Below are 57,671 nucleotides of genomic sequence, written 5' to 3'. Positions count from 1 at the left end.
AGCATCTTGTGCTAATGGTGTAAATCCACCATTAATTTTTATCGTGGCTGATCCCGGACAAGGATTTCCCGGTACACTTACTTCGATTTTGTAATTTCCTGGCTGTATTGCCGTAATTGCATTTGTATTTGCTCCAGGTATAGCAGTACCGTTGAAAAACCATTGATATAATAAATTTGGACCACTGGTAGAAGCTGTAATTAACTGTGGAACGTTGTCACAGACATTGATTTCTTCAGGTAATGTTGCGCCTGCAGGATCTAATAATTTTACTCCTATATCGAATGATCCTGCTTCTAAGAATACAGCAGAATCATGAGTTCCGTCATTATCATCAGCCATTACCATCTTAATATGATAAGATTGTCCTGGTATTACCGTTCCTATTGCTGTTAAAGGGACTGTTCTTCCAAATAGGTTTGTTTGATTAACAGGCGATGACGTCTCATAATATTGTGCATTAATAGGACCACAAGAAAAACTTGCAGGAACAATATTAGTAGCTGTAACAAGTCCTGCACCTCCTGGTAATACAGCAAGATTCGTATACGTACTTCCAGGTGTATTCGGTTTCAGAAGAAGAGCAAATGCATCCTCATACCCAGAACAAGGAAATCCGCCATCATACTCTTCCGAAGCAAAAATATAATTAAATTTCATCTGTGTACTCGTTGGGACAAAATCAAACTCTAAGATAACCGCATCTTCTAAATTAAGTGTACTACCTGCTAAAGCCGTTTCTAAATCGGGATCACTACCCGTAGTAAGATTAACTCCAAGTTGTCCTTCAGGGTTATTCCCTGCCAAACGTGCTGTACCTGTTGTTAATACAATACCTTCAGCAAAAGGAAAATTCGAGGTACCTTTATTAAAATATCCCCAAAACCTTTCATTATTAGTTACAGGTTGGTTAGGCGAAATTGAAACATTTGTTATATTTGGTGTTCCACAATTCGATGTAGTTCCCACCAAAACATCTATAACGAGTTGTGCGGGAGTGTAAGTAGATGCTGGATAAGGAGGCACATTTACATCGATCAAATCACCAGCTTTGGCTGATGGAGAAGGTTTTGAATTTTTTGTTAATTCTATTCTTTTTTGCTTTTCTGTTTTAGTCTGCGCAAAAGAAAAAGTACTGATGAGTAATAATGAAAACAACAGTATATATCTCTTCATAATAATTTTGTTTCAACAAATTTAGTTTTTTTTTAAACAAATTTCATAAATAACTAAAATTTTTAACACAAAAAAAAGTCTCCCAAATAGGAGACTCTTTTTTTAATTTCTATTTTTAAGTAAAATCCAACCGGATCTTAATTCTAGCTTTTTACTTGCAGGATTCTCCCACTGCACTCTATACCAATAGGTTGCCGTTGGCAGATTGATGGTTTTCAGAGAACCATTCCACTTTACGTTTGATTTATCTGCTTTAAATAATTCAGCTCCATATCTGTCGAAAATAGATGCCGCAAAGTTTTTATAATTACTTACTCCCGAAAAGTCTATGAAATCATTGACACCATCACTATTAGGAGTAATTGCGTTACTCATTTCAAAAGTAAAGAATTCCAAAGTATTGCCACATTTTGCATCTTTTACTCTTACCATTAAGGTAAGATTAGTATTACTTAATACATTATAAAAGATATTTGAAGATTGCCATGTTATACCTCCGTCAATAGAATACTCTAATGTTCCGCCAGTAGGATTGGTAGCTGATATTGTAAGAACGTTATTTTCAAATACTACATTGGTGAACTGAGGAAGATCCGGATTAATTAATTGTGCTGTAAACAATCTAGAACATGTTCCGTTATCAATCGTCACGGAATAAGATCCAGGAATATTTGTAGAAATCGTCTGAGTAGTAGCTCCCGTGCTCCAAAGATACGTGTAGTTAGGTCCTGCACCGGCATCTAGAATTCCCGTATCACCAGCACATGCATACACATCTTTTAATGTTGAAACAATTGCAGGTACAACCTCGATTTGAACTGTAGCCGGAGTATTTGACACACAGCCGTTTCCACCTAATGCAAATACTGAATAAGTCGTGGTAACAGCAGGAGTAACAATTTGTGTATTTCCATTTCCTGTAAGACCTACCCAATTGTAAGTAAATCCTCCGCCAGCTGTTAAAGTAACAGATTCACCTGCACAAATTTTAATTTTTGAAGCAGATAATGTTGCTGTTGGCGGACCTACAACAATATTAATTATTGCAGGATTTGCAGAAATACAGCCATTCGCACCTACTGCAAATACAGTATATGTTGTGTTGCTAGCCGGAGTAACTACTTGTGTGTTTCCATTTCCAGGAAGACCATTACCCCAATTATAAGTTGCACCGCCCGAAGCCGTTAAGGTAACAGATTCTCCCGGACAAATTTGTTGAAAAGTTGAAGTTAAATTTGCAATCGGCAGAACTTTATCCTCTATCACAGTAACTGCTGAAGTAAAAGTACATGTTAAGTTGGCAGGTTGTGTATTATTTGTTACTGTTAAAGTATATGTTCCAGCAGCATTTACGACAGGTGTAAGAGTCGTTGCTCCTGATACGATATTTCCACCTGTAGTCGTCCAAGCAATAGTAGATCCTGCAGGAATTACAGATGCCGAAGCATTTAAAGTAACCTGAGCTGTAGTACATGTGATTGTTTGAGGTGCAGCAATCGTTAACGTAGTAGCCGCAGTAGTTAATAATTGTAAATTAACAACATACTTACAACCTCCATTACTTACTGAAACATAAATTGTCTGATTTCCTGTACTCGGAAATGCAGTAGGCACTGTTATATTATTTGTGTTACCAGCTATTGCATCTGCCTGATTGACATAATATGTAAAAGTAACACCAGGAGCTGTAGTTATCTGACCTTGGGCAGAAGTTAAATCATATATTATATTTCCCTGCTGATAACATTTTATAAGACTTGCATTCTGAGCCGTGAAAGGTTGAGAAACTTGTATTGTCAGCGTTGCAGCAGTAGTTGACACACATCCGTTTGCACCAACTGCTGTTACAGTATACGTGGTATTAGCTGTAGGAGAAACTGTTTGAGTAGCTCCGTTTCCTGGCAAACCTCCTCCCCAATTATAAGTTGCGCCACCAGAAGCAGTTAAAGTAATGGTTTCACCGGCACAAATAGAAATTTTGCTTGCAGTAAGCCCTGTTGTAGGAGGCGCGCTGTTCCCAACAACAGTTACATTGGCAACAGCTGTACATGTGACATTACCCGCAAAGGTATTGGAAATCGTTAATGTATAAGTTCCCGGAGCATTCACAACGGGATTTAATGTTGTTCCTCCAGAGACAATGTTTCCTCCAGTAGTCGTCCACGCAAATGTAGAAGTTGTAGGATATGTAGAAGCTGAAGCATTCAGGGCAATTTGTGTATTTGTACATGTTAATGTCGTAGGCGCAGCAATAGTTGCAATAATTTCGGGGGCTTTCACGAGTTGCAGCTCTGCTACCTTTGAGCAAAATCCACTTTTTACTAAAACATAGATTGTTTGGCCTCCCGCACTCGAAAAAGTGGTAGGTGTCGCAATTGTATTGGTATTTCCAGCATTTGCATCAGCTTGATTTAAATAGTACGAAAATGTAGCTCCCGGAGTTGTACTGATTGAAGCTTGCGCAGATGTTAAATCAAATATTGCATTTCCGGCCGCGAAGCAAGTTGTCAAGGTAGTATTTTGTACCGTTGGTGAAGTTCCTCCAACAACAGTAATCGTTGCTTTACCGGGACATGAATTACCTGGAAGTGTAACCTCTACCGAATAAACGCCTGGTGCTACGGCAGTATAAGAAGAACTGGTTGCTCCTGGAATAGCATTAGTTCCTAAAAACCATTGATATGTGGCACCCGGAATTTGTACCGACGCAGTGAAGGTCTGTGGAGCATTATCACAAACATTGATAGAAGCTGGAAGTTGTACGCCCCCAGGCCCTAGAATCTGAACACCGATATCAAAAGATCCTGCTTCTAAAAAAACACCAGAATCAAATCTAAAATCCTGATAATCTGCAATAACCATTTTAAAATGATATGTTTGCCCCGGAATTACAGTAGCCTTTGCAGTAAGTGGCACTGTACGTCCGCTGAAATTAGTTTGAATAGCTGTAGTATTATATCCCCCAAAATATGATGCATTAAGCGCACCACAACTGAGAGCTGTATTATCAAATTGTACCGCAGGGTGAATGTTGGTTACACTTACCGCTCCTGCTCCACCCGGCAAAACCGCTAAATTAGTATAAGTAGGATCGCCTACTTTTTTTAACAATAATGCAAACCCATCACTGATACTGCATGGGAAATTACCTTGATACTCTTCTGAAGCAAATAAATATCTAAATGAAACTTCTGTGGAAGTAGGAATGAAATCAAATTCTATGAAACTGGCGTCATTAAGGTTGGCATTTGATATCCCAAGTGCATTTGCTAAATCCTGATCACCTTGTATAGGAAGTGTATCTTCCAGAGGACCTGAAATAAAAGAGTTACCTGCCTTTGATGCATGACCTGTGGTCAATAATATTCCTTTCTCAAAAGGAAAATTGGTAGTGCCTCTGTGGAAAAAACCCCAGCTTCTACCAGGATTGCTTGTTGCTAAATTGGGCGATACCACTACCCCATTTACATTTGCTGTAGAACATGCAGAACCACCAGAGATAAGAACATCTTTTACCAATTGTGTTATGCTGTATGAAGATTCTGGATAGTTTGCAGTATTCACATCAATAAAAGCACCAGCTTTCATCGTTTGAGAAGAAGCTTTCTGTACACTTTTAACTTTTTCTCTAGTCTGAGAAAATGTAAAATTTCCAATAAGAACTAAAAACAAAGCCAAAAATAAACTTCCTGCACTTTTATTTAACATTTTGTATTATTTTTAACAAAAATACTATTTTTTTTGATTAAAATTTAATTCAAAAATATTTATATTATTATTAACACAATCTTACCATTTTAATTGTATTAATATGATTGTAAAATTCTCAAATACTAAAAAGACCGATTATTATCGGTCTTTTTAGTATTTGAGAATTTTATTCAAAGTTTTTCAATAAAATCCATCCGGTTTTTACTGTTAATTTTTTGGTTGCAGGATCTTCGAAAGTCACCTGATACCAATAAGATGAAGTTGGAAGCTTTTTACCTTGGAAATATCCATCCCAGAACGGTCTGGTTTTTTCGGCTTTAAATACTGCCTTACCATAACGGTCAGAAATAACAGCCTGGAAATCTTTGAGATCACTGATTCCTCTGAAATCAATCATATCATTTACGTTGTCTCCGTTTGGAGTAATTACATTTTTCATAACGAATGTAAAATACTCTAAGAAACCAACACAACTTGTGTTTTTCACTTTAACTCTTATAGAAACTAGTGAATTATTGGGAACATTTGTAAATACATTTGAAGATTGCCAAGTAACTCCATTATCATTAGAATATTCTAATTGTCCGTTGCTCGGATTACTTGCTGTCACAACCAAAGTTCCGCTTTCATCATAATCAACTTTGATAATCTGAGGAACAATTGCCTGAATCACCTGCGTAGTGTAAACTTTAGAACAAACTCCATTATTAATTGTTACAGTATAAGCGCCTGGCGTATCTGCAGAAATGGTTTGCGTTGTAGCACCATTGCTCCATAAATATGTATAGTTAGGGCCTGCTCCGGCATCTAAAGTAATTCTGTCACCAGAACAAATATAACCACCAGTAAGATTTGAAGTTATTGCAGGAACAACTTCTACTGTAACTGATACAGGTTGTAGAGACTTACATCCCTGAGCACCAATCGCATAGACTGTATATGTTGTAGTTTGTGTAGGAGATACCGTACGTACAGCACCTGTACCCGCAAAACCACTCCACTCATAAGTTGCTCCTCCTGAAGCCGTTAAAACAACTGACTCTCCATTACAGATTTTCATTTTTGAAGCATTAAGTACCGGTAAAGGAGTTGCTTCTTTTCGTAAAGTTAAAGTAACTAGCTTACTACAAAAAGCACCATTAGAAACTACTACATATAAAATTTGGCCGTCATTTCCGTCAAACAGTTCGGGTGTGGTAATAAAATTAGCATTTTGAGCTACAGCATCTGCTTGGCTTATATAAAATTTAAATACTGCACCCGCCGTAGTACTGATAGAAGGTTTTGCCGAGTTAAGATCAAAAGTAGAAACACTAGGTGTAGTACAAAGTTTCAATATTGCATTTTGTGCTACCGGGCTTGTACCTCCTACAATAGTAATCGTTGCTTCTGCAGGACAATTACCTCCTGGTACAGTAACCTTAACTGTATAAACTCCTGGTGAATTTGCAGTATATTCTATATTAGTGGCTCCTGAGATAGCTACATTATCTTTAAACCATTGAAATGTCATTCCCGGAGTAGCAGCTACTTGCGCTTTTAGAACTTGTGGTGTGTTATCACACATATTTATTGTTGCTGGTAAAGGATTTCCTGCATTATCAACAATACTAATTCCTATATCGAAAGACCCTGCTTCTAAGAAAACTGCAGAATCATGAGTTCCGTCATTGTCATCAGCCATTACCATCTTAATATGGTAAGATTGCCCAGGTACTACAGTTGCTATCGCTGTTAAAGGAACCGTTCTTCCAAATAGGTTTGTTTGATTAGTAGGCGATGACGTCTCATAATATTGTGCATTAATAGGACCACAAGAAAAACTTGCAGGAACAATATTGGTGGCAGTAACAAGCCCAGCTCCTCCTGGTAATATAGCAAGATTAGTATATGTACTTCCAGGTGTATTCGGTTTCAGAAGAAGAGCAAATGCGTCCTCATACCCTGAACAAGGAAATCCGCCATCATATTCTTCCGAAGCAAATATATAATTAAACTTCATTTCTGTACTAGAAGGAACAAAATCAAACTCTAAGATAACCGCATCTTCTAAATCAAGCGTACTGCCTGCTAAAGCTGCTTCCAAATCAGGATCAGAACCTGTAGTAAGATTTATTCCAAGTTGTCCTTCTGGGGTGTTCCCTGCCAGACGTGCAGTCCCTGTTGTTAGTACAATACCTTCAGTAAAAGGAAAATTTGAGGTACCTTTATTAAAGTATCCCCAAAATCGCTCATTATCAGTTACAGGTTGAACCGGTGAAATTGTAACATTAGAAATATTTGGTGTTCCACAGGAAGTTGAACTTCCTACTAAAACATCTGTAACCAACTGCGTTGGTGTAAAATTAGATGCAGGATAAGGAGTTACATTTACATCTATTAAATCTCCAGCTTTGGCTGAAGAAGACGGCTTTGAATTTTTCGCGTCCTCTATTCTTCTTTGCTTTACAGTCTGTGCATTGGAAAAGGAGCTTATAAGGAATAACAAAAAGAAACTTAACCTAAAGTAGTTTTTCGATCGATATCTTGACATTTTGTAATTGTTTGCCCAAAAATAATAAAAATAATTCTAAATGATTAAGATTTAGTCTATAGATTGCGAATTGACATCAAATTCACAATATGCTTTAGAAAAATAGAAATTTGATATTTGCAGCAGAAAATTAATCTTTCTTCAGCTCATCAATCATATTTTGCAGCTCCTGAATTTTATCTTTTAGCAATTTAATCTCATTTTTATTAGAATTTACATTGCTTTTTAAAATCGCTTTTTTCGCTTTCTCTATATGATCTTCATCCTCATCATCTTCATTGATTTCCTCAATATCTTCCTGAATATCTTCAATATCTTCAGTAATTTCTTCAATATCCTCACTAATCTCCTCCAGATCTTCCTGAATGTCTTCAATGTCTTCACTGATCTCTTCAATATCTTCCTGAATATCTTCAATTTTTTCATGGCTTTTGTTCACTGACATTTGGATCAGAATTGAAAGATAAATGGCTTCCAAAGAAAGAACCGTCGTTAATACCAACAGCATTTTGTCAAAATCAACCACGCCAAATGAAGGTAGTAAAAATGCAGTCAAAAAAAGTAAAGTATGAATGATAAGAGATGGTATAGAGCCAATCCAAGAAGTGATTCCATCTGCCAGTTTCTCAAGAAGTTCTATTCTTTCGTGTGATGTTTTCATTATTTTTTGTTTAAAATAATTCTTTAGTTACGCCTAAACCAAATAGTGCAAAATCATATTTTGCAGGATCTTTAGGATCAAATTTTCTGATAATTTCGTCTAACTCTAAAACAGTTTTCCAATCATTCTGCGTTCTGGAAATCAAGCCTAATTTTCTTGAAATATTTCCTGTGTGAACGTCTAAAGGTATTGATAAACTTTTAGGATCAATGTTATTCCAAATTCCAAAATCTACGCCACGCTGATCATTTCGTACCATCCAGCGCAGAAACATGATGATTCTTTTTGAGGATGAATTTTTGTAAGGCGAGCTTACATGTTTGTGACTTCTATGCTTTTCAGTCTGTAAAAAACCCAGCCTGAACCTTTCAATGGCATGATAAAAATTGGTTTCAGAATCTTTAATGAGAAATAAATTTTCTAAACTATCATTTTCACGATAAATCCTGTTAAACTGTCTGATAAAATAGGTGAAATCTTCACCGTTAAAAGTTCTGTGAATGCTTTTTCCTTCAATAAATTTCAAATCATTTTCAGAATAATTCATTACAAAATCATAGGGCGAATTTCCCATGATATTCAATATTTTATCAGCTGACTTTATAATTGCTTTCCTGTTTCCCCAAGAAATGGTCGCCGCCAGAAAACCAGCAATTTCAATATCTTGTTTTAAAGAAAAACGATGCGGAATCTGTATAGGATCGTCTTGAATAAATTCAGAATTATTATACATATCAGCCTTTTCATTTAGAAAATCTCTTAATTCCTCAAAATTCAACATATTCATTTAGATTTTTACGACTTCCAAAGCTTTAGGTAAAAATGTATTTGGAAAAACCGTTCTTGCCTCATCAGTAAATACTGTCAAATCACCATATCTGTTAGAAAAGTGACCTAAAATCAATTTACCGACTTCTGCCTGTCTCGCAATCCTCGCTGCTTCTAAAGCTGTTGTGTGGCCGGTGTAATCTGCCATTTCTTTTAAATCATGTAAAAATGTAGACTCGTGATACAATACCGTTACGTTTTTGATAATCGGAATGACAGATTCTAAATATCTGGTATCGCTGCAAAAAGCGTAAGAAACTGGCAGTGCTGGATCGGTGGTTAAAATTTCATTTTTAAGAACATATCCATCGCTCAATTCAAAATCTTTTCCTGCTTTCAAATTGTGATAATCACAGGTTTCAATTTCATTATACTTTGAAATTTCCTGCATATTAAGATGTCTGTCTTTTTGTTTTTCCCTAAAAAGATAACCGTTACAGTAAATTCTGTGATCTAGTGGGATCGTATAAACCTCTACTCTATTGTCTTCGTAGATTTTCTCGGAATAATCTTTATCAAGCTCATGATAAACGATTTCAAAACCACGATGGGTTTCCGTAATGGTAAAAATGGTTTCCAGCATTTTTTTTATGCCTTTCGGACCATAAACATGCAACGGAACATCTCTTCCAAGCAAACGAAAAGACGCAATCAAACCCGGCAAACCAAAACAATGATCCCCATGAAGATGCGAAATAAATATATGATTGATTTTTGAAAATCTTGCTTTTGCTTTTCTCAGCTGCACCTGCGTTCCTTCACCACAATCGATCAGGAAACATCGCTCTTCCATCTCAAGAAGCTGCGAAGTGGGCGATGTATTAACAGTAGGAATTGCTGAATTAAAGCCTAAAATGGTTAAATAAGTACTCAAATCAATAGTTTATTGGGGTAAATGTACGATAAAAGTTTGAAGTTGAGATTGAGATTAAGGCTGAGGTTTAGGTATAAGTTTTATAGAACTTCCAATCCATAGTTCATTTAAAAAATTATAGGAATATTTGTTAGTCTAAACCATAACCCCACCCTAAAACTATCCTTTCACTTTTAAAAAATCTAAAAACAAATCTAATGCCTGTTTTCTATGACTGATCTGGTTTTTATCTTCAGGATTCATTTCTGCAAAAGTCTTTTCATAACTTTCTGGAACAAAAATTGGGTCATACCCAAAACCTTTGTGACCTTTATTTTCTGTAAGTAAATTTCCGTGAGCTCTGCCATCAAAATATTGAGCGCCGTTTTCGTCATAATAGCACAAAACGGTAATGAAATAGGCTTTTCTGTTTTCCACACCTTTCATTTCGTCTAAAACTTTCTCAATATTTTTGGCAAAATCATGGTTTCCGGCATAACGTGCAGAGAAAATCCCCGGTCTTCCGTCTAAAGATTCAACTACCAAACCGCTGTCGTCACCCAAACTTGGAATTCCTGTTTTTTCGAAACAATATTTTGCTTTAATTAAAGCATTGGCATTGAAAGAATCACCGTCTTCCACGATTTCGTCATGCAAATCATAATCTGCAAGACTTTTAACGGTAAACTTATCTCCTAAAATCTGTTGAATTTCTTCTTTCTTGTGTACGTTGTGTGTGGCAACTAATAATTCCATGTAACTTTTATTTTTTTGAAACAGTAAATACACTAATATTTTCAACAAATAGCACTAACATGATTTTATGAAATTTGTGAAGAATATTGTGTTATTAATGTTTGAATTTAAATTTCTGAATAATGCACTTTATACTTTTTCATAAACAAATAGTAAAATGAAGAAAGCAAAACAATCCCAACTCCTAAAATTACCCATTCTGAAACTTTAAAAGCATCTGCAAAGCTTTCAGATTTGGTGTAAAATATTAAGAAAGATGAGCATAAATTATTAAAACCATGCAAAAGCATTGGCAAGAGCAAAGATTTAGTTTTGTAATAAACCAACCCCAAAACGCAGCCAAGCATCACCGCTCCTACAAACTGCCAGGGATTTCCATGAACCAAACCGAAGACAACCGATGCAAAAACAATCGCTTTCCAAGGCTGCACCCCATTATTGATTAATCCTTTCTGAATGATTCCTCTAAAAATAATTTCCTCAAAAATCGGTGCCATAATTACAGCCGTGAGAACCATAACAACAGGATCATCCGTCATAAACTGCATTAAATTTTCAAAAAACTCGTAAAACCTACCAAAAAATGGTCCGGTTGTCGGAATTTGAGCAGTGAAAAATTCACCGATAAACATCATTCCCAACATCATTGGGAAAATCAGGAGATAGGTATAAAAATTGGTAGGTGAAAAATTGAAATTCAATTTCATTTTTGTTGAAGGCCTCACGACAAAGAAATCAAAAAAAGCAATCACCAAACTAAAAACGATAGCATTGGCCAACATCATAAACCACGGCTTTTGCATGATGTCAAACTTAAAAATAATTTTGTAGGCAGTACTCGAAAATCCAACGATAATACTTCCAGCGATATATCCGGCGAGAAGTACCAAGCCACCAATCCAATTAAAAATAAATTTCGGATATCTGCTTTTTTCCATGCTTTTTTAGGTTTACAGAAACAAAGATAATTGATTTTGTGAGAAAGTAAAACTCGGAATTGTTTGCAACACTGAATTTCAAAAGAAAACTGCCTTCTAGATTCACTAAACTCATTTTAACTGATAAATTTTAGGTTTTAATTAAAACGATAATTCTCTGAAAACGATTTTTCCGCAGTATCTTTGCAACTTAATTTTTATGAATATGGATCATGCTGTTGCTCAAGAAAAAAATGTAAATTTATCTTTATTAACATATGTTGGTTTTACATTTTTAGGATATTTCATCATCGGGTTATCACTTTCTGTTCTACCGATTTTTATCAGTAAAAATTTAGGGTTTAGTTTGGTCGTTGCCGGACTTGTTATCAGCTTACAATATGTTGCAACATTCTTTCTAAGGGCTTATTCCGGAAAAATCATCGACGAAAAAGGCCCGAAACCAGCGGTTCTTTTCAGTATGCTGAGCTTTTCTTTAACCGGAATTTTCTTGATTTTGGCTTATTATTTTAAGTTCTCTCCTCTACTTAGTTTAAGTTTTCTCATCATCACACGTCTTCTTACAGGCTGCGGAGAAGGAATGATTGGCGCAAGTCCCATTAATTGGGCAATTATGGCGCTTGGTGAAAAACATACCGCAAAAATTATTTCTTACAACGGTGTTGCTTGTTATGGAGCTTTGGCAATTGGAGCCTCGCTTGGAGTTGTGATTGAGCATAAATTTGGACTGTACGGTATTGGAATTATTTCTATTTTAATTGGAATCATAGGTTTTCTGTTCGCTAAGACTAAAATCAATTACACCAATACGAATACTCAGGATTCTCAGTCTTTCTGGAAAGTTTTAGGGAAAGTTTCACCATTCGGAATCTGTCTGGCTTTGGGCGGAATTGGTTTTGCAAGCATTTCTACTTTTATTACTTTGTACTACAACTATTTTCATTGGAATAATGGTGCGCTCTGTCTCACAGTTTTTGGTGGATTGTTTGTTGCAGGTCGATTGGTTTTCAGTAATGTCATTAATAATTATGGTGGAATTAAAGTTGCCATTGCCTGTCTTTTAGTAGAAACAATAGGGTTGGTCATTATTTCATTTGCAGCAACTTCACAGATGGCGCTTTTAGGAGCCGGAGTTACCGGATTAGGGTTTTCATTAATTTTTCCTGCACTCGGAGTGGTTGCTATTAAAAGTGTTTCGCCGTCAAGTCAAGGCTCTGCTTTGGCAGGTTACGGACTTTTCATAGACCTTTCGCTTGGCGTTGCTGGTCCGTTGATTGGCGCTGTTGCTGATTTGTGTGGAATGAAATACATCTTCCCGTTCAGTGCCGGAATGGTTTTGACTGGACTTTGCGTTGCTTATTATCTTAAAACTAAAACCAGTTTCAACAAGTCGTAAATCCGATTTTCAGAATCCGATAAAAATCACGATTTTTGCAACTTCAAAATACACTATGTCAGACTTAATCAAAGAAATAGAGAAAAGAAAAACATTCGGAATTATTTCTCACCCCGATGCCGGAAAAACCACACTTACAGAAAAATTACTTCTTTTTGGAGGTGCAATTCAGGAAGCGGGAGCCGTAAAATCGAACAAAATTAAAAAAGGAGCAACCTCCGACTTTATGGAAATCGAAAGACAGAGAGGAATCTCGGTAGCGACTTCCGTATTGGCATTTGAATATAAAGGTTATAAAATCAATATTTTAGACACACCAGGTCACAAAGATTTTGCTGAAGACACCTACAGAACTTTAACGGCAGTAGACTCTGTAATCGTCGTGATTGACGTTGCAAAAGGTGTTGAGGAACAGACCGAAAAATTGGTAAAGGTTTGTAGAATGAGAAACATTCCGATGCTGGTTTTCATTAATAAACTTGACCGTGAAGGTAAAGATGCCTTTGATCTTTTGGATGAAGTTGAGCAGAAATTAGGTTTAAGAGTTGTTCCGCTTTCTCTTCCGATTGGGATGGGAGCAGATTTTCAGGGAATTTATAATATCTGGGAGAACAACATTCAGTTATTTTTAGAAGAAAAGAAACAGAAAGTTGGTGAAGCGATCAAATTTGATGATATAAACGATTCTTCTATCGACGAGGTTATCGGTACTAAAGCCGCTAAGAATTTAAGAGAAGAATTGGAATTAATTCAATCTGTCTATCCTGAATTCAGCCGTGAAGATTATATGAATGGTGATTTGCAGCCTGTATTTTTTGGTTCAGCTTTAAATAATTTTGGAGTCCGTGAATTGTTGGATGCATTTATCGAAATTGCTCCGATGCCACAACCGAAAGAAAGCGAAACCCGCATGGTGAAGCCTGAAGAATCTGCGTTTACAGGTTTTGTCTTTAAAATTCACGCCAACATGGATCCTAAACACAGAGACCGTCTAGCTTTCGTGAAAATTGTTTCAGGAACATTTAAAAGAAATGAAAATTATCTTTTGGTAAGAGAAGGTAAAAAGATGAAATTCTCATCGCCGAATGCATTCTTTGCTGATAAAAAAGAAGTAGTAGACGAAAGTTTCCCTGGCGACATTGTGGGACTTCATGATACAGGAAGTTTTAGAATTGGCGATACTTTGACAGGTGGTGAAAAAATCAGCTTCAAAGGAATTCCAAGTTTCTCTCCGGAACATTTCAGATATATTAATAATAATGATCCTTTAAAGGCTAAACAATTAGCAAAAGGTATCGATCAGCTGATGGATGAAGGTGTTGCGCAGTTATTTACTTTAGAAATGAACAACAGAAAAATCATCGGGACGGTGGGAGCACTTCAGTACGAAGTTATCCAATATCGTTTGGAGCATGAGTATGGTGCAAAATGTACTTACGAACCACTTTCTATGCACAAAGCTTGTTGGGTTGAAGCTGATGAAAAGTCTGAAGAGTTTAAAGAATTCGCAAGATTAAAACAGCGATTTTTGGCAAGAGACAAATACAATCAATTGGTATTTTTAGCTGATTCGTCATTTACCATTCATATGACCCAGGAGAAATTTCCTAATGTGAAGTTGCACTTTATCAGTGAATTCAGACATAAATAAATTTTAAAATGCATTTTTAAACATAAAAAACCGTTCAAGTGAACGGTTTTTTTTATGGATATGAATTACGATTACTTCTTGTGAAGCATCAGTAATTTTTTAACAATTTTTTCGTCATCCACAGTTACGTGAATCATGTAAGCTTCAGTAGGAAGATCTCTTAAATCTAGTTTCTCGTCAACTCTGTTATCAACAGTTCTTGAGAAGATGTGTCTGGTTTTCTTTGGCACCACTAATTTACCATCCATTGCATATACTTCGTATGTTACTTTATAAGGAGCAGGTTTTCTGTCTGCGTCAAATTTTGGAGGGAAGTCTGTTTTAATATACACATACCCATCATTTGAAGGAACAGGATAAATCATCATTCCCTGAAAGATTGGAGATTGGGCTCCAGGAGTTCCCGGAGTGATAACGGGAGGGGTAACAACTGCGGATGAATTGATTGTGAAGTTTTGTGAATTTACATTTAAAAATATATTATTAAGACCCTTTACCATAATTCTTGCATTGCTTATATTTCCCAAACCTCCTGGCACAGTGTAAGAATACGAACCGTTGTTAGGTGTACTTGCAACTAAAACAGTAGGGAATGTAAGTCCACCATCTTTTGATAATAGAATGGTAACATTTGGTGTACTTACGGGAGCAGCAGTTGTTCCTGCAACGTTCCAAGTAATAGTTTGCGCCTGACCTTCATTCCATACTATCCCTGCTGTATTCTGAGAAGTAACAATAAAAGGTCCTGCAGTAGCATTTACTGTTACTACCATATCATCAGAATTGTTTCCTGAACCTCCTGCTCTGTTGTCACGAGTTGTAAACCTGAAATTATATGTTCTTGCAACATTAGATAAAGCCTCAACTATAATATTTGTATTATTATTAGGTGGGGGATTATTACTTGTAGTTGTAGTTGCTCCTGTAATTATTCTCGCCAATGGCGGAAAATATCTAAATGGAACTGTTTGTGGAGTATAAGATCTAAAAGTAGGACCCGTAGCCTTTGTTGCACTTGCGGCAGAGTTAGCATTAGTTTGAGCAGCAGATGCATTATCCATTTGCTCCCAAATGTAAGTTAGAGGATCGCCATTTCCATCGGTCCCGTTTCCGGTAAGGATAAATGGGGTTCCTTTAGGAATGATATAATCTAAACCTGCATCAGCAGTAGGAATAATATTTCCAGTATTGGTAGATACCGGACAAGTTTTTGCCTTAATATTATTCGTAATCTGCTGAATACTTACAGCATGAAAAAATGGATCAGAATTCATTTGAACATTATAGTTGGTGATACCAGCATAAGCCATAATTGTAGATCCACCACCTGGTTCCATATTGACTCCGGTCCCTTCGTTACCGTGTGAAAAAGTATGGTTTCCTCCAAACTGATGACCTATTTCGTGAGCTACATAATCAATGTCGAAAGTATCTCCCATTGGAATGCCATCTGCTGGAGAAGTATATCCTCTGCCTTTTGTACCATTTGCACAAACACAACCAATACAGCCAGCATTTCCACCACCTCCGGTAGCACCGAATAAGTGACCGATGTCGTAGTTTGCTTCTCCAATTGTTGCAGTAAGATTAGTTTGCAACTCTCCATTCCAGGCTCCTTGAGTTCCAGCTGTTGCTCCAGAATAAGGATCCGTTGTGGCATTTGTATAAATTACAGAATTATTGTTTGCGATAAGAACCATTCTTGCAGCAAAATCTTTTTCAAAAACTCCATTGACACGAGTCATAGTGGTATTCATTGCAGCTAGGGCACCAGCTACTGTTCCTCCAAAATACGTCGTATATTCTCCGGTACATGATAAAGCTAATCTGAAAGTTCTCAACTTTCCATCATCAGCGTTTGGTCTTGCCGTAAGGTTAGAGTTATCTATACCCTTTTGCGCAACATCAATTACCGTACATTCAAATTTATCTAAATTTGCTTTCTTATCAGATTTTCTATAAACAACATATGTAGAAAGATCCTTTGTATAGGGCTCTATAAAAACTGCAGATTTGTTAGCATAAAGTTCCATTGATGACAATCCTAGTGGTGACATGCTAAAATAAACTGTAAACTGTGTATCTCCTAAACTCTCCCCGACATAAGATTTGATGTCTGGGTATTGTGCTGCCAATTCAGGAGCAAAATTAGAATTTTCTCTAACTTTAAAACTCTCCATTACACCATCGGCATTTGGAAAAGAGATAATTACATCTGATTTTCCATTTTTAGAAAAACTTTGCGGAACCTTTACTAATGCATTCTTTAAGCCAGAAAAATCAAGACTATAAACTTTTGGGTTGATAATACTGGTTTTATTTTCAAATATTTCAGAACTGGTTTTTGGTGAAACTTCCTTCCAAAGTCGGTTTGTTTGTGCTAAAAACATATTGGATATAAAAAGCACTCCCATCACTAGTAGATGTTTTTTCATGTAAATTTTATTTAGATTACGAAATTTCAAAATTAATGAAAATTAACTACATTATAACCGATTTTTTTTACAAAACTTTTGGAAATATCTTAAAAATTTTCGCAATAATTAAAGATTCTATTTTTTGTTAAAAAAAAGAATTAAAACGATGAACAAAAACTAATTAACACTTAAAGATGATTAAAAAAAACATGAATAAGTGTTGAAATTCTCTCAAAATCAATTTCAAGAACACGTCAACTATCTCATAAATCATTGATTATAAAACCATTAAACAACACCTTAATTATACATTTCATATAAATATTTCACGGAACACAAAGATCTATTTACTTCAACAAAAAATGATTACCCGTGGAGAAACTTGAGACTAATGAATGTAAATAAAAAAAATGAATATAATTAATATCAAAAATAATATAATTACCTTAAACCATCTGATTGAGTGTTTAAACAGTTAGAAAGAAAGACAAAAAACCGTTCATAAGAACGGTTTTTTATACATATATTAATTACATTTTACTTCTTGTGAAGCATCAGTAATTTTTTAACAATTTTTTCGTCATCCACAGTTACATGAATCATGTAAGCTTCAGTAGGAAGATCTCTTAAATCTAGTTTCTCGTCAGCTCTGTTATCAACAGTTCTTGAGAAGATGTGTCTGGTTTTCTTAGGCACAACTAATTTACCATCCATTGCATATACTTCATAAGTTACCTTATAAGGTGCAGGTTTTCTGTCTCCATCAAATTTTGGAGGGAAGTCTGTTTTAATATATACATAACCATCATTCGAAGGAACAGGATAAATCATCATTCCTTGGAAGACTGGAGATTGAGATCCAGGACTACCAGGGCCTCCCGTACCAGGACCTCCAGGGTTACCTCCACCTGGATTACCACCTCCTGGAGGAATAACTACAGCTGAAGAATTGATTGTAAAGCCTTGAGAATTTACATTTAAAAATACATTATCTATCGCTTTCACCATGATTCTAGCATTAGTTACATTTCCTAAACCACCTTGTACAGTGTAAGAATACGAACCGTTATTTGGTGTGCTTGCAACTAAAACAGTTGGGAATGTAAGACCTCCGTCTTTCGATAATAAAATCGTAACGTTCGGTGTGCTTACTGGTGCTGCTGTAGTATTGGCAACATCCCAAGTAATAATCTGTGCCTGACCTTCATTCCAAACTACACCGGCAGTATTTTGTGAAGTAACCACAAATGGACCAGCTGTACTTACTACAGTCAATTTCACATCATCTCGAGCAGTTTGTCCTCCTACAGGATTATTATCTCTTACAAGAACTGAAAAATTTAAAGGTCTGGCAATGGATGAAAGTCTTTCCCAAGTACTAACAGTAGCAGGATTTACTATAACTGATAATTTTGGGAAGTATCTTGACGGAGAAACTGTAGGCTCAATAGATCTAAACAAAGGACCTACGGTATTGGTTGCCACAGGCGGTTGAGTTGCAACACCTGCATCAATCTGCTCCCATGTATACGTAATCGGATCATTATTGGGATCAGAAGCTGTTGCAGTCAACATAAAAGGTGTGCTTTTCGGAATGCTTTTATCTAAACCTGCATCTACTGTCGGCTCAATATTTGAGGTTGGCGTCTTAATACCACAAGTTGATGTAGAGCCCGTAGTCAATCTTAAATACATCTCAGCAATGCTGATAGAATGAAAATATGCATCACTATTATTTTGTACGTTTGGTGCACAAATTCCGGCATATCCCATGATAGTACTAGCACTTCCTGGCTCTACCGTTGTTGGTACATTTCTGTTACAATTGTTATTTTGCGTGTGCATAGCTCCAAATTGGTGTCCCATTTCGTGAGCAACGAAGTCAATCACGAAAGGATCTCCAACAGGAATTGCAGAACCTGTTACACCACCTGCTTTGCTATTTCCACAAATTGACGGTGTAGCGGCTAATCCATTATCATTACCAGCGGTTGCTCTGAAAAACAGATGTCCGATATCATAGTTTGCAGCACCAATTACAGAATTGGTTACTGTAATATTTTGATTAAGCATTTGGGCAGCATCAAGCGTATCAAAAGTATCTGTACTGATGAAGAATAAAGCATCAGTATTAGCAATAAGCTGTAATCTAACCGAAATATCTCTTTCAAAAACTTCATTAAGACGCGTAACTGCTAAGTTTACAGCTGCAAGAACGGCTGCTTTTTTCTGAGCATCAGTTCCTGCTCCTACTCCAGCAACTCCAGCGATATATGCCGTATATTCTATAGTTGTTGTGATAGAAAGTCTGTATTTTCTATTAAGACCATCAACTACTGTTTTTTGAGAATTAAGTGCTGCATCTTTTAAATCACTGTCGCCATTGAAAAGACATTCAAATTGGTTTAAAGAAGAAGCCTTTTTTCTGTCATACATCTTATAGACTTTATTGTCTGTAGTATGAGAATCAAGATAGTAAATTCCGCTTTCACTTCTCATCATACCATTAAATCCGAAATAAGGATCTACAGTAAATCTGATTTGTGATGATTTATCTCCTTTTTTATATCCTAAATAAGATTTAATATCAGAATATCTATTCTGAAGGTCAGGATGCATTGTAGATGATTCATAAACCTCATATGTATCAAAACCTCCCTCAATATTTGGGAAGTTCAGAAGAATACCTTTTTGAGAAGGATATAAGCTTCTGTCCGGAGCATTTTTTAACTGATTTTGAATATCAGCTACATTTAATGTGAAAAGAGTATAATCAGAAAGTCTTACATTGTTCTCCCGAACCTCTGTTTCAACTTTAGAAGTCAACTTTTTCCAATTATTTTGCTGTGCAAAGCCTGCTGCAGAAAAAACCAGCAAACTGCTCAGAATGAGTATTTTTTTCTTCATATTTAAAATAATTATTATTACTATTTATTTAAATTTATTAATTTGACACCTGACGGAGCAACTCCGTTTACTCTCAGTATCAATATAGGATTTTTTTGTTTGTTTAGTAAATATTCTTCGTTGCTTATTTCTTTATAATAAACATTCAATACAGAACCTTTCATTTCCATTTTTGTCACTTCCAAATCTCCAAAAGTTTGTTTTTTCATTATTGGCTTTAGCAAAAGAAAAAATTCATTCTCTTCAAGAGTTGGAATAGGCGCAGATCTAGAAAATCTTTTATCTGCTAATTTACCATATAATTTAACGGTTTCGCTAAAGTCTTTTATGATCAGAAAATCGTTTAATTGTACCTCACGATTCAATCTTCTCACCTCAGAAAACTCAACATTACCTTGTGGCTCATTCATTATTGATTCAGCTTTTAATTCATTATTTGCCATAGAAACACTTCTACAACTGAATTCTGCAGAACTAATTAAAAACGACAAAACCAATAAGAAAGTATATTTCATTATTAAAGTCTCAAAAAGCAAAGGTAAATATTATTATATTTCTAATGAATATTTTTTTTTAACATTTTTAACATTTAACATTTTTTTTGTAAAATAACTATAATCATTTTACAAATAACTGATTATGAACAAGATAAAACTTTACCAAAATCATACATTTCTTTTACAAATTTCGGTGGAGATAACCTTATAATTTTACTTCAACAAAAAAATTAATGTTATGAAAAAGTACATCTTATTATTAGCAGCAGCGACCAGTTTCACAATGTGTAAAAAAGGTGAAGCAACAAGTTCCCAATTAGAAAAATCACTAAATTCTGTTGATAGCATGACGACAGATATCAGTGATAAAGCAAAGAACGTAAGCAATGAAGCAGAAGCTGTTTTCGATTCTGCAAGCATTAAAATTAAAGATTTTGAAAAAACAAAAAGCGATGTTACCGAAAAAATAGAATCTACTTCTAAAAGCATTGATTCTCTATCAGACAAAATAGCCAATATGAAGCTGGAGTCTAAAATTGAGAAAAAAGATTCTTTAAACAAAAATTCTGAGAAAATTGTGGTGAACGTTCCGGCACCGAAAATCATTAAAGAAACCAAAATCATTTACAAAGACAAACCAAAAAATGAAAACTACGAACAAATTGTTTCAAAAAACAAAATGACAAAAACCGGACTTCTAGAATTAAAAGTAAATGATGCCGAAACCGCAAAAGAAATCGTAAAAGAACAGGTTAAAAAATACGACGGATTCATAAAAAGTGAAAACATTTCTTTAAATAACAACGACAAAAAAATCGCTTACCTTAAAGTGAGAGTTCCGATTCAAAAGTTTGATTATCTAATGGAAGATTTGAGCTACAACATTGGAGAAATTGAAAATAAAGGAATTGATATCAGCGGTCAGGATTTCGTGAACAACACATTATGTGATGTAGAAATAACTTTATATGGAGACAATGAAAATCTTGCTGTGAAAGAAAAACCTGAAGGTTTCGGAGAGCAATCTCTGGCCGCCGTTTCTTCTGGTTGGAACGTGATTACTTCAATATTCTTATTTATTCTACCTCTTTGGCCATTGTTTTTAATTGCAGGAATTGGTTATTATTTTTACAAAAAGAAAAGCAACAATCTCCCTGGAAATGATTCAAAGTAATTGAGGAAATTTTAATTAAATTTTAAGACCAGATTTAATTTTCGAATTCATATTCATCCTAAATTTGCTTTATCAAAAATTTCAAAAAGAGAAAAAAAATCAAAACGAGATTTAACCTTATAGAAAAATTTGAATCAAAACAATAAAGAAATTAATAGTTTTCATATATTTATTTGTGATTTGGTGTAAAGTAAAAGGCTCTCAATGCGAGAGCCTTTTATGATTATTTCATGTTTACTATTTTATCAACAACATACTTTGTATTTCCTCTCCAAGGCAAAGTTCCGTTATATTCTTTGTAATGAAGATCAAAGGTTTTACCACTGTTGAGTTCCAACTGCTTAAAAATTTCAGGATCCGTTACAGAAAATTCAAACTCATAGCTTGTTACAGTTCCAGTTTTTCCTCTTCCAAAACCTTCCTGAATTAATTTGCCCTCGTATGTTTTAAAAACATAGCCTTTATTAATGGCATAATTCAGATATCCTGATTTTACTCCTTCTCCGAAAACGAAGAAAAATTTATACCAGATAAAAACTCCCACAAGAAGTAAAATTACTCCCAAAGTGATTAACCAAGATTTTTTCATACAAGATATTTAGTGTCTTTAAATTTAAAGAAATTATTTTGCAATACTTCTAGAAATCACAATTCTTTGGATTTCAGAAGTTCCCTCATAAATTTGAGTGATTTTTGCATCTCTCATTAATCTTTCTACGTGATATTCTTTCACATATCCGTATCCACCATGAATCTGAACTGCTTCAATGGTAGTATCCATCGCAACCTGAGAAGAATATAGCTTAGCCATCGCTCCTATTTCAGAAATGTCTTTTCCGGCATCTTTTTCTACAGCCGCTTTAAAACAAAGCATTCTTGCCGCAGTAATCTGAGTGGCCATATCTGCCAATTTGAAAGCAATTGCCTGATGATTGATAATTTCAGTTTTGAAAGCTTTTCTGGTTTTAGCATATTTCAGAGCCATCTCGTAAGCTCCTGAAGCAATTCCTAAAGCCTGAGATGCAATCCCTATTCTACCGCCATTCAAAACAGCCATTGCAAAGTTGAATCCGAAACCGTCTTCACCGATTCTGTTTTCTTTAGGGACTTTTACATTGTTGAAAAGCAAAGAATGCGTATCGCTTCCTCTGATTCCCAATTTGTCTTCTTTTGGTCCGATCTCAAAACCTTCCCAACCTCTTTCTACGATGAAAGCGTTGATTCCTTTATGTTTTTTCTCAGGATCTGTCTGAGCGATTACAATATAATAGGTAGCTGTTCCACCATTTGTGATCCAGTTTTTCACACCATTTAAAAGATAGTAGTCACCTTTGTCTTCTGCTGTTGTTTTTTGAGAAGTCGCATCAGAACCAGCTTCCGGCTCAGATAATGCAAATGCACCGATTACCTGACCGCTTGCTAATGGTGTAAGATATTTTACTTTTTGCTCTTCAGAAGCATATTTTTCTAGTCCGGCACAAACCAATGAGTTATTTACAGACATTACAACTGCTGCAGAAGCATCGATTTTTGCAATCTCCTCCATTGCCAAAACGTAAGAAACGCTATCCATACCGGCACCACCGTACTTAGGATCAACCATCATTCCCAAAAGTCCCATTTCGCCCATTTTCTTCACTTGCTCAGTAGGAAATTTTTGATCACGGTCTCTTTCAATTACTTCTGGTAATAGTTCGTTCTGTGCAAAATCTCTTGCTGCCTGCTGAATCATCAGCTGTTCTTCGGATAAATTAAAGTCCATAAAAATTATAATTAGATGGTCGTAAATTAATACTTTTTAGTCAAATCTGAAAAAAAAATTAACAATTGTGATTTGTAAACAGATTTATGTTATTTTTACAAAAATGCTTATATTTAAAATCCTATATTAAATATTTAACAATTATGACGATCAAAAGATTATTCGATATACCGCACCACGCTTTAGAAAAACTCCCAAATGATGTAATGTTCGCTACAAAACATCAAGGCGAGTGGATAAAGACATCAACTCAGGAGTTTGTAAACCAAGGAAACAAAATTTCCAGAGGCCTTTTGAAACTGGGTATAAAACCTGGTGATAAAATAGCCTTGATTACTACCAATTCCCGTACAGAATGGGCAATCATGGATCTTGGGCTTTCACAAATCGGGGTGGTTTCAGTTCCTGTTTATCCAAGCATTTCACCTGAAGATTATGAGTTTATATTCAATAATGCCGAAATAAAATATTGCTTTGTTTCTGATAAAGAACTTCTGGCTAAAGTAATGAAAATCAAGCACAACGTTGCTTCACTACAAGGTGTTTTCACTTTTGACAACATTTCCGGAGCGGCCAATTGGAAGGAAATTCTCGATTTGGGTGAAGATGATTCTACACAAATGGAGGTAGAAGATCTTTCAAAAGCAATTAATACTCAAGATTTAGCTACTTTAATTTATACTTCCGGAACTACAGGGAAACCGAAAGGTGTAATGCTGACTCACGAGAATATTGTTTCGAATGTTTTGGGATCGCTTCCAAGAATTCCGAGACGAAAAAGTTTAGACTACAAAGACACCAGGGTATTAAGTTTTTTACCGATTTGCCATATTTTTGAGAGAATGCTTTTTTATCTTTTCCAATACAATGGTTTTTCAGTCTATTTCGCTGAAAGCATTGAAAAAATGGGTGAAAATGTAAAAGAAGTCAAACCTCATTATATGAGTGTAGTTCCGAGACTTGTAGAAAAAGTTTATGACAAAATCTATAATACAGGTTCATCAGCAGGCGGATTTAAACAAAAAATATTCTTCTGGGCTTTAAATTTAATTCAGAAAAAGAAAGAAGTTACAAAACCTTCTGGTCTGTCTGAAATTATTGCAGACAAACTGGTTTTCAAAAAATGGAGAGAAGGTTTGGGCGGTGAAATTATCACTTTGGTTTCTGGTTCTGCGGCTTTATCAACAAGATTAAATTTAATGTTCCAAAATGCCGGAATTCCTATTCTTGAAGGATATGGCTTAACGGAAACCTCACCTGTAATTTCGGTAAATTCATTTGGGAAAATGAAAGTGGGAACAGTAGGACATCCGTTGGATAACTTAACCGTAAAAATTCAGGAAGACGGTGAAATTACAGTGAAAGGACCTTCTATATTTAAAGCTTATTTTAAAAACGAAGAACAATCCAAAGAAACTTTCACAGAAGACGGATTTTTCAAAACCGGAGACATCGGACACATCGATAGTGAAGGATTTTTACAAATCACCGATCGTAAAAAGGAAATGTTTAAAACTTCCGGCGGAAAATATATTGCTCCACAAACGATTGAAAATTTGGCAAAAGCTTCCAAGTTTATTGAGCAGATTATGGTAGTCGGTGATGGAGAAAAGATGCCATGCGCATTTGTACAGCCAGATTTTGAATTTGCTAAAAACTGGGCGATGAGAAACAACCTCAACATCGGCTCTAATCCGCAGGAAATTGCAAAAAGCCCTGAACTGAAAGAAAGAATTGAGAAAGAGATCGACGACATCAACGAACACTTAGGAAACTGGGAACAGATAAAAAAAATAGAGCTTACTCCTGAAGTATGGAGCATTGAAGCGGGACTTTTAACTCCTACTCTTAAATTGAAAAGAAAAGCGGTTAAAGAAAAGTTCAAGGATTTGTATGATAAAATGTATGGTCATCATGACTAAAATAGAAAAACCGTTTCAGTTTTTGAAACGGTTTTTTTTGTTCTTAATTTCTACACAAATTCATCATGTTTTACTTTATTGAGAACGATTAAAAATCCACTTTGTCATTCCGGCAGGAATCTAAACACAGAATTAAAACATAACTTAGATTCCTCCGGAATGACAAACGCTTGGTGAAAAATGAATCGAAATAAGTATTGAATAGCAAAAAATACTGTAACAAAAAAACGGCTTCAAAAATTTGAAGCCGTTTCTATTTTTATAAAAAACTCTATATTAAAACTTAATAATAGAATTCATTTTTTCAGTTTCTTCGTTTACCAACTCGTCGTCAACAAGAATTTTTCCTGAATGTTCATCGATAATGATTTTCTTTCTCTGAGCGATTTCCATTTGCTTTTGTGGTGGAATTGTGAAGAAAGATCCTTTCGGAGCACCTCTTTCAAGACCTACTACTGCAAGACCTGTAGAAGAGTTTGTTCTGATTCTGTGGTAAGATGCCAATAATCTTTCGTCGATTTTAGAAGCAAATTCTTCAGATTTTGTGATCAGATAATCTTCTTCTTTTTGAGTTTCAGAAATCAAACCTTCCAATTCTTCTTTTTTGAATTTTAGGTGGTTTTTAAGATTTTCGATTTTAGTATTCAACTCATTCAGAGTTTCTTCTTTATGACCGATTTTAGCACCAAATTCTTTGATTCTTTTGTCAGAAAGCTGAATTTCAAGTTCTTGATATTCGATTTCTTTTCCTAAAGCTTCAAATTCTTTATTGTTTCTTACGTTATCCTGTTGAGATTTGTATTTTTCGATTAAAGATTTCGCATGGTTGATCACTTCATTTTTATTGCTGATCTGATCATTTTGCTCTTTAATCTCTGCATGAAATTTTTCCGCTCTTTTTTCTAGGCCTTCAATCTCGATTTCAAGATCTTCAACTTCGATTGGCAATTCTCCTCTTGTATTTCGGATCTCGTCCAATCTTGAATCGATGATTTGCAAATCGTATAAAGCTCTTAATTTTTCTTCGACTGAAATTTCGGTGATTTTTGCCATATCTATAGGAAATAATTTACTGGGTTTGTTTTTTCACTAGATTTTAAGATTGCAAATGTACTAAATTTTTGTGATAAAATTTCAAATAATTGTTGACTTACCAATTGCTCAGATTCATAATGCCCGATGTCGCAAATCAGCATTTTAGATTCTGCCAGAAAATAATCGTGGTATTTGAGATCTCCTGTAAGGTAAGCGTCACATTTTTTTGAAAGTGCAGACTTTATTCCGCTTGCTCCCGAACCACCCAAAACGCCTACTCTTTTGATTTTCTTTTGATTAAAATCAGAATGTTTGATGATATTTAAATTGAATTTTTCTTTCACAAAACTCAGAAATTCTTTCTCATCCATTTCAGTTTCAAATTCACCGTACATTCCCAAACCTGAATACTGATTTTCATTTTCAAGCTGATATATCTGATGAGCAACTTCTTCGTAAGGATGCGCATCTTTCATTGCGGCCACAATTTGATTTTGTTTAAAAGATTCAAAAATTACAGAAACCATATCTTCTTCAGCATTTTCACGTACATTTTGCTGTCCAGAAAACGGATTTGAACCTTCAATCGGTCTGAATGTTCCTTTTCCTTCTGTCTTAAAACTGCACTCGTCATAAAATCCGATATTTCCAGCTCCGGCAGAGAAAAGCGCTTCTTTTATAGATTCAGAATAGTCTTTCGGAACGTAAACATTTAATTGCTTTAAATTATTTTTTTTAGGTTGAAGAATTTTTAAGTTTTTTAATCCCAAAAGATTACAAATTCCGGCATTTACTCCATAAAAATCATTGTCGAAAGCGGTGTGAATCGCATAGATGGCAACTTTATTTTCGATGGCTTTTAAAATGGCTCTTTCAACATAATTTTTCCCGGTCAGAGATTTTAACCCTGAAAAAATAATCGGATGAAAGCAAACAATCAAGTTACAGTTCTTGTGAATTGCTTCATCCACCACATTTTCTAAAGCATCGTGACATACAAGAATTCCTGATACATTTCTATCCGCCAAACCACATAGAAGTCCCACGTTGTCAAAGTCTTCAGCCTGAGGCATTGCAATGTATTTTTCTATCTCTGCAATTACTTTTTGTATTGTCATATTATTCTGTAAGTTTGTTTACGAAAATAGGGATAATTTGCTAAATTTAAAAAAAACTCTGATCATGGAAAGAGAACATAATCTTGTTCCCGGAGATAAGCTCTGGAAAAGATTCTTGTACCGAATTATTTACCGCTCTGATACTAAGCTCGGAAAATTGTTTGACATTGTTCTGCTTTGTCTTATTTTGGTAAGCACCTTTATCATTATGATGGAGAGTGTGCCGAAACTGGATAAAAAATTTCACATCTATTTTATCATTTCAGAATGGATCATCTCTGTACTTTTTTCTGCAGAATATTTTACGAGAATTGCTGTATTAAAAAACAAGAAACATTATATTTTCAGTTTTTTTGGAATTATTGATTTCCTTTCACTCATTCCTTTCTATCTGAGTTTTCTTTTTCCTGTGACAAAATATTTCCTGATTTTCAGGATGCTGAGAATGCTTAGGGTCTTCCGAGTATTCAATCTTTTAGATTTTATGAATGACGGTTTTGTCATTGTGAGAGCTTTGAAAAACAGTTCGAGAAAAATTTATATTTTCCTTTTATTTTTAATTATATTTTCGGTCATCGTTGGTTCATTGATGTTTATGGTAGAAGGCGGAAGACCTGGTTTTGAAACGATTCCGCAATCAATCTATTGGGCTGTGGTTACGGTGACAACCGTTGGTTATGGTGATGTATCTCCTATCACACCAACGGGTAAATTTTTTGCTGTGATCTTGATGTTAGCTGGTTATTCAATCATTGCAGTGCCAACAGGGATTGTAACTGCTGAAATGAGAAATAAGAGACAAAACCTAGAATTGATTTGTGAACGATGTGGAAATGAAGATATTGACGATGATGCGAGATACTGCAAACAATGTGGCAAGAAATTAGCATAGTATTATTTATCAAATCTATCTATTAATTTAATACCCAAAAAATCATGGAACCACAAAAGAAAAACAGACCCAACAGTTTAGTGATCATCTTATTCGCTTTAGTCATCTTGATGATTATCATCTACTTTATACTTGTGATGTTTTTCCCAACTGTATTTGACCTCATGAATACAGGAGAAATAAAACCAGTTTCACCCAACGAATAAATTTATTTTTTAACATAAAAAAGGTGACAGTCAATTGATTGCCACCTTTTTTTTATTGTTATTAAAATTTTATTTTCTAATAATTTTTAAAGATTGTTTAGAACCATCTTTCATCAATAAACTTAAAATATACATTCCTGATTTTAACTGATCTAAATGAATAAATGAGGTCGGACTTTCAATTGTTTTTAAATTACGCCCCGACAAATCAATTACTGAAACTGATTTGATATTTTTGAAATCTGAAAGGTTAATACCATCAGTAAACGGATTTGGATAAACTTTCACTTTATTTTTTACCTCATCAACTTCTGTAGCCGCTAAAACACCACTTATCATACTTATAGTGAATGTATCTTCTGCTTCATCAATAACTCCATTATAATGTCCTACATTGACATAATATGTTGTTCCGGCAACACTCGCTACAGATAAGATTTCTGTCTCTCCATCACCGGCATCATCTACCGTATCAAAACAATTTAAAGCAGCACAACTTCCTGTGAAAACTCCGATTTGAGGATCAAAATAACTTCCTGCAGGCATTGCAACAATGATATCGACGTTACTGCCATTTCCTACAAATGTAAACCAAGTTCCGTCATTCATTCTATCAGTTGTTCCATTACTACAAGCATTTAAAAAACCAGAGTTATTGGTTGCTCCTAAAGCATCGGACTGTGTATAAGAATATGGAAAAGATGTTGTGGCTAATGCTCCAGAACAAACGTCATTAACAGGTGGTGGCGGAACTGTTCCCACACATATTTCAAAACTATTATTGCTACCTGCACCCGAACCGCTGTAAACTCTCAGATAATAAGTAGAGCCAACAGTCAATCCTGTAACCAAAGAAGATGCAGGATCTGAACACAAAACACTCGTTAAATTTCCGCAAGCTCCGCTGAAAATCTGAAAATCGATATCATCACTAAAATTTGTTCCAATCGAGACAATATTATTTAGTGAAATTTTGTGCGTGGTTGCAGTTGCGACAAATTTAAACCAAACATCATCATCCGGATTTCCAAAACATGAACCAGCAGTTACTCCAGAATCAGTTGCACCTAATGTATATCCCTGAGCAAAAGCAGTACAGCTGGCATTTGGATTAACAGTTAAAGTAGCTGCATTAGAACATTCATCGTTTGCAGGCTGTCCGGGAGTAGTTCTGAACATAGTTGTTGAGCACCCCTGTGATTCTCCTGCGGTATTCACAGCAGTTACTTTTAAATAATACACTGTGTTTACAGATAAAGTTTGAGGAACCGTAAAACTTGTTGCACTTACAGACTGCTGATTGACTACATCGGAAGCCCCCATCGTTGTTCCAACTGATACTTTATAACTTGTTGCCCCAGGAACTGCGTTCCATTCAACCGTTGGTGACAAAGGTATGTATACCGCATTATTGAGAGGATAGGCAACATCTGGACATGCAATCGTTGAGCCTGCAATCAACCCCGTAAAAGTGATTACCGATTTTTGATCGGTTAGAGATCCGGCCGGTGGAAATGATGGATTTGGATTGATATTATCATCTGAATAAAAAAGAACAGAGTTTACACTTGAATAATACCCATAAAATGCATCATCAAAACCATTAATATCATAATTGGGAGTATTTTCTTTCACAGCAACAACCAGATTTCCAATATTGTTATAAAGAAATGGTACCGGAAAAGTGACCGTCACGACTCCATTTACATTATTAACCGTTCCGGAAAAAACTTGATTTAGTTGCGATACAGGAATCCAATCTGCTGTTGAAGAGAAATTGGTTTTTGTAGTAGTTCCCAGATAAATTACCCAGCTGGAAGAGTTAGTAATAGTAGAATTTGGGTTTAAATAAAATTTAAGTCCTGAAATATTACCTGCAGCATTGGTATTGATTTCATTTTTTGTAAATATTTGCTGAACATAAGAATATCCAAAGTATGTACTGACCGGAGCAGGCCCGACCGTTGTACTACCTCCACCCAAAGTAATTTGAGCGTTCAGAAATATGCTTAAAAAGAAATAACTAAAAAGTAAAAGTTTTTTCACAAATCAATAAATTTAAAATATTAACTGTAAATTTATAACAATTTAATGATTACGCCTTTAAATTTTTAATAATAAAACATTACATTCGCAAAACATTCAATTTAAATTTCATATACTTTTTCGAATACATCGTTAATATACAATAAACTGTAATTTCAATTGATTTTCTAAACATTTTACAAAAAAATAGCGATCTCAATGACCGCTATTAATATCAACAAATTAAATAAATTTATTTCTTAATTGCTTTGATTGTTTGTTGAGAACCGTCGTTCATATTCAGAACAACCATATACAGACCAGATTTCAATCCTCCTAACTGAAGAGCCGAGCTTGGTTTTTCAATAGTTTTCACTACTCTACCAGCAATATCAATAACTGAAATGGATTTTACATTCTTCACATCTGAAATGTTCAACACATCTGCAAATGGGTTTGGATATGCTGTAAGCTTATTGTTTTTAACTTGAGCAGCATCCGAAGTAGCTAAAACACTTGCGTCATAAGCTGAAATATTGAAAGCACCATCACCACTTGTAGCAGTACCAAATTTCCAAACACTTATATATAGTGTAGCACCTGGTGTTTGAGACGTTAGTTCTAACTTAGAGAAAGCATCAGTACCAGTATCATCATCACATCCAAGAGAAGTTGCACCAGTACAATCTGAAAACACCGAAATAACTGTGTCAGTTAATGAAGAACCCGCAACACCAGCAGTCTCAATAGTTAAACTACCCGAGGCAGGAACCACCACTTTATACCACACATTGCCTCCGACATTAGAAGGCGTAAATAAGCAAGACGCAGTTAATGCAGGAGTATTGGTAGAAGCAGATGTTGATCCAGAAATTGCATTCTGAGCAAAATTCGATCCCAAAGTTAACATCACCGCATTTGCACAATCATCATTTGCAGGTGGAGCCATTGTGGTAAATGAAATCTCAGAACACCCTACAGCATCTCCTACAGCATTGTAAGGAGTAATGGTTGCATAGTACACAGTACTTGCGTTTAGGTTTCCAGTTATGTTATATGTTATTACATTACCTGCATCTACATTATTTACTATATCACTTCCTCCGGTGGTTGTCCCTACCTTTACCTTATATCCAGTAGCTGAAGCTACTGAAGTCCAATTTAAGATGCCATCTACATTTACACCAACAGCCCCGTTTGTAGGAGTAGTAAAAGATGTACATGTTGGCACAACAGTTGGGGCAGAATCTACTTTAAAAGTATCAGCATAGATTTGCCACTGATCCGTATCGGTCGCATGAATAGCTACATAGACCGTCTGCCCAACATAGGCAGATAAACTAAAGGTTTTTTCAGTCCATACACTTGGTGCTTTTTGAGTAGCTTGAAGTACTGTTGTAAACGCAGGTTTTGTTTGATCTGTAGTTGAAAGCAAAACTTCATAATTTTCAAGAAAGGTAGAAGATCTTGACTTTACAAAAAAAGAAAGCCGATCACTTACACCTGCGGTTACAGTAATCGCTTTTGTAATTAAATAATCATCATGCGCTGTTGCATCATACGTAAGCGTAGCAACATTTGTAGGTGTTTGTGCAGAACCAAAATCAGGAACGCCAAAAACCCAACCATTAGCCCCTCCATCATTTATAACCGCCCACCCTGCTGGCAACGTCGTCCCCGCATCAAAGTTCTCTGTCCATTGTGAAAATCCCAAAAAAGGAATTAAGAGAAAAAATAATGTTTTTTTTCATTTTGTTTTGTTTTAAAATTTACACTAATTTACAATTATTTCATTAAAATAAAATATAAAATATCATATAAATTAAATTTCAACCATACAAAAATGCATTTAAAAGAATAATATTCATATTAAAATCAGAATCCATAACGAAAATAAAATATCAAATAATAATCATTTTAAATCAATACAGTAAAATAATTTATTAATAATCTATTATTTATAATTATAAATCATTTTAAATTACTAGTATTTTAATAAAAAATAGCGACCAAAATTGGTCGCTATCATAATTTAAAGTTTATAATTGATTATTTTTTGATTGCTTTGATTGTCTGTCTAGAACCATCATTCATATTTAAAATAACCATATACAGACCAGATTTCAATTCTCCTAACTGAAGAGCCGAGCTTGGTTTTTCTATAGTTTTCACTATTCTACCAGCAATATCAATAACTGAAATGGATTTTACATTTTTCACATCTGAAATGTTCAACACATCTGCAAATGGGTTTGGATATGCTTTAAGCTTACTGCTAGTTTGTGAAATTTCTGAAGTTGATAAATTTATAGATTCCACAGAGAAATTATCTATAAAGAATTCATAATCTTCAAGATCATCTATAGCACCATCGGAACCTAAAAATGCAAAGACAGTATTTGCACTTGTGTATCCTGTAAGATCCAGAGAATACTGTGTTGAAACGTTAGATGGTGCATTAGCAGCATTCCACGTTTGTAGTACAGCCCAAGTAATACCACCATCTTGAGAGGCTAAAAACTGGACAATATCATCAGATCCCATTGCAGAAGAAGTTGTATCAAAAAATTCCGTGATACCAATGTCAAACTTAACCTTATACCCACCACCAGTTAGATTGAATGGAATAGTTTTTAACCAACCAATATTATCCTGATCATAAAGATTAATCACCGCAGAATTACTATTTGAACTAGAGTTTAAAAAATCACCAGAATACCAATATTCACCTGTACCTGTAGGACCAGTAGTTGCATCACCATCTGAAGCCTGTGACCAACAAGAGGTAGGAAATAGACCAAAATCATATGTATAATTAGGAACTACAGCATTAGAAGAACAAATAGTAACAAAACTCCATACTTCACAATTAAGAGAAGTTGTAATAGTAGAGCTGTATGCATTAACTGTGAAAAAATATTCTGTAGAATTAGAAAGTGGCGTCACAAAAGTATATGTTAAAACATTTCCTAAATCAATATTGTTTAAAATATCATTTCCACCAGCAGTTGTACCCACAGTTAATCTATAACCTGTAGCCGTAGGCAAGGCATCCCATGAGATCGTTGGAGTAACAGACTCATCTGTAGCTCCGTCAGACGGAGAAATGACATCGGGACAGAATGAAGATGTCATAAAGGAAGAACCGGCCGACCACGGACTTTGATCTGTAGTAGTACAAAGTGATCTAACCCAATAATAATAAACGGTACTCGGAAGTAATTGGCTTAAATTAGCACTAGTAGATGTTGTAGCTGTACCTACACCGGCTGGAGGAGGAGTATTTGTAGTGGAGTAATAATAAAGATACCCATTAGTCGGTGCGGCATTAAAAGGCAACCAAGAAATTGTAGCACCTGTAGTAGTAATATTACTTGAGGCTAAATCAATTGGTCCAAGACAGCTTGGTGCTGCTGTAACAACCACCGTATAATCATGAGCCTCGCCAAAGCCATCAGTATTACATGGTATAGGATCGCTAGAATACCTATCCCCCACTCTCATCCTATATGTTCCTGGAGTTGCAGTAACAGGTATCATTATACTTCCATTAGTAATAGAATTAGCTCCACTACCTGTGCTACTGTTTTGAGCAACTAATTCTGGTGCTGCATCTGTAAAGACACCGTCATTATTCAAATCTACCCAAATTCTCACATTTTGGGTTTGATAACCATGGGTGACTGAATAAGAATACCCGACACCGGCTTGTAAAGTTATCGACTGCGCTGTGTAATCACCATAAGAATCTATCGAGCATCCTGTATTTTGATGATTGAAAGAAGCAAAGGGTATAGCAAATGAATTAATCTGATCACCATCATCACACCCATTCTCATATTCAGGAATACAGTAAGTTTGTGAATAACCAGATACAAAGCTTAAAACAGTTAAACTTAATAATAGAATTTTTCTCATATCGTAAATTATTTTGTAATTTAATTACTAATTTATTAAAAAATATCATCACTTTTCATGAAAAACATATATATATTTAAAAAAAATAGAGACTGAAAACAAATCCAGTCTCTACTTCTATTTAAATTTAAAGTTGATTATTTTTTGATCGCTTTGATTGTCTGTCTAGAACCATCATTCATATTTAAAATAACCATATACATACCTGAATTCAATTCTCTTAATTGAAGAGACGTACTTGGTTTATCTATAGTTTTCACTACTCTACCAGCAATATCAACAATTGAGATGGATTTTACATTCTTCACATCTGAAATGTTTAATACATCAGCAAATGGGTTAGGGAATGCTTTTACTTTGTCATTTTTAACAATATCAGCTGTTCCTAAAACTGTACAATCTTGAGTAATAGCTAGCGAGTAATCTCCCATTTGCGCCGCATCATAGCTACTAAATAAAACATAATAAGTAGTACCTGCCACCCCATTAAAGGTAAGTTTTGGAGCATTATAAAGTGTTACTGTACATCCTGAATCCGCATAACCAACACCGTCAGTATTTGCAAAACAAGTAAGAGAAGCACAGCTTCCAGTATAAACCCTTAAATAAGAATCAAACTTAGACCCACAAGCATCAATCGTTATTGGACCATTAGCAACCGCCGTAACTGTATACCAAACACCTTTATAATTTGCTGTTGTAGTTGTAGCACCACAAGTAGAAGTTGGTAATGTTTCATCTGCAGCCAAAGCATTATTTCCTGTTATGGTGCCTCCACAAGCAATTGCAGTTGCAGTTGCACACGTATCATTAGTAGGCACAACAGGTGTAGATACAGCAATTGTGAAGTTAGAAGTTACACCTACAGTTGCACTCGTAGAATAAATTCTCACATAATAAGTATTACCCACTGTAAGAGCAGGGAGCAATATATTTGAATTACCATAAGCACCTGAGAAACATGCTACAGCCACTAAGCTTCCACATGAACCAGAATAAACTTGGGTTGCAGTAGCGTTATCAGAATACAATACAGTTACTAAATGTGTTGCAGATGTTGCTGTAAAGCTATACCAAACATCATCGTTAATACTTGTTGCCGAACAAGTGGGAGCAGTTCCTGTACTTTGTGTTGCACTTACCGTAGTTCCAGCAACCGGAGTTGTATTTGGTGTAACTATTATTGCACCTGCACAATCGTCATTTATTGGAGGAGGAGGTGTTGTAGTAACACAAATATTAAATGTATTTGCATTTGCAAGTGATCCTGTAGCATTATTATATACTCTTACAAAATAAGTATTCCCTACCGTTAATCCTGTCAATGCTGCAGGAGAAGCCGAAGTTGTATCACAAAGTACACTTGTTAAAGCACCACAAGCACCTGAAAGAACTTGAAGGTTCAATGCCGTACTTGATGTAGTTCCTACAGAAACCACATTAGATAAAGTAACGGTATGCGCCGTACTTGTTGCAACAAAAGAATACCAAACATCATCATCTGCAACTCCGGTACATGGAGCAAGCGCATCAACAGAAGCAGTTGCGTTAAATGTAGTTCCAGACACAGTTGCTACACAAATTGCATTAGCACTTGAAGTCAATACTACAGCATTAGCACAGTTGTCATTTGCTGGAGGCGGAGGTAGCGTTCCAACACAAATATCAAATGATGCAACAGTTGTTGCTGTTGATGTTAAAGTCCATACTCTTACTTTATATTCTTGACCAACTGTTAATCCAGTTAAATCCATTGTATTAGGATCACTACATAGAACTTGCACTAAACTTCCACAAGCACCACTATAAGCAGCCATTGCCATATCAGTAGTTCCAGATACGTTAGAAAGTATAACTCTGTGAGCAACACTCGTTGCTGTAAATTTAAACCAAACATCATCATTAGTACCCGTTGCCGCACAAGTAGGCGCAGTCTCTGTAGAAGCTGTTGCACTTTGGGTATTACCCGAAGTTACAGCTCCACATAAAAGGTCTGGGTTTACTGTCAAAGCTATAGCACCTGCACAATCATCGTTTACCGGTGGCGGAGGTAGAGTTCCAACACAAATATCAAATGTTGCGTTAGTTGTTGCTGTTGCAGTATAAGTCCATACCCTCACTTTATATTCTTGACCAACTGTTAATCCCGTTACATTCATAGTATTAGGATCACTACATTGTACACTTACTAAACTTCCGCAATTACCACTATAGATAGCCATTGCCATATCTGTAGATCCTGACACATTGGAAATTACAATCCTATGAGCAGTATTAGTTGCTGTAAATTTAAACCAAACATCATCATTAGTACCCGTTGCCGCACAAGTCGCTGCAATTTCTGCTGAAGGAGTTCCTCCAACCGTTGTTCCTGAAGTTTTTACGCCACATAAGTAATCAGGATTAACTGTTAATGTCACAGCATTTACACAATCATCATTTGCAGGTGGTGGTGGTGGTGGTGGGCTCGTAAACGACCAAACATTAGAATTGCAACCTGTTGCCTCAGCAGCACCACTCACAGGAACCACATACCAATAATATGGCGTATTGTAATTCGTAAGAGTAGCAGTATAAGAAGTAGTAGGTGCAGTCACAGTACTTGCTAAAGTTGTAGGTGGGTTTGTTGTTCCAAAATAAACTTTATAACCTGTTGGTGCTACTCCTGTTGTTGGTGCAGTCCATGTTAAGCTAGGACTTAATGTATTTACAGTTGAGCCATTCGAAGGCGCTGTTAAGGTAGCGCATGCTGGAGGAGGTGTAATATTAAGAGTAAATGCACCACAATTAGGTGTTGGCCAAGTATCAACAATTATATAATATGTTCCATTTGTCGGAAAAGTTATTCCGCCACTAGCCGTAGTACCACTGCTAGTTTTAACACTTCCAATGCTATTCGCAAGAGTAGGTGCACATGCAGAATGCACAGAAGCTACTTTCCATGTTGCAGCTCCTCCTAAAGCAAAACCTAATGTAATTGGAGCATTCGTTATCTCAATTGAATAAACATAATCTTCACCACCACCGTAATCCGAAGTAAAAGTTCCAGCAGCATAATCATTCCCCGTTCCGCAAGTAGTTTGAGCACCACTGGAAAACGGGAGACTGGTAATAGGAATCGCATCCACACAGGTATTTTGAGCACTGAAATTCACAGACACACAAAAAACCATCATTAAAAAAAATAATTGTAGTTTTCTCATACTTAGTTAAATTAAAATTAGAGGGTGAAATTACTAAATATTTGCATTACAAATCAAAAAATATCTTAATTTTTTATACAAAAATTCTTAAAACCCTTTAAATAATTAAATAATTATTAAACATACATTTAATTATTTTTAAACTTAAACATACATAAAAATATAAATTATTCATACACAATAACTTAAATTAAAAAAAAATTAATCAATAAAATTTGAATTATTGATTTCTCACCAATTTATAATTATTACAAACTAAAAAAGTGACTAAAAAGCCACTTTTTATCATTTTTAAATTGTAATCATTTAGTTAAGATAAAACTCATATTTATTCAACAATTGAATTTCTTTAATCAAATCTCCATTTAAATCAACAGAATATCTCATTGATTGTAATTCCATATCTGAATTTTCTTCTGAATTTTTGATTAAAAATTTGAATTTTTGATTTCCTTTATTTTGATCGAGAACATTTCTGAAAAACTCTAAATCTTCTCTCCTGAAATCCATCACATCCATAACCAGCGAAATACTTTTTGCATACTTTTCAAATGCTTCCTGAAGTTCGATAACATCAACTACATTGACGAAAACACGCCCATCTTTTACCTGGGCAAATTTTATCTTTAATATAACGAAACGCTGAACTTCCAATTTCTCTTTCAGACGCATATAATCCCGGTCGCCTAACCTGAAAGAATATGAGCCGGAATAATCTTCCACAGTTAAGAATGCCACTTTTTCGCCACTTTTAAAACCATCTTTCACTACATATTCCGTTATCAAACCAGCAACAGTATATTCTTTTCCGCTACCGCCATTTTCTCTTTCTTTCTGAAGGGTTTTCCAATCTTTCTTTTTTTCTTCAAATAATTCCGGAGGTTTGTTGGCAAAAGCCTGTTCCTTATAAGCATCAACCTCATCCAGATTTAAAAATCCAAAATTTCCTTTTGGTTCTGCTTTTTTTGTAACTTCTTCTATGATTTCTTCTTCACCGGCAACAATATCATCTGAAATAATCTCTGTAATATCTATCGTTTCATCTTTATCGTCTGCTTCCAAGATCGGAACAACTTCATCGATTACTACTTTTACCTCATCTTCTTTTTCAAGAACCGCTTTTTTAGAAAGCTTACCCTGCATAAACTGGTAATGATATTTAAATTCATCGAGCGGATGTGCAGAAAGATAGAACCCGATGATTTCTTTTTCTTTATTTAATTTATGCATGTTTGGCCATTCCGGACAAGGCAATAATTTGGGTTGCTCTATTTGAACTTCTTCCGCAAAATCAGCAAAAAGAGAATTTTCCATCTCATTTTTACTCTCCTGAAAACTTTGTCCGTATCTGATTAATCGCTCCAGATTTGTTCTTCCCGCCATATCAATGTCAAAATACTGACCTCTGTGATACATATTAAACTCATCAAAAGCTCCAGCCAAAACCAAACTTTCCGCCACTCTTTTATTCATTTGAGACGGTAAGATCCTTTCAAAAAAATCATAAATGTTTTTAAATCTTCCATTTGCTCTTTCTTTCGTAATCCCTTCGCTCGGCCCTTCTCCGATTCCTTTTATTGCCCCCAATCCAAAGCGGATCTGCCCTTTTTCATTTACCGAAAATTTATAGTGAGATTCATTCACATCCGGTCCCAAAACATCAACGCCAATACTTTTACAATCTTCCATAAACATGGTAATCGATTCTGTATTGTTAATATTGTTACTCATTACACTCGCCATATATTCTGCGGGATAATTTGCCTTTAAGTATGCCGTTTGATAAGCAATCAGAGCATAACAGGTCGAGTGGGATTTGTTAAAAGCATATTCTGCAAAGGCTTTCCAGTCATTCCATATTTTTTCTAAAGGTCCTTCATCAAGGTTATTTTTTCTACCGCCTTCGATGAATTTCGGGTACATTTTATTCAGAACTTCGATCTGTTTTTTACCCATCGCCTTTCTCAAAGTATCGGCTTCACCTTTTGTAAAATTGGCTAATTTTTGAGACAAAAGCATTACCTGTTCCTGATAAACGGTAATTCCGTAGGTTTCTTTTAAATATTCTTCAGTTTCCGGTAAGTCATAAATAATTTCTTCAATTCCGTGCTTTCTGTTGATAAAATTTGGAATATACTTGATGGGGCCAGGGCGATACAGTGCGTTCATGGCAATCAAATCGGCAAAAACAGTTGGCTTCAGTTCACGCATATACTTTTGCATTCCCGGACTTTCATATTGGAAAATCCCAACCGTTCTCCCTTCTTTAAACAATTGATAGGTTTTGGCATCATCCAGCGGAATCTCATCAGGATTGATATCAATGTTATGCCTTTGCTTTACAAGTTTTAATGCATCTTTAATAATTGTCAGTGTTCTTAGACCCAAAAAGTCCATCTTCAGAAGCCCTGCGCTTTCCGCCACCGAGTTGTCAAACTGAGAAACCAAAATATCAGCATCTTTTGCCGCAATCGTTACCGGAACCAGATTACTGACATCTTCGGGCGTAATAATTACACCACAAGCATGAATTCCTGTATTTCTGATACAACCTTCCATCTTTTTGGCACTTGCCAAAACATCGTGACGGTTATCATCAGGTGTATTAAGAACATACTTCATCTCATCGACAAGCTGCTGTTCTTCGGGTTTTAGCTTATCATATTTAGATAAAGCTTTCGCAATATTCATCCCCGGACTTGGAGGAATTAATTTCGCAATATTATTGGTATCAGGAATTGGAAGATCTAAAACTCTTCCGGCATCTTTAATAGCCGATTTTCCACCCAAAACTGAATATGTGATAATCTGCGCTACTTGATTTTTCCCGTATTTTTCAACAACCCATTTGATGATTTTATCACGACCTTCATCGTCAAAATCGATGTCAATATCGGGCATTGAAATCCTTTCAGGGTTCAGGAATCTCTCAAATAGGAGATCATATTTAATGGGATCAACATTGGTAATTCCTGTGCAGTAAGCCACTACGGAACCCGCTGCAGAACCACGACCGGGTCCTACCCAAACCCCCATATTTCGGGCTTCGTTACAGAAATCCTGTACAATCAAAAAGTAACCCGGATACCCTGTGTTGGCAACTACTTCCAGTTCAAAATCCAGACGTTCTTTGATTTCGTCAGTAATTCCTGTTTCTGTATATCTTTTTTTAGCACCTTCATAAGTAAGATGTGTCAAATACGCCATCTCGCCACGTTTTCCGCCATCAATTTCATCTTCTGGATGAATAAATTCATCTGGAATATCAAATTTAGGCAAGAGAACATCTCTTTTTAAAGTATAAGGACTGAATTTTGCCGTAAACTCTTCGTATGCATCAAACGCATCAGGGTAATTCAGAAAAGTCTCCTTGATTTCGTGGGCATTTTTAATATAATATTCGCCGCTAGCCAATCCTCTTCTTTTCCCGAAACCTTTTCCTACAGGTGTTGTCAGCTTTTCACCATCTTTTATACAGCTTACAATATCCTGAATATTAGAATCGTCTTTATTGGTGTAATAGGTTTGATTTTGTGCTAAAATTTTAACGTTATACTTATCTGCAAAATGTAAAAGAACATCATTCAAATGCTCCTCTTCAGGAAGTTTATGATTTTGAATCTGCACATAAAAATCATCTTTAAAAGTATCTTTCCACCATTTGAAAAGCTCCTCGCCTTTTTGCTCACCAGTATTTAAAATGGCATCTGGAATATCTCCGTTGATTCCTGAAGTCAAAGCGATTAATCCTTCTTTATATTCAGCAATCAATTCACGGCTGATCCTCGGAACTCCGAAATAGAAGCCTTTTAAAAATCCGATACTTGAAAGTTTGGCTAAATTTTTATATCCGTTGAAATCTTTTGCCAGTAAAACAACCTGTGTTCTTCTATCCGGATCATCTTTGGTAAACTGCTTCTGTTCATAACGGTCTGATATAAAAAATTCACAACCTACGACAGGAATTAAAGGTTCTGAAAGAGGTTCGATTTCATTAAATTCCGTTCCGTTTTCTTCAGCTTCCTGTTTTTTAGCTAAAAATTCTTTATGCTTTTTTGAACGATCAGAGTTGGTAGACTCAACAGCAGAAACGAATTTGAAAGCTCCCATCATATTCCCCAGATCTACCATTCCAACTGCCGGAAATTGATCTTCAGTAGCTTTATTAATTAAGTCATTAATGCTTGAAGTTGCCGTTAATGTTGAAAAAACACTTTTATTATCGAAATTGAAATATCTACCTAAATCAATATCATCAATACTACCAACATCGGATTGCTTTTTCTTATTGTTAAAATCAGCAACCTGTCTTCTGATAATAATTCCAAAAGGTTTTATCGGATTTGGATGCAGCGTTTTAAAATAAGCAAGCTGATCCTCCGAAGTTTTTAAAACCTCAGCGGGAATAATTCCGATACGCATCATTTCGAAGAAAACCTGAGCAGTTGCATTTACGTCGGCTGCTGCATTATGAGCTTCGTCAAATTTATGACCGTACAATTTTTCATATAATTCTTCCAATTTGGGAGATTTATATCTTCCTCCTCTTCCACCGCCAAGCTGACAATAATCTGTTCCCAGAATCATCGTGTCGGCTTTTGGCTTTTGCTGAAGATTATCCTGAATATTTTTTCTGAAAAATTCAGCTCCAACGATGTTGTAATCGAACTCTACATTGTGTCCAGAAACTACTCTTACGCGCTCTAAAACTTTAGAAAACTCTTCTAAAATTTCTTGCAGATCACGGCCTTCTTCATTGGCAATTTTGGTTGTAATCCCGTGAATTCTTGCAGCATTAAATGGTATATCATAACCTTCCGGTTTAATTATATAATCTTGATTTTCAAGCAAATTACCGTCATCATCATGCAGTTGCCAGGCAATCTGAACCATTCTTGGCCAGTTGTCTGAATCTGAAAGCGGTGCATTGAAATTTTTCGGTAAACCTGTGGTTTCTGTGTCAAAAACTAAATACATGTATTTTTTTCTAACTTTTTAATGAGAAAATAGTCAGTAAAGTTACTGCATTTTTTTGTTTTTTAATGAGTTTTTGGAAATTGATATTAACTATAAACTGAATCATTTTTCCTGAAATAATGTTTAAAATTTCATTATTTCAATTATTTAATGAACTAACATTCAAATAATTGATTCAACTACCTATCAATTGTTAGGCTTTTATTTTTTGAAATCCAAATTATGTTTATCTTTGCTTTCTATGGAAAATACACTTCACGAAAAAGTTTCACAGGATATTTTACTTAAAGCTTATAACCACATGATGCTTGCCAAAGCAATGGCAGACATCTACGAAGAAAACAGAAATGTTTGTAAATATGTACACAGTACTTCAAGAGGGCATGAAGCGATTCAGTTGGCCACTGCTTATCAGTTGAAAAAAGAAGACTGGGTTTCTCCATATTACAGAGATGAAAGTATTTTGTTGGGAATTGGTTTTGAGCCTTATCAATTGATGCTTCAATTGCTGGCTAAAGCTGATGACCCTTTTTCAGGTGGAAGATCGTATTATTCTCACCCTTCGAGCAGAAACGAAAATATGCCGAAGATCATCCACCAAAGTTCCGCGACCGGAATGCAGACCATTCCTACAACAGGCGTTGCACAAGGAATCAAATATATTCAGGATTTTAATTTAGAACAATTTGAAAATAATCCTGTCGTAATCTGCAGTTTGGGAGATAATTCTGTAACGGAAGGCGAAGTAAGTGAAGCTCTTCAGTTTGCTGCCTTACACCAACTTCCTATTATTTTCTTGGTTCAGGATAACGAATGGGGAATTTCTGTAACCAAAGAAGAAGCTAGAACTTGTGACGCTTATGATTTCGTTGCCGGATTTGAAGGTTTAGGAAGAATGAGAGTTGACGGAACCGATTTTGTTGAAAGTTTTGACATAATGAAAAAAGCTGTTGATTTCGTGAGAACCGAAAGAAAACCTTTGGTTGTCTGCGCAAAAACAGTTTTGATTGGTCATCATACTTCGGGAGTGAGAAGAGAATTCTATAGAGATGAAGAAGATTTAACCAAACACAGAGCAAAAGATCCGGGAGAAATCCTTCGAAATCAATTGCTTGAATCTGGTACAGACGAAGAATTATTAAAGCAAATCACAAAAAAGGCAAGATTGGAAGCTGAGGAAGCATTCGAAAGAGCGCAAAAAGCCGAAGATCCGAAGCCTGAAACCGTGATGCAACATATTTTCGCACCTACTCCGATTACGGAAGAAGTGGGAACGCGCGAACCTGAAGGTGGCGAAAAAATCGTAATGGTTGATGCAGCCATTCACGCCATCCAGGAAATTATGTGGAAACATCCTGAAGCATTGTTGTACGGACAAGATGTTGGCGAAAGAATCGGTGGAGTTTTCCGTGAGACGGTGACTTTAGGTAAAAAATTCGGAAGCAAAAGAGTTTTCAATACAGCCATTCAGGAAGCGTATATCATTGGTTCTACAACCGGAATGAGCGCAGTTGGTTTGAAGCCAATTGTTGAGGTTCAGTTTGCCGATTATATTTATCCTGGGATCAACCAATTGATTACGGAAATTTCAAAATCAAATTATTTAAGCAACGGGAAGTTTCCTGTAAGCAATATCATCAGGGTTCCGATTGGAGCTTACGGTGGTGGCGGACCTTACCATAGTGGAAGTGTTGAAAGTATTTTAGCCAACATTAAAGGAATTAAAATCGCTTATCCAAGCAACGCAGCCGATTTTAAAGGTTTATTGAAAGCAGCTTACTACGACCCAAATCCGGTTGTGATGTTGGAGCATAAAGGTTTATACTGGAGCAAAGTCCCGGGAACTGAAGATGCAAAAACCATAGAACCAGCAGAAGATTACATTTTACCTTTCGGAAAAGGAAAAATCGTTATAGAAGCTGACGAAAATGAGATTAAAAAAGGAAACACAGTTGTCGTAGTCACTTACGGAATGGGTGTTTATTGGGCAAAAGAAGCTGTAAAAAACTTCGGTGGTAAAGTAGAAGTAATAGATTTGAGAACCATTATTCCATTGGATGAAGAATTGGTTTTTGAAAGAGTAAAAGCACACGGAAAATGTATCGTTTTAACTGAAGAACAATTGAATAATTCTTTCGCTGAAGCTTTTGCACATAGAATTTCTAAGAATTGCTTTAAATATCTTGACGCTCCTGTAGAAACGATGGGATCGCTTGATACTCCCGCAGTTCCGATCAATTTAATTTTAGAAAAGGAAATGCTTCCGAATGCTGAAAAGCTATCGAAGAAGATCGACGAAATGTTGAAATATTAAAAATTAAAACCTCTAAAATATTTTTAGAGGTTTTTTTGTACGTTTTTTGTTAACTTGGATTTATTAATTCATTAAAATGATCACAACAAAATATTTCAATTACAAACAGATTGCGAATCTTGCAGGGATGCATCTTATCTGGCTAACTGCATGGAGCACATTTGTCGCTGCCATATATTACTTTTTCGAATGGCAATGGATGACAATTCCTCTCGTACCACTTACTTTGGTAGGTACGGCAGTTGCATTTTTCGTTGGTTTTAAAAGTAATCAGGCGTATGACCGACTTTGGGAAGCAAGAAAAATTTGGGGTGCTATTGTCAACTCCAGCCGATCATTCACATCAATGTTGTATGCTTTTGATACCGAAAAAGGCGAAATGCATTACATTAAAGACTTTAAAAAACAATTGGTCTACCGTCACATTGCGTGGTTGTATACCTTGAGAGAGCAGCTCTTAATACCGACAGAATGGGAACACATGAGTCTTGACCGACATTTCGGAGAAATTAATACCAAAAGAAACCGCTTGATAAAAGCAGGTTTTCCTGATTATGTAAGAACGCACCTTTTTCAACAAAAATACCTTTCGGAAGATGAATTGAAAGTACAGGAAGATTATAAAAATTTTGCAACTTTTCTTAATTCAAAACAGGCAAAAGATTTAAATTATTTAAAAAATAAAAAAGTTATCACAGACTTTGATCAGATGCAGCTTCAAAATTGTCTGAATGATTTTTATGATTATCAAGGACAGGCAGAAAGAATTAAAAAATTCCCTTCTCCAAGGCAGTTTGCCAATTCAGGATTTATCTTTATTGTTATTTTCATTATCCTTTTGCCACTAGGTTTAGTAAGTGAATTTAGTAAATTGGGGGATTGGGGAATCTGGACGTGTATTCCGTTCTGTGTGATTGTTGGGTGGATTTATATCATTATGGAACTCGTCGGTGATTATTCTGAAAACCCTTTCGGTGGATTAATGTTTGACATTCCAATGCTGTCGATTTGCCGAACTATTGAGATCGACCTTCTTCAAATGATCGGTGAACATGAAGACCTTCCGGAACCGATAGCTTCTAAAAATGGAGTTTTAGTTTAAATAAATTATAAAACCAATTCGGTCGTATTTTTCACTTCAGAAATAGTGAACGAACTTTGGGTACTCGCAATATGCTGAATTGTGGTAAGCTTAGTAAGCATAAAATTGCGGTAATCTTCCATGTCTTTCACACAAATTTTTAGAATATAATCGTAATCACCACTTACATGAAAGCATTCCGTCACCTCATCTAAAGTCATCACTTCTTTTTCAAAACGAAGTACGTATTCTTTTTTATGCTGAGTCAATTTCACATGACAAAGAATAATGAAGTTTTTATCAATTTTTGTTTTATCTAAAATGGCCACATATTTTGAAATTACTCCGTTGTTTTCAAGTTTTCTAACACGTTCATAAACTGCAGTAATTGACAAACCGAGTTTGTAAGACAGCTCTTTGGTGGTTTGCTTACAGTCTTGTTGTAGAAAAAGCAGCAGTTTTTTATCTGTTTCGTCAAATTGCATAGAAAATTTTTTGGTTAAATTTATTAAATTTAAATTGAATAGACTTTTTATCATCAAAATTTAATTTTTATAGATTTAAAATCTAAATAATGAATTATATGTTGTAATAAAATATAAAATGATCCACTTTTAAAACAAAAAAATATGGATAATTTTAATGCAGCAAACGAAATACAGGATTTGCAATATTTTGGAGAATTTGGAGGAGTAAATCCATCAATCTCAGACAGCTCTACCTATACTTTTCTTTCTGCAAAAACCATGTTTGATACTTTTGAAGGGAATGCCGATGGCTGTTATTTATATTCAAGACATTCTTCACCGATGAATCTTTATCTTTCTCAGGCCTTGGCTAAAATGGAAAATACAGAAACGGCTAATGTGACTGCTTCCGGAATGGGTGCTATCACCTCTGTACTGATGCAGGTTTGTAAGAGTGGTGACCATATCATCTCCAGCAGAACAATCTATGGCGGAACGTATGCTTTTCTAAAAAACTTTCTTCCACCGTTCAATATTGACACAACTTTTGTTGACATCAATAATTTTGAGTCGATTGAAAATGCTATTCAGCCCAACACAAAAATAATTTATTGCGAAAGTGTGAGCAATCCGCTTCTGGAAGTAGCTGACCTTAGAAAACTTTCCTCAATTTGCAAAAAACATAATTTAAAACTTATAGTAGACAATACTTTTTCTCCGCTTTCCATTTCACCAAGTCTTTTAGGTGCTGATATTGTCATTCACAGTTTAACTAAATTTATTAATGGTAGCAGTGATACGGTTGGCGGAGTTTATTGTGGTACACAAGAATTTATTAATGACACCAAAAATGTGAACAACGGAGCCTGTATGCTTCTTGGCCCTACGATGGACAGCTTCAGATCTGCAAGTATTCTTAAAAACCTGAGAACGCTTCACATCAGAATGAAACAGCACAGCCACAACGCAATGTATCTTGCTGAAAGATTTGAAAATGATGGATTGAAAGTTTCTTATCCAGGTTTACGATCACACAAAAATCATGAGCTGATGAAGAGTATGATGCAGAGAGAATATGGTTTTGGCGGACTTCTCACTGTGGACGCCGGAACGACTGAAAAAGCGAACGAACTAATGGAAATGATGCAGCACGAAAATCTTGGATATCTTGCGGTGAGTTTAGGATTTTACAAAACATTATTCTCATGCTCCGGAAGCTCAACCTCATCTGAAATACCGGAAGACGAACGCGAAGAAATGGGAATTTCAGACGGACTTATACGATTCTCTATAGGCCTCGACCACGACATCGAGCGAACTTATAAAAAAATGAAAGAATGCATGCTCAAAACTGGCGTTCTACACCATGAAACTATTTATACATCTTGATTAATAAATGCTGTTGAACTTTCAACAGCATTTATTTTTTTTTAGAAATATTTTTTGAATAATTAAATCTATTAATTTTTATGAAAATGTTTCGGGAAAGCATTTTCAGGTTTCATTCTGAAAACATTCAGCAAAATCCACGATTTTAAAAAACCGTAGCCGTAAGAGAACATTTGAATATAAGTCGAAATAACCGCCATTCCGGCGATTGCAATGTTCTTTGTCACAATCAGGGAGTGTATTAAAACCATGAAAGTATAGAGTCCGTAAAATGCCAGAATAATCCCTCGTCCAAGAATGAAATATTCAATAAAACCTAAAACATATCCCAGCAGAAACAATGTTGGAAATGCAAAAGATATTTTCACATATTTCGGATGTCTCTGATTTAAAATCGGTCTTGCACAACCGAACTGATACACCTGTTTTGAAAATTTCCCAAAATCTACACGACGTTTATGATACACAGCGATATTATCAAAAAACGCAGTTGAAAAACCGTTTTCCCAAAGCGTCATCGATAAATCCGGGTCTTCACCAATCCTCATTTCAGAAAAACCTCCAACCTTCTCAAAAACTTCTTTCTTCACTCCCATATTGAAACTTCTGGGCTGAAATTTTGAAACTGCCTTTTTATTCCCTCTGATTCCACCTGTTGTAAAAACTGAAGTCATAGAGTAAGAAATCGCTTTCTGCATCAGATTAAAGCCTTTATGCGCCTTATCTGCCCCACCAAAAGCATCACAAGGAATGGTAAGAATATCCTTTTTAATATTTTGAATATAATCTTTCTCCACAATCACATCGCTGTCTACAAAAACAAGCCATTCATTGGAAGCTCTTTTTGAACCGTAATTTCTCGATAAACCGGGACCTGAATTGTCTTTTCTAAAATATTTAATATCTAAAATTCCATCAAAATTACCAATGGTTGGTTTCAGATCGATCAATGAACCGTCATCCACAATGATAATTTCAAAAGCTTTATCCGTTTGAAAGGTTAATGAATTGAGAAGCTCAAAAAGCTCGTCTTTTCGGTTAAATATGGCGACAACAATGGAAATGGTAGGATTCAATTTATTCTAATTTAAATACTAAACAAATTTGATTTAAAATACACATACAAAACAAGTGCAATCATTAATAAAATGAATGTTCCGCTGAAAAGCAGAAACTCAAATACACTCCTGAAATAATAAAGACCTAAGTGAAATAGAGAAAAAAACACCACAAAAGACAAAACCAAACCTATCAAAATGCAAACTAAAATGGTTTGTATAAAATCTTTATCTGGCAAAGGATTTTTAAATACAATTAAAAACAAAATGGAGGCAATTATAAAAAAGCCTCCACTCCACAATTCGACTGTGTATTTTGAATTTTTTCTGAATTTTTTGCCGCTATTATTAGAATCTGACGAAGTATAATCTGTCAAAAGACAAACGAAATCGACAATACCTTCAATAATCTCAAAAATATTCAGAGACATTTTTACTCTTCTTTATTCTCTAGTTTATGCAACTTCTTCGTTCCCTCATACATTTCGTACTGCAAAAATCTGGTTTCCAGTTTTCCGTTGAAAAGCTTGATTTTTCTTGAAGGTCGCAATCCTATTTTCTTTGGAGCATCAAGATCTGAAGAAATCAGCCAAGCCAAAGTATTTGGGTAACTTGTCTTAAACGTATCTCCTATTTTCTTATAGAAATCGTCATCATTAATTGAAATTCTCTCATCATAAGGCGGATTGAAAACCATCAACAACGGGAACATATCTTTTTTGGTATCAAAGAAGTTTTCTCTTCTTACTTCGATAACGTCTTCCATTTCCGCAGATTCTACATTGGTTCTTGCAGCATCCAGCATTCTTCCGTCGATATCGTAACCCACGATTTTTCCGTGAAATTCTCTGATTCTGTCTACACGATGTTGCTTTATCGTAGCAAATAAATCATCATCATAATTTTTCCAGTTTTGGAAAGCAAATCTTCTTCTGTAAAGCTGTGCCGGCAAATCCATAGCAATCATCGCAGCTTCTATCAAAAGCGTTCCGGATCCGCACATCGGATCAAGCAAATTCCCTTTTCCGTCCCAACCTGCCAACTGAAGCATTCCGCTTGCCAAAACTTCGTTGATTGGTGCTTCACCCTGCTCTCTTCTGTACCCTCTTTTAAATAAAGCATCACCCGAAGAATCTAAAGAAATCGTCACCAATTCTCTGTCGATATGAAGATGAAATTTAATATCCGGAGATTTTGTTTCAATGCTCGGTCTTCTTCCGTACTTATTTTGGAAATAATCTACAATCGCATCTTTCATTTTGAAAGTCATGAACTGGGAATGACTGAATCTTTCAGAATTTACTGTAGAATCTATAGCAAAAGTCTGGTTGACATCCATAAACTCATCCCATTCAAATTTGAAAAGCCTGTCGTAGTATTTTGTTTCGTTATATGCTTTAAATTCATCAATCGGCACAAGAATCTTCAAAGCCGTTCTTGCCGAATAATTGATTTTATAAAGAAAACCTAAATCTCCCTCACAATTGACTGCACGATTTTTAAGTTCAACGTTTCTTCCACCCAGTTTTTTGATTTCTTCACCTAAAACTGTTTCTAATCCGAAGAATGTTTTTATCTGAATTTTAATATTTTCTGTATCCATAAGTTATCATTAAAAGATTTAACTATTTAAAAATCAAAGAATTAGCGTTTCATTTTATTAATAAATTGAATTTTTCAATACCTTAATATTTAAAATACTTTTCTTTTAACACCGCAAATTTAGTTATTTTTGCATTATGGAATGGTTTGAATCTTGGTTTGATACGCCTTATTATCATTTGCTTTACAGTAACAGAGACTACACGGAAGCAGAAAACTTCATCACAAAACTCACTCAGGAGCTTCAGCTGCCTCAATCTTCAAAAATAATCGACCTTGCGTGCGGAAAAGGAAGACACTCGGTTTTTCTTAATAAATTGGGCTATGATGTGCTTGGTTTAGACCTTTCTCAACAAAGTATTGAGTTTGACAAGCAGTTTGAAAATGAAAGTTTAACTTTCAAAGTTCATGATATGAGAAATCCTATTGATTCTGAACCTGTAAATGCAGTTTTCAATCTCTTTACCAGCTTTGGGTATTTTGACAACGAGACGGATGACAGAAATGTTTTTAAATCAGTTTACAATGCCCTAAAACCGGAAGGTTTTTTTGTTCTGGATTATCTGAATGAAGAATTTGTAACAAGAAATTTGGTTCCGGAAACTACAATTCACAGAGAAGGAATTGATTTTCATATTTCTAAAAAAATTGAAGGCAGACACATCATTAAAGACATTCGTTTTGAAATTGATGGAGAAGCTAAACATTTTTTTGAAAAAGTAAAACTTCACACCCTAGAAACGATTGAAAATTATGCTTCAGAATGTGGATTTGAAAGAGTGAAAATTTGGGGAGATTATCAGTTGAATGATTTTAAAAAGGAAGTTTCGCCGCGTTGCATTAATTTGTTTAAGAAAAAGTAAATCAAACTTTGCAGTGAAGATTAATATAGTTTTCATCGTTCTGACTTTAAGCTCTATATTTTTTGGAGTAAAATTTGGGTTTATTGATAGTCATACACCTCCTTTACCATTTGTTATTTCTGGCATATTATTAATTGTTGGAACTATTTTAATTTTTCTAAAGAACATTTTTAAAGATAAATACAGCTATCAAATTCATATAGCTTTTACAGTTTTAAATCTATTGATTGTTCTCTATTGTTTACTATTACCATTTTGAAATGATTATAATATTATTAATTTTAAGCGTTATTGCCGGCGTTTTTCTCGGAAAACTCTTTGGTAAAAAAGAACAGTTTGCAAAAAATCTGTTGATTCTAAGTGCCGGTTTTCTGATTACCATTTGCCTGAATGAAGTTTTTCCACAAGTTTACACTTCTGATGTCAGTGAAAATCTGGGAATCTTCGTGATTGGCGGTGTTCTGCTTCAAATGATTTTAGAAGCGTTAACAAAAGGTTTTGAGCACGGGCATTTCCATCATCATAATGAAAGCAGCAATATTTTACCTGTTGCCTTGATGGTCGGATTGTTTATTCATGCGTTTATCGAGGGAATTCCTTTGGCAAATGAAACCAATCCTCTTTCGCCTTATCTTTTAGGAATTTTGTTTCACAATCTTCCTATTTCGTTTATTTTGGGTGCGTTCTTGTTTAACCGTTCAGGTTCAAAAGCGTCTTATCCTTCCTTATTAATTGTGGCTTTATTCGCTCTAGCCTCACCAATGGGAATGTTGCTTGGAAATTATTTCAACCCTGATTGGCAACCATATTTCCTGGCAATTGTAGGTGGTATTTTTCTTCATATTTCATCGGTTATTATTTTCGAAAGCAATAAAAATCACAATATTAACTGGTCAAAAATTGGATTGGTTATTTTAGGAGTTTCCTTGGCTTTATTAATGCATTTGTTTCATACACATCCACATGGTCATCATCATTAATCAGCTTTTATTTTAAATTAAAGCTTATATTAATACTTATAAATCTGCATGATTAGCTAATCTTGGAGAAAAAATTTAAATAAATATAAAAGGCTTCGAAATATTTCGAAGCCTTTTATATTTAAGAAAAATAATGATTAGAATTTCCAGCCTACAGTAAGGAAGAAATTATTTCTCACATTTTTCACGTCAGATACTACAGAATTTGGCGTCGTAACGTCGAAATCTCCTGAGTAATATCCTGTATTATAATCATCAAATTGATATCCAGCCAAAAATGGATTTTTATATTCTGAAGTTATATTTTGATAAGCCGCATCGATGTAGAACTTTCCAAAATCATATCCGATACCTGCACCAATCGTATTTCTATCTCCTAAAATAAAGTTGCTGTAGTTGGTATTTGCAACAGTTCCCGTATTTGAAAATGCACTAACTGTTGTACTATCAAACGGGCTTGATGCATAAGAATAACCTCCTCTCAATCTCAACCCTTTTATTCTGTATTCTGCACCTACTTTTACTTCAGATAAATTCTTGTAATTATCGCTGAAGAAAGTATTTAATTCTGACTCAGCAACACCCTGAACTTTATATCTTGGCTTTGTTAAACCTAAAGTGTAGTCTACGTTAATAGCAAAATTTTTGCTGGGTACAAAAGCACCACTTAATGTAGCTTTCATTGGAGATCTGAATGTTCTGTCTTCAGTAAAATTATCATAATAAATTCCGTCTCCGCCATCATAATAATCTCTGTATACTCTGTCAACTGACCACCAAGTAGGCGATTCTATTGAAGCACCCAATCGGAATTGATTACTTAATTTTCCGATAACCCCTACGCTTCCTGAGAAACCACTTGATTTTTCAGAGTATGGCGTATATTGCTTATCGAAAGTGGTTACAGAATTATCTAAATCTAATCCGAATACAGTACTATCATACTGCTCCAAGTCGACTCCATGCATATTTAAGCTAGCACCGAAGTACCACAAATTGTTATAGTTTGCACCGACACCCACATTAAATTTAGTTTGCGTACCGTATCTATTATAAGCATGACCTAAATAAGACATATTTCCCACAACGTTATTTCCTCCTGAATCAACAAGATTTTTAGCAATAGAAACATTTGAGTTTCCTGGTGATTCCACATAGTTTTCAATAGATGATGTAGAAATATTGGCAGCAACGTTAATAAACTTCCAAGGTGTTTCTGTCATCAACTGAAAAACAGCAACTCCATTGGCATTACCGATATCAACTTTATTAATATCATAATTTAAAGAAGAACCGGCTAGTGAAGATGTATTTTTATTATTCGTTACCGATAGCGTTGCCGAAACATCACCAGCAATCGCAACACCAATACCTGCAGGGTTAGTCATCAGCGAAGTACCGTCACCACCTAAAGCTCCATTCGAGCCTACCATTGCATTAAACTTCGAAGGACCAACCATTGGCGTATTTGAATATACATCAATAGAATTTCTGATTACTGAAATATCCTGAGCCTGCACAAAAAATGCTGCAGAAATACTCATTATTACTAAAGATTTTTTTAACATTATTTTATTAATAGTTATTGAGTTTTACAATATTATCTACCACCGGATCTGAAACCGCCGCCACCGCCGCCTGATCTCATTCCTCCGCCACCGCCAGAAGAACCACCAGATCTGAATCCGCCTCCGCTACTTCCAGAGTTGAATCCTCCTGATCTGAAACCGCCATCGTTTGATCTTGGCTGTGACTGTTGGTTATTATAATTTGGTCTTGTTTGTTGTTGTGGTCTGTAATTATAATTGGGTCTTTGCTGACCATTAGAGTTTCTCATACCGGATTGATTTCTGAAACCGCCGTTTGTAGTTCCTTGTCTGAAACCACCATTGGTTGTTCCTTGTCTAAAACCTCCGCTATTATTTCTGAATCCCTGCTGACCTTGGCCGTTTCTAAAACCAGAACCATTGTTTCCATTTCTGAAGCCAGAAGTGTTTCCATTATATCTACTGATACCTGAAGTATTATTTGTAAATCCTCTGCCGTTGGCTCCACTTCTTCTGTAAGATGGTCTGTAATAATTACCTCCCCAGTAACCTGCACCGCCATACCAGCCTCCGTAACCATATCCGCCCCAGTAAGGGTTATACATTCCCCAGTTGTTCCAGCCCATTCCCCAATAAGGATTGCCCCAGCCCCAACCGTTGTTCCATCCCCAAGGAGAACCCCAACCGAATGACATTCCCATGCCCCAGCCGCCATTCCATCCCCAAGATGAGCCCCATCCCCAAGGTGAGCCCCAACCCATTCCCATACCCCAACCCCAAGAGTTGTCGTATACGTTGGTCTGGCTTCCTGCAAAATTACCCCAATCAGAATCTGTAGCATTACCGTAATTGGTATCACTCCATTCATTATATCTGTTGTCGTATTCTTGGGAATTGATCTGAGAATTTTCTACAATGCTAGATTGTGGGTAATAATCATAATATTCTCCTACTCTGTTACCTTGATCTCCATTGATGATCACACCTTCCGGTAGAGTATCTTTGTTCGGATCGTAATATACTCCGTCTGTCTCACTGTAACCTCCAACCTGAGCACCACAAGACATTAATAGCAAGCCACTTGAGATAGCCAAAACCCCTTTGGATTTCAGCATGCCAAGTAAATTTTTATGTATATTTCTTTTCATGATAATGTAAAAATTTTTAATTTAAATTATATTTGCAATCTGTACCAAAAATATACCAAATTATTGGTTACAAATATCTATCAAAAATAGATTTTTATTTTTAGATTACAATAATAGAGAAAAGTTAAAAATATTAAAATAAAATTAATGGCAAAATTAACCTCAAGAAGCGAAGATTATAGCAAATGGTATAATGAATTGGTTGTAAAAGCAGATTTAGCTGAAAACTCCGGCGTGCGAGGATCTATGGTTATTAAACCTTACGGATATGCAATCTGGGAGAAGATGCGTGACGAAATGGATAAAAGATTCAAAGAAACGGGTCATGTTAACGCATATTTCCCGCTATTCGTTCCCAAAAGTTTATTTGAGGCTGAAGAAAAAAATGCAGAAGGTTTTGCCAAAGAATGTGCAATTGTCACTCATTACCGTTTAAAAAATGATCCCGATAATCCAGGGAAATTGATCGTTGATCCGGATGCAAAATTAGAGGAAGAATTAATCGTTCGTCCTACTTCTGAGGCAATCATCTGGAATACTTATAAAGGATGGATTCAGTCTTACAGAGATTTACCTATTTTGATTAACCAATGGGCGAATGTTGTACGTTGGGAAATGAGAACCCGTCTGTTTTTAAGAACTTCTGAGTTTTTGTGGCAGGAAGGGCATACTGCTCACGCTACAAAAGATGAAGCTTTAGAAGAGGCAGTGAAAATGAATAATGTGTATGCAGACTTTGCAGAAAAATTCATGGCAATGCCGGTTGTAATGGGTGTGAAAACTCCTTCTGAAAGATTTGCAGGAGCTGATGACACTTATTGTATTGAAGCATTAATGCAGGACGGAAAAGCGCTTCAGGCAGGTACTTCTCACTTCTTGGGACAGAATTTCGCAAAAGCATTTGACGTAAAATTCACCAACAAAGAAGGAAAAATAGAACACGCCTGGGCAACATCTTGGGGAACTTCAACCCGTTTGATGGGTGCTTTGATTATGACGCATTCTGATGATTTCGGATTGGTCTTACCTCCTACCTTGGCTCCGATTCAGGTTGTGATTGTTCCAATCTTTAAAGGGGAAGAGCAATTGAACCAAATTAGCGAAGTGGCTTTAGAAATTCAGAGTAAATTAAAATTAAAAGGAATTTCGGTTAAATTTGATGATGATACTCAAAACAAACCGGGATGGAAATTCGCTGAGTACGAATTGAAAGGTGTGCCTTTGAGAATCGCAATGGGTCAGAGAGATTTAGAAAATAAATCTGTTGAGATTGCAAGAAGAGATACTCTTACGAAAGAGACTCGTCCGTTGGAAGGTTTAGATTCTTATATTGAAGATTTATTGAAAACTATCCAACAAGATATGTACACTAAGGCTTTTGATTTCAGAAAAGACAACATTACAAAAGTTGACTCTTATGAAGAATTTAAAAAAGTTTTAGAAGAGAAAGGAGGTTTCATCTATGCACATTGGGACGGAACTGATGAGGAAGAAGCACAAATAAAAGAAGAAACCAAAGCGACAATACGTTGTATTCCCTTGGATGATGATATCGAAGAAGGGGTTTCTATGATTTCAGGAAAACCATCTAAAAGACGTGTTTTGTACGCAAAAGCATACTAAAATTCAACAACTTATAATTAACAAATCTTCAAAAATTCTAGTGATTTTTAAAGATTTTTTTTTTGAAATCAACATTTGGATAGATTTTTGTTTAAATTTATAACACATTAATCTCAAATAATATATTATGTCATTAAACATCATCGATTTAATTAAAGGACAGCTTGGTTCTGCATTGGTAACGCAAGCTGCTTCGCAATTGGGCGAAAGTGAATCTGGTATTTCAAAAGCCATCGGAGGTTTGTTACCCGCAGTTGTGGGAGGTTTGGCAAACAATTCAGACAATCCTGCAGTATTAGATGCAATTACCGGTGCTCCTTCTCAGGGAGTTTTAGGAAATCTTTTAGGATTGGCTTCAGAAAATACATGGGTACAAAGTTTATTAGCATCAATTTTTGGTGATAAACTGAGCGGTTTGGTTAATTCTATTGCAACTTATGCAGGAATCAGTAATAATTCATCTGCTTCTTTACTAAATTTAGTAACCGGAGCCACTGTAGGTTCTGTAGGAAAGTATGCAGCTGATAATAACCTTGACCGATCGGGGATTTCAAGTTTATTGAATGATCAGAAAGGTATTGTTTCATCATTATTGCCAGCAGGTCTATCTTTGGCATCATTAAATGTTGGAGATTGGGCAAAAGGCTACAAGTTTGATAATGATAACGACACCATCAAAACTACACCGACTACACCTCTTCCAAATCCTGCTCAGCATGAAGAGAAAAAAGTCGAAGTAACGAGAAGCGTTGCTGATGGTGGAACTTTCCCAGACAGACCTACAACGACTTCTGACGGAGGGTCAATATGGAAATGGCTTTTACCCTTACTGTTATTAATTGCTGCATCATACTTTTTGTGGAAGCAATGCGATAAAAAAGAAACTACTACCACAACAACCGTTGCAGGTGATACTTTAAATACTACGACAGATAGTTCTGCAATGCAAAATGACACTGCAACTACAATGACAACCAATAAAGTTGACGAAAACATTGATCTGAACGGTACTGCATTAAAAGGTTACAAAGGAGGAATGGAAG

Annotated in this window: 39 protein-coding genes (2 of these 39 only partly in view); 13 read left to right on the top strand and 26 right to left on the bottom strand. The window is 35.5% G+C overall.

Going from position 1 to position 57,671, the window contains the following annotated elements; translation table 11 throughout:
• The 8 genes from LNP04_RS18875 to LNP04_RS18840 form a co-directional block, all read right to left on the bottom strand.
• A protein-coding gene (locus LNP04_RS18875) for a choice-of-anchor L domain-containing protein (protein WP_229984435.1) crosses the window boundary here: on the bottom strand, positions 1-1,176 show its beginning. The gene continues 1,179 nt to the left of window position 1, outside the view; the window shows 1,176 of its 2,355 coding nt (coding positions 1-1,176); the start codon lies at positions 1,174-1,176; its stop codon lies beyond the left edge, outside the window.
• Between the two features lie 102 nt (positions 1,177-1,278).
• Positions 1,279-4,884 (bottom strand): choice-of-anchor L domain-containing protein, encoded by a 3,606-nt coding sequence (locus LNP04_RS18870; protein WP_229984434.1) that lies wholly within the window; start codon positions 4,882-4,884, stop codon positions 1,279-1,281.
• Between the two features lie 169 nt (positions 4,885-5,053).
• A complete protein-coding gene (locus LNP04_RS18865) occupies positions 5,054-7,420 on the bottom strand; it encodes a choice-of-anchor L domain-containing protein (RefSeq protein ID WP_229984433.1) in 2,367 nt (788 codons plus the stop codon).
• A gap of 130 nt (positions 7,421-7,550) precedes the next feature.
• Positions 7,551-8,081, bottom strand: coding sequence for a hypothetical protein (locus tag LNP04_RS18860; protein WP_229984432.1), 531 nt, complete (start codon positions 8,079-8,081; stop codon positions 7,551-7,553).
• A 10-nt stretch (positions 8,082-8,091) separates the two neighbouring features.
• Positions 8,092-8,862 carry a TIGR02757 family protein gene (locus LNP04_RS18855; protein ID WP_407928615.1) on the bottom strand — a complete coding sequence of 257 codons (771 nt, stop codon included), beginning with the start codon at positions 8,860-8,862 and terminating at the stop codon, positions 8,092-8,094.
• 6 nt (positions 8,863-8,868) lie between these two features.
• The gene (locus LNP04_RS18850; RefSeq protein ID WP_229984431.1) at positions 8,869-9,783 is read right to left on the bottom strand and encodes a ribonuclease Z; all 915 of its coding nucleotides are present in this window, start codon (positions 9,781-9,783) and stop codon (positions 8,869-8,871) included.
• A 159-nt stretch (positions 9,784-9,942) separates the two neighbouring features.
• Positions 9,943-10,518, bottom strand: coding sequence for an RdgB/HAM1 family non-canonical purine NTP pyrophosphatase (gene rdgB, locus LNP04_RS18845; protein WP_229984430.1), 576 nt, complete (start codon positions 10,516-10,518; stop codon positions 9,943-9,945).
• A 107-nt stretch (positions 10,519-10,625) separates the two neighbouring features.
• Complete coding sequence (locus tag LNP04_RS18840; protein WP_229984429.1) at positions 10,626-11,456, bottom strand: CPBP family intramembrane glutamic endopeptidase; 831 nt, start codon at positions 11,454-11,456, stop codon at positions 10,626-10,628.
• 199 nt (positions 11,457-11,655) lie between these two features.
• On the opposite strand from LNP04_RS18840, the gene LNP04_RS18835 reads away from it, so the two are divergent.
• On the top strand, positions 11,656-12,852 hold the full coding sequence (locus tag LNP04_RS18835; RefSeq protein WP_229984428.1) for an MFS transporter: 1,197 nt from the start codon (positions 11,656-11,658) through the stop codon (positions 12,850-12,852).
• A gap of 55 nt (positions 12,853-12,907) precedes the next feature.
• Positions 12,908-14,503, top strand: a complete 1,596-nt coding sequence (locus LNP04_RS18830) for a peptide chain release factor 3 (protein WP_229984427.1) — start codon at positions 12,908-12,910, stop codon at positions 14,501-14,503.
• 71 nt (positions 14,504-14,574) lie between these two features.
• On the opposite strand, the gene LNP04_RS18825 is transcribed toward LNP04_RS18830, so the two are convergent.
• The 3 genes from LNP04_RS18825 to LNP04_RS18815 all read right to left on the bottom strand — a co-directional run bounded on the left by LNP04_RS18825 (position 14,575) and on the right by LNP04_RS18815 (position 20,270).
• A complete protein-coding gene (locus tag LNP04_RS18825; protein WP_229984426.1) occupies positions 14,575-16,938 on the bottom strand; it encodes a reprolysin-like metallopeptidase in 2,364 nt (787 codons plus the stop codon).
• Positions 16,939-17,457: 519 nt separating this feature from the next.
• Positions 17,458-19,827 (bottom strand): zinc-dependent metalloprotease, encoded by a 2,370-nt coding sequence (locus tag LNP04_RS18820; RefSeq protein ID WP_229984425.1) that lies wholly within the window; start codon positions 19,825-19,827, stop codon positions 17,458-17,460.
• Positions 19,828-19,847: 20 nt separating this feature from the next.
• On the bottom strand, positions 19,848-20,270 hold the full coding sequence (locus LNP04_RS18815; RefSeq protein ID WP_229984424.1) for a hypothetical protein: 423 nt from the start codon (positions 20,268-20,270) through the stop codon (positions 19,848-19,850).
• A 292-nt stretch (positions 20,271-20,562) separates the two neighbouring features.
• Between LNP04_RS18815 and LNP04_RS18810 the strand changes: the two genes are divergently transcribed.
• On the top strand, positions 20,563-21,498 hold the full coding sequence (locus LNP04_RS18810; RefSeq protein ID WP_229984423.1) for a DUF4349 domain-containing protein: 936 nt from the start codon (positions 20,563-20,565) through the stop codon (positions 21,496-21,498).
• 223 nt (positions 21,499-21,721) lie between these two features.
• Here the strand turns inward: LNP04_RS18810 and LNP04_RS18805 are convergent, their stop codons facing one another.
• Both LNP04_RS18805 and LNP04_RS18800 read right to left on the bottom strand, forming a co-directional pair.
• Complete coding sequence (locus LNP04_RS18805) at positions 21,722-22,087, bottom strand: hypothetical protein (RefSeq protein WP_129534228.1); 366 nt, start codon at positions 22,085-22,087, stop codon at positions 21,722-21,724.
• A gap of 33 nt (positions 22,088-22,120) precedes the next feature.
• Positions 22,121-23,260 carry an acyl-CoA dehydrogenase gene (locus tag LNP04_RS18800; RefSeq protein WP_229984422.1) on the bottom strand — a complete coding sequence of 380 codons (1,140 nt, stop codon included), beginning with the start codon at positions 23,258-23,260 and terminating at the stop codon, positions 22,121-22,123.
• A 143-nt stretch (positions 23,261-23,403) separates the two neighbouring features.
• Here LNP04_RS18800 and LNP04_RS18795 point away from each other — a divergent pair, with 143 nt between their 5' ends.
• Positions 23,404-25,182, top strand: a complete 1,779-nt coding sequence (locus LNP04_RS18795; RefSeq protein WP_229984421.1) for a long-chain fatty acid--CoA ligase — start codon at positions 23,404-23,406, stop codon at positions 25,180-25,182.
• 276 nt (positions 25,183-25,458) lie between these two features.
• Here LNP04_RS18795 and LNP04_RS18790 read toward each other — a convergent pair whose 3' ends face one another.
• Positions 25,459-26,235, bottom strand: a complete 777-nt coding sequence (locus tag LNP04_RS18790; protein WP_229984420.1) for a zinc ribbon domain-containing protein — start codon at positions 26,233-26,235, stop codon at positions 25,459-25,461.
• Between the two features lie 2 nt (positions 26,236-26,237).
• Entirely contained in the window at positions 26,238-27,335 is a 1,098-nt protein-coding gene (locus LNP04_RS18785) for a Nif3-like dinuclear metal center hexameric protein (protein WP_229984419.1), read from the bottom strand.
• A gap of 64 nt (positions 27,336-27,399) precedes the next feature.
• On the opposite strand from LNP04_RS18785, the gene LNP04_RS18780 reads away from it, so the two are divergent.
• Entirely contained in the window at positions 27,400-28,227 is an 828-nt protein-coding gene (locus LNP04_RS18780; RefSeq protein ID WP_229984418.1) for an ion transporter, read from the top strand.
• A gap of 44 nt (positions 28,228-28,271) precedes the next feature.
• Entirely contained in the window at positions 28,272-28,433 is a 162-nt protein-coding gene (locus LNP04_RS18775) for a hypothetical protein (protein ID WP_229984417.1), read from the top strand.
• A 69-nt stretch (positions 28,434-28,502) separates the two neighbouring features.
• Here the strand turns inward: LNP04_RS18775 and LNP04_RS18770 are convergent, their stop codons facing one another.
• From LNP04_RS18770 to dnaE, 5 genes are all read right to left on the bottom strand, one after another.
• The gene (locus tag LNP04_RS18770; RefSeq protein ID WP_229984416.1) at positions 28,503-30,479 is read right to left on the bottom strand and encodes a T9SS type A sorting domain-containing protein; all 1,977 of its coding nucleotides are present in this window, start codon (positions 30,477-30,479) and stop codon (positions 28,503-28,505) included.
• 232 nt (positions 30,480-30,711) lie between these two features.
• The gene (locus LNP04_RS18765; protein ID WP_229984415.1) at positions 30,712-32,172 is read right to left on the bottom strand and encodes a T9SS-dependent choice-of-anchor J family protein; all 1,461 of its coding nucleotides are present in this window, start codon (positions 32,170-32,172) and stop codon (positions 30,712-30,714) included.
• A 335-nt stretch (positions 32,173-32,507) separates the two neighbouring features.
• The gene (locus LNP04_RS18760; RefSeq protein WP_229984414.1) at positions 32,508-34,376 is read right to left on the bottom strand and encodes a GEVED domain-containing protein; all 1,869 of its coding nucleotides are present in this window, start codon (positions 34,374-34,376) and stop codon (positions 32,508-32,510) included.
• A gap of 137 nt (positions 34,377-34,513) precedes the next feature.
• Positions 34,514-37,579 carry a T9SS type A sorting domain-containing protein gene (locus LNP04_RS18755; protein WP_229984413.1) on the bottom strand — a complete coding sequence of 1,022 codons (3,066 nt, stop codon included), beginning with the start codon at positions 37,577-37,579 and terminating at the stop codon, positions 34,514-34,516.
• Between the two features lie 306 nt (positions 37,580-37,885).
• Complete coding sequence (gene dnaE, locus LNP04_RS18750; protein WP_229984412.1) at positions 37,886-42,556, bottom strand: DNA polymerase III subunit alpha; 4,671 nt, start codon at positions 42,554-42,556, stop codon at positions 37,886-37,888.
• Between the two features lie 241 nt (positions 42,557-42,797).
• On the opposite strand from dnaE, the gene LNP04_RS18745 reads away from it, so the two are divergent.
• Together LNP04_RS18745 and LNP04_RS18740 are read left to right on the top strand one after the other, a co-directional pair.
• Positions 42,798-44,870 (top strand): thiamine pyrophosphate-dependent enzyme, encoded by a 2,073-nt coding sequence (locus tag LNP04_RS18745; protein WP_229984404.1) that lies wholly within the window; start codon positions 42,798-42,800, stop codon positions 44,868-44,870.
• A gap of 76 nt (positions 44,871-44,946) precedes the next feature.
• Positions 44,947-45,972: a bestrophin family protein gene (locus LNP04_RS18740; RefSeq protein WP_229984403.1), complete on the top strand. Its 1,026-nt coding sequence runs from the start codon at positions 44,947-44,949 to the stop codon at positions 45,970-45,972.
• Positions 45,973-45,977: 5 nt separating this feature from the next.
• Here LNP04_RS18740 and LNP04_RS18735 read toward each other — a convergent pair whose 3' ends face one another.
• On the bottom strand, positions 45,978-46,436 hold the full coding sequence (locus LNP04_RS18735; protein WP_229984402.1) for an Lrp/AsnC family transcriptional regulator: 459 nt from the start codon (positions 46,434-46,436) through the stop codon (positions 45,978-45,980).
• Positions 46,437-46,580: 144 nt separating this feature from the next.
• Here LNP04_RS18735 and LNP04_RS18730 point away from each other — a divergent pair, with 144 nt between their 5' ends.
• On the top strand, positions 46,581-47,807 hold the full coding sequence (locus tag LNP04_RS18730; protein WP_229984401.1) for an aminotransferase class I/II-fold pyridoxal phosphate-dependent enzyme: 1,227 nt from the start codon (positions 46,581-46,583) through the stop codon (positions 47,805-47,807).
• 71 nt (positions 47,808-47,878) lie between these two features.
• Here LNP04_RS18730 and LNP04_RS18725 read toward each other — a convergent pair whose 3' ends face one another.
• The 3 genes from LNP04_RS18725 to LNP04_RS18715 are packed head-to-tail and all read right to left on the bottom strand — an operon-like array spanning position 47,879 to position 50,468.
• Complete coding sequence (locus LNP04_RS18725; protein WP_229984400.1) at positions 47,879-48,883, bottom strand: glycosyltransferase family 2 protein; 1,005 nt, start codon at positions 48,881-48,883, stop codon at positions 47,879-47,881.
• 11 nt (positions 48,884-48,894) lie between these two features.
• Entirely contained in the window at positions 48,895-49,296 is a 402-nt protein-coding gene (locus LNP04_RS18720) for a branched-chain amino acid ABC transporter substrate-binding protein (protein WP_229984399.1), read from the bottom strand.
• 2 nt (positions 49,297-49,298) lie between these two features.
• Entirely contained in the window at positions 49,299-50,468 is a 1,170-nt protein-coding gene (locus tag LNP04_RS18715) for a class I SAM-dependent RNA methyltransferase (protein ID WP_229984398.1), read from the bottom strand.
• 136 nt (positions 50,469-50,604) lie between these two features.
• Between LNP04_RS18715 and LNP04_RS18710 the strand changes: the two genes are divergently transcribed.
• The gene (locus LNP04_RS18710; RefSeq protein WP_229984397.1) at positions 50,605-51,330 is read left to right on the top strand and encodes a class I SAM-dependent methyltransferase; all 726 of its coding nucleotides are present in this window, start codon (positions 50,605-50,607) and stop codon (positions 51,328-51,330) included.
• Between the two features lie 260 nt (positions 51,331-51,590).
• On the top strand, positions 51,591-52,310 hold the full coding sequence (locus LNP04_RS18705; RefSeq protein ID WP_229984396.1) for a ZIP family metal transporter: 720 nt from the start codon (positions 51,591-51,593) through the stop codon (positions 52,308-52,310).
• 137 nt (positions 52,311-52,447) lie between these two features.
• Here the strand turns inward: LNP04_RS18705 and LNP04_RS18700 are convergent, their stop codons facing one another.
• Together LNP04_RS18700 and LNP04_RS18695 are read right to left on the bottom strand one after the other, a co-directional pair.
• A complete protein-coding gene (locus LNP04_RS18700) occupies positions 52,448-53,854 on the bottom strand; it encodes an OmpP1/FadL family transporter (RefSeq protein ID WP_229984395.1) in 1,407 nt (468 codons plus the stop codon).
• A 56-nt stretch (positions 53,855-53,910) separates the two neighbouring features.
• Positions 53,911-55,005, bottom strand: coding sequence for a prolyl-tRNA synthetase (locus LNP04_RS18695; RefSeq protein WP_229984394.1), 1,095 nt, complete (start codon positions 55,003-55,005; stop codon positions 53,911-53,913).
• 147 nt (positions 55,006-55,152) lie between these two features.
• Between LNP04_RS18695 and proS the strand changes: the two genes are divergently transcribed.
• Together proS and LNP04_RS18685 are read left to right on the top strand one after the other, a co-directional pair.
• Positions 55,153-56,628: a proline--tRNA ligase gene (gene proS / locus LNP04_RS18690; protein ID WP_229984393.1), complete on the top strand. Its 1,476-nt coding sequence runs from the start codon at positions 55,153-55,155 to the stop codon at positions 56,626-56,628.
• Between the two features lie 127 nt (positions 56,629-56,755).
• Positions 56,756-57,671, top strand: partial view of an OmpA family protein gene (locus tag LNP04_RS18685; protein ID WP_229984392.1) — the 5' portion only. It continues 413 nt past the right edge of the window; only the first 916 of its 1,329 coding nucleotides appear in the window; its start codon is at positions 56,756-56,758; its stop codon lies beyond the right edge, outside the window.

It is taken from the genome of Chryseobacterium sp. C-71, assembly GCF_020911865.1.
Lineage (GTDB): Bacteria > Bacteroidota > Bacteroidia > Flavobacteriales > Weeksellaceae > Chryseobacterium.
The sequence above is the reverse complement of the archived record's forward strand: the minus strand, read 5'-3'. Positions and strand labels throughout refer to the sequence as shown.

Bases quoted from the DNA above. Each gene is read 5' to 3' on its own strand.
- LNP04_RS18870 (WP_229984434.1), bottom strand. From the start codon at position 4,884: ATGTTAAATAAAAGTGCAGGAAGTTTATTTTTGGCTTTGTTTTTAGTT.
- LNP04_RS18865 (WP_229984433.1), bottom strand. From the start codon at position 7,420: ATGTCAAGATATCGATCGAAAAACTACTTTAGGTTAAGTTTCTTTTTG.
- LNP04_RS18860 (WP_229984432.1), bottom strand. From the start codon at position 8,081: ATGAAAACATCACACGAAAGAATAGAACTTCTTGAGAAACTGGCAGAT.
- LNP04_RS18855 (WP_407928615.1), bottom strand. From the start codon at position 8,862: ATGTTGAATTTTGAGGAATTAAGAGATTTTCTAAATGAAAAGGCTGAT.
- rdgB (WP_229984430.1), bottom strand. From the start codon at position 10,518: ATGGAATTATTAGTTGCCACACACAACGTACACAAGAAAGAAGAAATT.
- LNP04_RS18840 (WP_229984429.1), bottom strand. From the start codon at position 11,456: ATGGAAAAAAGCAGATATCCGAAATTTATTTTTAATTGGATTGGTGGC.
- LNP04_RS18835 (WP_229984428.1), top strand. From the start codon at position 11,656: ATGAATATGGATCATGCTGTTGCTCAAGAAAAAAATGTAAATTTATCT.
- LNP04_RS18830 (WP_229984427.1), top strand. From the start codon at position 12,908: ATGTCAGACTTAATCAAAGAAATAGAGAAAAGAAAAACATTCGGAATT.
- LNP04_RS18825 (WP_229984426.1), bottom strand. From the start codon at position 16,938: ATGAAAAAACATCTACTAGTGATGGGAGTGCTTTTTATATCCAATATG.
- LNP04_RS18820 (WP_229984425.1), bottom strand. From the start codon at position 19,827: ATGAAGAAAAAAATACTCATTCTGAGCAGTTTGCTGGTTTTTTCTGCA.
- LNP04_RS18815 (WP_229984424.1), bottom strand. From the start codon at position 20,270: ATGGCAAATAATGAATTAAAAGCTGAATCAATAATGAATGAGCCACAA.
- LNP04_RS18810 (WP_229984423.1), top strand. From the start codon at position 20,563: ATGAAAAAGTACATCTTATTATTAGCAGCAGCGACCAGTTTCACAATG.
- LNP04_RS18805 (WP_129534228.1), bottom strand. From the start codon at position 22,087: ATGAAAAAATCTTGGTTAATCACTTTGGGAGTAATTTTACTTCTTGTG.
- LNP04_RS18800 (WP_229984422.1), bottom strand. From the start codon at position 23,260: ATGGACTTTAATTTATCCGAAGAACAGCTGATGATTCAGCAGGCAGCA.
- LNP04_RS18795 (WP_229984421.1), top strand. From the start codon at position 23,404: ATGACGATCAAAAGATTATTCGATATACCGCACCACGCTTTAGAAAAA.
- LNP04_RS18790 (WP_229984420.1), bottom strand. From the start codon at position 26,235: ATGGCAAAAATCACCGAAATTTCAGTCGAAGAAAAATTAAGAGCTTTA.
- LNP04_RS18785 (WP_229984419.1), bottom strand. From the start codon at position 27,335: ATGACAATACAAAAAGTAATTGCAGAGATAGAAAAATACATTGCAATG.
- LNP04_RS18780 (WP_229984418.1), top strand. From the start codon at position 27,400: ATGGAAAGAGAACATAATCTTGTTCCCGGAGATAAGCTCTGGAAAAGA.
- LNP04_RS18775 (WP_229984417.1), top strand. From the start codon at position 28,272: ATGGAACCACAAAAGAAAAACAGACCCAACAGTTTAGTGATCATCTTA.
- LNP04_RS18760 (WP_229984414.1), bottom strand. From the start codon at position 34,376: ATGAGAAAAATTCTATTATTAAGTTTAACTGTTTTAAGCTTTGTATCT.
- LNP04_RS18755 (WP_229984413.1), bottom strand. From the start codon at position 37,579: ATGAGAAAACTACAATTATTTTTTTTAATGATGGTTTTTTGTGTGTCT.
- dnaE (WP_229984412.1), bottom strand. From the start codon at position 42,556: ATGTATTTAGTTTTTGACACAGAAACCACAGGTTTACCGAAAAATTTC.
- LNP04_RS18745 (WP_229984404.1), top strand. From the start codon at position 42,798: ATGGAAAATACACTTCACGAAAAAGTTTCACAGGATATTTTACTTAAA.
- LNP04_RS18740 (WP_229984403.1), top strand. From the start codon at position 44,947: ATGATCACAACAAAATATTTCAATTACAAACAGATTGCGAATCTTGCA.
- LNP04_RS18735 (WP_229984402.1), bottom strand. From the start codon at position 46,436: ATGCAATTTGACGAAACAGATAAAAAACTGCTGCTTTTTCTACAACAA.
- LNP04_RS18730 (WP_229984401.1), top strand. From the start codon at position 46,581: ATGGATAATTTTAATGCAGCAAACGAAATACAGGATTTGCAATATTTT.
- LNP04_RS18720 (WP_229984399.1), bottom strand. From the start codon at position 49,296: ATGTCTCTGAATATTTTTGAGATTATTGAAGGTATTGTCGATTTCGTT.
- LNP04_RS18715 (WP_229984398.1), bottom strand. From the start codon at position 50,468: ATGGATACAGAAAATATTAAAATTCAGATAAAAACATTCTTCGGATTA.
- LNP04_RS18710 (WP_229984397.1), top strand. From the start codon at position 50,605: ATGGAATGGTTTGAATCTTGGTTTGATACGCCTTATTATCATTTGCTT.
- LNP04_RS18705 (WP_229984396.1), top strand. From the start codon at position 51,591: ATGATTATAATATTATTAATTTTAAGCGTTATTGCCGGCGTTTTTCTC.
- LNP04_RS18700 (WP_229984395.1), bottom strand. From the start codon at position 53,854: ATGAGTATTTCTGCAGCATTTTTTGTGCAGGCTCAGGATATTTCAGTA.
- LNP04_RS18695 (WP_229984394.1), bottom strand. From the start codon at position 55,005: ATGAAAAGAAATATACATAAAAATTTACTTGGCATGCTGAAATCCAAA.
- proS (WP_229984393.1), top strand. From the start codon at position 55,153: ATGGCAAAATTAACCTCAAGAAGCGAAGATTATAGCAAATGGTATAAT.